General features: G+C 31.4%; 59 protein-coding genes, 2 tRNA genes and 1 riboswitch (2 of these 62 only partly in view). Of the genes, 16 read left to right on the top strand and 45 right to left on the bottom strand.

What is annotated here, in order from left to right; genetic code table 11:
- Window positions 1-508, bottom strand: partial view of an isochorismate synthase gene (locus tag KI230_RS05075; protein ID WP_223197981.1) — the 5' end (the start) only. Its footprint begins 815 nt before the window's first position; the window shows 508 of its 1,323 coding nt (coding positions 1-508); it begins with the start codon at window positions 506-508; the stop codon falls past the left edge of the window.
- Entirely contained in the window at window positions 474-578 is a 105-nt protein-coding gene (locus KI230_RS13755) for a hypothetical protein (RefSeq protein ID WP_072384789.1), read from the bottom strand. The genes KI230_RS05075 and KI230_RS13755 overlap by 35 nt, the downstream gene beginning before the upstream one ends.
- A 150-nt stretch (window positions 579-728) precedes the next feature.
- Here KI230_RS13755 and KI230_RS05070 point away from each other — a divergent pair, with 150 nt between their 5' ends.
- A complete protein-coding gene (locus KI230_RS05070; protein ID WP_000070966.1) occupies window positions 729-1,667 on the top strand; it encodes a 1,4-dihydroxy-2-naphthoate polyprenyltransferase in 939 nt (312 codons plus the stop codon).
- Between the two features lie 51 nt (window positions 1,668-1,718).
- Here KI230_RS05070 and KI230_RS05065 read toward each other — a convergent pair whose 3' ends face one another.
- The gene (locus tag KI230_RS05065; protein WP_000620949.1) at window positions 1,719-2,270 is read right to left on the bottom strand and encodes a GNAT family N-acetyltransferase; all 552 of its coding nucleotides are present in this window, start codon (window positions 2,268-2,270) and stop codon (window positions 1,719-1,721) included.
- Window positions 2,271-2,434: 164 nt separating this feature from the next.
- Between KI230_RS05065 and KI230_RS05060 the strand changes: the two genes are divergently transcribed.
- Together KI230_RS05060 and KI230_RS05055 are read left to right on the top strand one after the other, a co-directional pair.
- A complete protein-coding gene (locus KI230_RS05060) occupies window positions 2,435-2,650 on the top strand; it encodes a TM2 domain-containing protein (RefSeq protein ID WP_000867357.1) in 216 nt (71 codons plus the stop codon).
- 63 nt (window positions 2,651-2,713) lie between these two features.
- Window positions 2,714-2,845: an SAR1012 family small protein gene (locus tag KI230_RS05055; protein ID WP_072353879.1), complete on the top strand. Its 132-nt coding sequence runs from the start codon at window positions 2,714-2,716 to the stop codon at window positions 2,843-2,845.
- 45 nt (window positions 2,846-2,890) lie between these two features.
- On the opposite strand, the gene KI230_RS05050 is transcribed toward KI230_RS05055, so the two are convergent.
- Complete coding sequence (locus tag KI230_RS05050; RefSeq protein ID WP_001081345.1) at window positions 2,891-3,850, bottom strand: ABC transporter substrate-binding protein; 960 nt, start codon at window positions 3,848-3,850, stop codon at window positions 2,891-2,893.
- A 486-nt stretch (window positions 3,851-4,336) separates the two neighbouring features.
- Between KI230_RS05050 and KI230_RS05045 the strand changes: the two genes are divergently transcribed.
- Window positions 4,337-4,693 carry a DoxX family protein gene (locus KI230_RS05045; protein WP_000766009.1) on the top strand — a complete coding sequence of 119 codons (357 nt, stop codon included), beginning with the start codon at window positions 4,337-4,339 and terminating at the stop codon, window positions 4,691-4,693.
- Between the two features lie 88 nt (window positions 4,694-4,781).
- On the opposite strand, the gene KI230_RS13860 is transcribed toward KI230_RS05045, so the two are convergent.
- The gene (locus KI230_RS13860) at window positions 4,782-4,970 is read right to left on the bottom strand and encodes a poly(glycerol-phosphate) alpha-glucosyltransferase (protein ID WP_323745407.1); all 189 of its coding nucleotides are present in this window, start codon (window positions 4,968-4,970) and stop codon (window positions 4,782-4,784) included.
- A gap of 89 nt (window positions 4,971-5,059) precedes the next feature.
- Between KI230_RS13860 and KI230_RS05035 the strand changes: the two genes are divergently transcribed.
- Complete coding sequence (locus KI230_RS05035) at window positions 5,060-5,350, top strand: hypothetical protein (RefSeq protein ID WP_072361064.1); 291 nt, start codon at window positions 5,060-5,062, stop codon at window positions 5,348-5,350.
- 87 nt (window positions 5,351-5,437) lie between these two features.
- On the opposite strand, the gene KI230_RS05030 is transcribed toward KI230_RS05035, so the two are convergent.
- The 8 genes from KI230_RS05030 to KI230_RS04995 all read right to left on the bottom strand — a co-directional run bounded on the left by KI230_RS05030 (window position 5,438) and on the right by KI230_RS04995 (window position 10,500).
- Window positions 5,438-6,079, bottom strand: coding sequence for an ABC transporter ATP-binding protein (locus KI230_RS05030; protein WP_000571167.1), 642 nt, complete (start codon window positions 6,077-6,079; stop codon window positions 5,438-5,440).
- Window positions 6,076-6,396 carry a YxeA family protein gene (locus KI230_RS05025; protein ID WP_000668627.1) on the bottom strand — a complete coding sequence of 107 codons (321 nt, stop codon included), beginning with the start codon at window positions 6,394-6,396 and terminating at the stop codon, window positions 6,076-6,078. The genes KI230_RS05030 and KI230_RS05025 overlap by 4 nt, the downstream gene beginning before the upstream one ends.
- A gap of 2 nt (window positions 6,397-6,398) precedes the next feature.
- On the bottom strand, window positions 6,399-8,363 hold the full coding sequence (locus KI230_RS05020; RefSeq protein ID WP_000870801.1) for a bacteriocin-associated integral membrane family protein: 1,965 nt from the start codon (window positions 8,361-8,363) through the stop codon (window positions 6,399-6,401).
- Window positions 8,364-8,406: 43 nt separating this feature from the next.
- Window positions 8,407-8,679, bottom strand: coding sequence for a lactococcin 972 family bacteriocin (locus tag KI230_RS05015; protein WP_001790097.1), 273 nt, complete (start codon window positions 8,677-8,679; stop codon window positions 8,407-8,409).
- Between the two features lie 9 nt (window positions 8,680-8,688).
- Window positions 8,689-8,790 (bottom strand): hypothetical protein, encoded by a 102-nt coding sequence (locus KI230_RS05010; protein ID WP_001790623.1) that lies wholly within the window; start codon window positions 8,788-8,790, stop codon window positions 8,689-8,691.
- A gap of 538 nt (window positions 8,791-9,328) precedes the next feature.
- Window positions 9,329-9,391 (bottom strand): hypothetical protein, encoded by a 63-nt coding sequence (locus KI230_RS13750; protein ID WP_228764722.1) that lies wholly within the window; start codon window positions 9,389-9,391, stop codon window positions 9,329-9,331.
- A gap of 315 nt (window positions 9,392-9,706) precedes the next feature.
- Window positions 9,707-10,309, bottom strand: coding sequence for a CPBP family glutamic-type intramembrane protease (locus KI230_RS05000; RefSeq protein WP_001033867.1), 603 nt, complete (start codon window positions 10,307-10,309; stop codon window positions 9,707-9,709).
- Window positions 10,310-10,323: 14 nt separating this feature from the next.
- Window positions 10,324-10,500 carry a YkvS family protein gene (locus KI230_RS04995; protein WP_000214898.1) on the bottom strand — a complete coding sequence of 59 codons (177 nt, stop codon included), beginning with the start codon at window positions 10,498-10,500 and terminating at the stop codon, window positions 10,324-10,326.
- Window positions 10,501-10,698: 198 nt separating this feature from the next.
- On the opposite strand from KI230_RS04995, the gene lplA reads away from it, so the two are divergent.
- Window positions 10,699-11,685 carry a lipoate--protein ligase gene (gene lplA / locus KI230_RS04990; protein WP_000668820.1) on the top strand — a complete coding sequence of 329 codons (987 nt, stop codon included), beginning with the start codon at window positions 10,699-10,701 and terminating at the stop codon, window positions 11,683-11,685.
- A gap of 80 nt (window positions 11,686-11,765) precedes the next feature.
- Here lplA and KI230_RS04985 read toward each other — a convergent pair whose 3' ends face one another.
- Complete coding sequence (locus tag KI230_RS04985) at window positions 11,766-11,984, bottom strand: IDEAL domain-containing protein (RefSeq protein ID WP_000876826.1); 219 nt, start codon at window positions 11,982-11,984, stop codon at window positions 11,766-11,768.
- A gap of 209 nt (window positions 11,985-12,193) precedes the next feature.
- Here KI230_RS04985 and KI230_RS04980 point away from each other — a divergent pair, with 209 nt between their 5' ends.
- The 3 genes from KI230_RS04980 (at window position 12,194) to KI230_RS04970 (ending at window position 13,070) form a co-directional block, all read left to right on the top strand.
- Window positions 12,194-12,763 (top strand): competence protein ComK, encoded by a 570-nt coding sequence (locus KI230_RS04980; RefSeq protein ID WP_072419948.1) that lies wholly within the window; start codon window positions 12,194-12,196, stop codon window positions 12,761-12,763.
- Window positions 12,764-12,904: 141 nt separating this feature from the next.
- Window positions 12,905-12,979 (top strand) — tRNA-Asn (locus KI230_RS04975).
- Between the two features lie 2 nt (window positions 12,980-12,981).
- Window positions 12,982-13,070, top strand: a tRNA-Ser gene (locus KI230_RS04970).
- A 179-nt stretch (window positions 13,071-13,249) separates the two neighbouring features.
- Here the strand turns inward: KI230_RS04970 and KI230_RS04965 are convergent.
- From KI230_RS04965 to KI230_RS04935, 7 genes are all read right to left on the bottom strand, one after another.
- Window positions 13,250-14,761, bottom strand: a complete 1,512-nt coding sequence (locus KI230_RS04965) for a bifunctional metallophosphatase/5'-nucleotidase (RefSeq protein ID WP_000414184.1) — start codon at window positions 14,759-14,761, stop codon at window positions 13,250-13,252.
- A gap of 138 nt (window positions 14,762-14,899) precedes the next feature.
- Window positions 14,900-16,258 carry a TrkH family potassium uptake protein gene (locus KI230_RS04960; protein WP_000021870.1) on the bottom strand — a complete coding sequence of 453 codons (1,359 nt, stop codon included), beginning with the start codon at window positions 16,256-16,258 and terminating at the stop codon, window positions 14,900-14,902.
- 16 nt (window positions 16,259-16,274) lie between these two features.
- Window positions 16,275-18,599, bottom strand: a complete 2,325-nt coding sequence (locus KI230_RS04955) for a S1C family serine protease (protein ID WP_072384790.1) — start codon at window positions 18,597-18,599, stop codon at window positions 16,275-16,277.
- A gap of 218 nt (window positions 18,600-18,817) precedes the next feature.
- On the bottom strand, window positions 18,818-19,621 hold the full coding sequence (locus KI230_RS04950) for a TerC family protein (protein WP_214958337.1): 804 nt from the start codon (window positions 19,619-19,621) through the stop codon (window positions 18,818-18,820).
- Window positions 19,622-19,695: 74 nt separating this feature from the next.
- Window positions 19,696-19,803, bottom strand: a riboswitch (yybP-ykoY riboswitch).
- Window positions 19,804-19,922: 119 nt separating this feature from the next.
- On the bottom strand, window positions 19,923-21,485 hold the full coding sequence (locus KI230_RS04945) for a peptide chain release factor 3 (RefSeq protein ID WP_001049951.1): 1,563 nt from the start codon (window positions 21,483-21,485) through the stop codon (window positions 19,923-19,925).
- Window positions 21,485-21,736 (bottom strand): YueH family protein, encoded by a 252-nt coding sequence (locus tag KI230_RS04940; RefSeq protein WP_283216809.1) that lies wholly within the window; start codon window positions 21,734-21,736, stop codon window positions 21,485-21,487. Before KI230_RS04940 ends, KI230_RS04945 begins: the two co-directional genes overlap by 1 nt.
- A complete protein-coding gene (locus tag KI230_RS04935; protein WP_000340119.1) occupies window positions 21,726-23,210 on the bottom strand; it encodes a UDP-N-acetylmuramoyl-L-alanyl-D-glutamate--L-lysine ligase in 1,485 nt (494 codons plus the stop codon). Before KI230_RS04935 ends, KI230_RS04940 begins: the two co-directional genes overlap by 11 nt.
- A gap of 432 nt (window positions 23,211-23,642) precedes the next feature.
- Between KI230_RS04935 and KI230_RS04930 the strand changes: the two genes are divergently transcribed.
- Window positions 23,643-24,818 (top strand): diglucosyl diacylglycerol synthase, encoded by a 1,176-nt coding sequence (locus KI230_RS04930; protein ID WP_000258645.1) that lies wholly within the window; start codon window positions 23,643-23,645, stop codon window positions 24,816-24,818.
- A complete protein-coding gene (gene ltaA / locus KI230_RS04925; protein ID WP_001154232.1) occupies window positions 24,796-25,986 on the top strand; it encodes a lipoteichoic acid biosynthesis MFS flippase LtaA in 1,191 nt (396 codons plus the stop codon). Before KI230_RS04930 ends, ltaA begins: the two co-directional genes overlap by 23 nt.
- A gap of 112 nt (window positions 25,987-26,098) precedes the next feature.
- On the opposite strand, the gene KI230_RS04920 is transcribed toward ltaA, so the two are convergent.
- The 3 genes from KI230_RS04920 to KI230_RS04910 all read right to left on the bottom strand — a co-directional run bounded on the left by KI230_RS04920 (window position 26,099) and on the right by KI230_RS04910 (window position 29,273).
- Window positions 26,099-26,608, bottom strand: coding sequence for a YjcG family protein (locus KI230_RS04920; RefSeq protein ID WP_168768184.1), 510 nt, complete (start codon window positions 26,606-26,608; stop codon window positions 26,099-26,101).
- Between the two features lie 193 nt (window positions 26,609-26,801).
- Window positions 26,802-27,560, bottom strand: a complete 759-nt coding sequence (locus tag KI230_RS04915) for an esterase family protein (protein ID WP_001288675.1) — start codon at window positions 27,558-27,560, stop codon at window positions 26,802-26,804.
- A 144-nt stretch (window positions 27,561-27,704) separates the two neighbouring features.
- Window positions 27,705-29,273, bottom strand: coding sequence for an alanine/glycine:cation symporter family protein (locus KI230_RS04910; protein WP_000570687.1), 1,569 nt, complete (start codon window positions 29,271-29,273; stop codon window positions 27,705-27,707).
- Between the two features lie 341 nt (window positions 29,274-29,614).
- Here KI230_RS04910 and cozEa point away from each other — a divergent pair, with 341 nt between their 5' ends.
- Window positions 29,615-30,700 carry a lipoteichoic acid biosynthesis protein CozEa gene (gene cozEa, locus KI230_RS04905; protein WP_000933104.1) on the top strand — a complete coding sequence of 362 codons (1,086 nt, stop codon included), beginning with the start codon at window positions 29,615-29,617 and terminating at the stop codon, window positions 30,698-30,700.
- Between the two features lie 194 nt (window positions 30,701-30,894).
- Here cozEa and fabI read toward each other — a convergent pair whose 3' ends face one another.
- The 7 genes from fabI to KI230_RS04870 form a co-directional block, all read right to left on the bottom strand.
- Window positions 30,895-31,665 carry an enoyl-ACP reductase FabI gene (gene fabI, locus KI230_RS04900; RefSeq protein WP_000933195.1) on the bottom strand — a complete coding sequence of 257 codons (771 nt, stop codon included), beginning with the start codon at window positions 31,663-31,665 and terminating at the stop codon, window positions 30,895-30,897.
- 277 nt (window positions 31,666-31,942) lie between these two features.
- A complete protein-coding gene (locus KI230_RS04895; protein ID WP_000395153.1) occupies window positions 31,943-33,787 on the bottom strand; it encodes a monovalent cation:proton antiporter family protein in 1,845 nt (614 codons plus the stop codon).
- Window positions 33,788-33,796: 9 nt separating this feature from the next.
- Entirely contained in the window at window positions 33,797-35,182 is a 1,386-nt protein-coding gene (mgtE, locus tag KI230_RS04890) for a magnesium transporter (protein ID WP_045176971.1), read from the bottom strand.
- 20 nt (window positions 35,183-35,202) lie between these two features.
- Window positions 35,203-36,057: an RluA family pseudouridine synthase gene (locus KI230_RS04885; RefSeq protein WP_000669923.1), complete on the bottom strand. Its 855-nt coding sequence runs from the start codon at window positions 36,055-36,057 to the stop codon at window positions 35,203-35,205.
- Window positions 36,054-36,863 carry an NAD kinase gene (locus tag KI230_RS04880; protein WP_001270834.1) on the bottom strand — a complete coding sequence of 270 codons (810 nt, stop codon included), beginning with the start codon at window positions 36,861-36,863 and terminating at the stop codon, window positions 36,054-36,056. Before KI230_RS04880 ends, KI230_RS04885 begins: the two co-directional genes overlap by 4 nt.
- Before the next feature lie 16 nt (window positions 36,864-36,879).
- On the bottom strand, window positions 36,880-37,515 hold the full coding sequence (gene yjbM / locus KI230_RS04875) for a GTP diphosphokinase (RefSeq protein ID WP_001077683.1): 636 nt from the start codon (window positions 37,513-37,515) through the stop codon (window positions 36,880-36,882).
- Window positions 37,516-37,531: 16 nt separating this feature from the next.
- On the bottom strand, window positions 37,532-37,879 hold the full coding sequence (locus tag KI230_RS04870; protein WP_001242102.1) for a UPF0738 family protein: 348 nt from the start codon (window positions 37,877-37,879) through the stop codon (window positions 37,532-37,534).
- 185 nt (window positions 37,880-38,064) lie between these two features.
- On the opposite strand from KI230_RS04870, the gene KI230_RS04865 reads away from it, so the two are divergent.
- The 3 genes from KI230_RS04865 to yjbH all read left to right on the top strand — a co-directional run bounded on the left by KI230_RS04865 (window position 38,065) and on the right by yjbH (window position 39,956).
- Entirely contained in the window at window positions 38,065-38,658 is a 594-nt protein-coding gene (locus KI230_RS04865; RefSeq protein WP_000224622.1) for a CYTH domain-containing protein, read from the top strand.
- A 103-nt stretch (window positions 38,659-38,761) separates the two neighbouring features.
- On the top strand, window positions 38,762-39,127 hold the full coding sequence (locus KI230_RS04860) for a truncated hemoglobin YjbI (RefSeq protein WP_000214065.1): 366 nt from the start codon (window positions 38,762-38,764) through the stop codon (window positions 39,125-39,127).
- A gap of 22 nt (window positions 39,128-39,149) precedes the next feature.
- Window positions 39,150-39,956, top strand: coding sequence for a protease adaptor protein YjbH (yjbH, locus tag KI230_RS04855; RefSeq protein WP_000896697.1), 807 nt, complete (start codon window positions 39,150-39,152; stop codon window positions 39,954-39,956).
- 460 nt (window positions 39,957-40,416) lie between these two features.
- On the opposite strand, the gene pepF is transcribed toward yjbH, so the two are convergent.
- From pepF to spxA, 4 genes are all read right to left on the bottom strand, one after another.
- Window positions 40,417-42,225 carry an oligoendopeptidase F gene (gene pepF / locus KI230_RS04850; RefSeq protein WP_000082725.1) on the bottom strand — a complete coding sequence of 603 codons (1,809 nt, stop codon included), beginning with the start codon at window positions 42,223-42,225 and terminating at the stop codon, window positions 40,417-40,419.
- Between the two features lie 47 nt (window positions 42,226-42,272).
- Window positions 42,273-43,259: a competence protein CoiA gene (locus tag KI230_RS04845; protein ID WP_000959284.1), complete on the bottom strand. Its 987-nt coding sequence runs from the start codon at window positions 43,257-43,259 to the stop codon at window positions 42,273-42,275.
- A 120-nt stretch (window positions 43,260-43,379) separates the two neighbouring features.
- Window positions 43,380-44,099: an adaptor protein MecA gene (gene mecA / locus KI230_RS04840; protein ID WP_001217728.1), complete on the bottom strand. Its 720-nt coding sequence runs from the start codon at window positions 44,097-44,099 to the stop codon at window positions 43,380-43,382.
- A gap of 370 nt (window positions 44,100-44,469) precedes the next feature.
- A complete protein-coding gene (spxA, locus tag KI230_RS04835; protein ID WP_031877494.1) occupies window positions 44,470-44,865 on the bottom strand; it encodes a transcriptional regulator SpxA in 396 nt (131 codons plus the stop codon).
- A gap of 294 nt (window positions 44,866-45,159) precedes the next feature.
- Here spxA and trpS point away from each other — a divergent pair, with 294 nt between their 5' ends.
- Window positions 45,160-46,149: a tryptophan--tRNA ligase gene (gene trpS, locus KI230_RS04830; protein WP_000448941.1), complete on the top strand. Its 990-nt coding sequence runs from the start codon at window positions 45,160-45,162 to the stop codon at window positions 46,147-46,149.
- A 41-nt stretch (window positions 46,150-46,190) separates the two neighbouring features.
- On the opposite strand, the gene opp4C is transcribed toward trpS, so the two are convergent.
- The 10 genes from opp4C to opp3b all read right to left on the bottom strand — a co-directional run.
- Entirely contained in the window at window positions 46,191-47,072 is an 882-nt protein-coding gene (gene opp4C, locus KI230_RS04825) for an oligopeptide ABC transporter permease (protein ID WP_001180280.1), read from the bottom strand.
- A gap of 12 nt (window positions 47,073-47,084) precedes the next feature.
- Window positions 47,085-48,047 carry an oligopeptide ABC transporter permease gene (gene opp4B, locus KI230_RS04820; protein ID WP_000593417.1) on the bottom strand — a complete coding sequence of 321 codons (963 nt, stop codon included), beginning with the start codon at window positions 48,045-48,047 and terminating at the stop codon, window positions 47,085-47,087.
- Window positions 48,040-49,020: an ABC transporter ATP-binding protein gene (locus KI230_RS04815; RefSeq protein ID WP_000427770.1), complete on the bottom strand. Its 981-nt coding sequence runs from the start codon at window positions 49,018-49,020 to the stop codon at window positions 48,040-48,042. The genes opp4B and KI230_RS04815 overlap by 8 nt, the downstream gene beginning before the upstream one ends.
- Window positions 49,021-49,022: 2 nt before the next feature.
- Window positions 49,023-50,009, bottom strand: a complete 987-nt coding sequence (locus KI230_RS04810; protein WP_001067038.1) for an ABC transporter ATP-binding protein — start codon at window positions 50,007-50,009, stop codon at window positions 49,023-49,025.
- Window positions 50,010-50,059: 50 nt separating this feature from the next.
- A complete protein-coding gene (gene opp4A / locus KI230_RS04805) occupies window positions 50,060-51,775 on the bottom strand; it encodes an oligopeptide ABC transporter substrate-binding protein (protein WP_000517187.1) in 1,716 nt (571 codons plus the stop codon).
- A gap of 199 nt (window positions 51,776-51,974) precedes the next feature.
- Window positions 51,975-53,642 (bottom strand): peptide ABC transporter substrate-binding protein, encoded by a 1,668-nt coding sequence (locus KI230_RS04800; protein WP_045176953.1) that lies wholly within the window; start codon window positions 53,640-53,642, stop codon window positions 51,975-51,977.
- A gap of 18 nt (window positions 53,643-53,660) precedes the next feature.
- On the bottom strand, window positions 53,661-54,602 hold the full coding sequence (locus KI230_RS04795; protein ID WP_000786734.1) for an ABC transporter ATP-binding protein: 942 nt from the start codon (window positions 54,600-54,602) through the stop codon (window positions 53,661-53,663).
- Entirely contained in the window at window positions 54,592-55,674 is a 1,083-nt protein-coding gene (locus KI230_RS04790) for an ABC transporter ATP-binding protein (protein ID WP_000140050.1), read from the bottom strand. Before KI230_RS04790 ends, KI230_RS04795 begins: the two co-directional genes overlap by 11 nt.
- Window positions 55,675-55,690: 16 nt before the next feature.
- On the bottom strand, window positions 55,691-56,761 hold the full coding sequence (gene opp3C / locus KI230_RS04785) for an oligopeptide ABC transporter permease (RefSeq protein ID WP_000829632.1): 1,071 nt from the start codon (window positions 56,759-56,761) through the stop codon (window positions 55,691-55,693).
- Window positions 56,761-57,671 carry the 3' portion of an oligopeptide ABC transporter permease gene (opp3b, locus tag KI230_RS04780; RefSeq protein WP_000521533.1) on the bottom strand. 16 nt of this gene lie beyond the right edge of the window, so only the last 911 of its 927 coding nucleotides appear in the window; the start codon falls outside the window, past its right edge — the gene reads right to left on this strand; it ends in the stop codon at window positions 56,761-56,763. The genes opp3C and opp3b overlap by 1 nt, the downstream gene beginning before the upstream one ends.

Here is a 57,671-nt window from a genome sequence, read left to right as displayed (position 1 = left end):
CATTTCTAGTAATTTCCCCAATTTGCTCGTCCACATCTATATCCGATATATTGTTGAACAAATCCATTAAATCGTTCAATGCCTCAACAGTAAAACTTTCCCTTTTAACTGTATAAGTTAAAAATGTCCCATTATTATCAGTTGAAATTAAAACTTCAGGTAATACAAAATGATTTAGTCCAAACTCTCGCCATTCATCATCTGATTTATGACTTGAAAATTGAAACCCTCCAACAACTCGAAGATGATGTTTCTCAGATTGCGGATGTATAAATGTGATGTTATGTTTTAATTTTTCCCAGTCTTTAAAAATAGATTGTTTATTTTTAGAATTATTTTTGAATAATTGAATTGCTTTGTAGCCAAAATATGACGTTCGATTATCATTCAAACGCATATAAAAGCGATCTCCTGCCTCATTGTCAGTGAGATGAAATAATGTGCTCGGGTCTAGTGACTGTGATAATTTCACTTCAACTGAAACCCATTCCTTTGAGCTGCCATATATCTCTTTGACAATATCGTCCTCTAATACGCCCGTAGCCATTCATTTCACTTCTTTCTTCGTCTTTTTTCACTCATTATTATATTGTATCATTTTTGGATAATTGTGTTACAAGAATTGCTTAAACTTATCTTGCAATTTTTCACGTCAATTGACCTTTATGCTACTTTCTATTAAAATATCTTTGTTATAAAAAATATGATTTAAAGAGGTTTTGTATTCAATGAGTAATCAATATCAGCAATATTCTACAGTTAAGAAATATTGGCATTTAATGCGTCCTCATACATTAACTGCTTCCGTAGTACCCGTTTTAGTTGGTACAGCAGCATCTAAAATATATTTTCTTGGTAGCGAAGATCATATTAAAATCAGCCTATTCATTGCCATGTTACTAGCATGCTTACTTATTCAAGCAGCAACTAATATGTTTAATGAATACTATGATTATAAAAAAGGCCTTGATGATCATGAATCTGTAGGCATTGGTGGTGCCATTGTTCGCAACGGTATGAGCCCAGAGCTTGTGCTACGATTAGCCATTGCATTTTACATCTTAGCAGCAATATTAGGTTTGTTTTTAGCTGCTAACTCTTCATTTTGGTTATTACCAGTTGGATTAGTATGTATGGCTGTTGGTTACCTATATACAGGTGGCCCTTTCCCTATTTCATGGACGCCTTTCGGTGAATTATTCTCAGGCGTATTTATGGGTATGTTTATTATCGTTATTGCATTCTTTATTCAAACTGGCAATATTCAAAGTTATGTAATTTGGTTAAGTGTACCTATAGTAATCACTATCGGTTTAATTAATATGGCTAACAATATTCGCGACCGTGTCAAAGATAAAGCAAGTGGTCGCAAAACTTTACCCATTCTATTAGGTAAAAATGCTTCTTTAACATTTATGGCAATCATGTACTTTATCGCTTATGCCTTTATTGTACTTACGATCATTATTAAACCTGGTGGCTCATTATTTTACTTACTTGCGTTGTTATCATTCCCAATGCCTGTTAAAGTTATCAGACGTTTCAAGAAGAATGATACACCGCCTACAATGATGCCAGCAATGGCTGCTGCTGGTAAAACAAATACATTTTTCGGTTTATTATATGCATTAGGTATTTATATTAGTGCATTATTTGCAGGCATTTAATAGAAAATGATACTACTCGGCAATCGACTTACATCGAACTGTCGAGTTTTTTTATTTAACAATTAAATGATGATACATGTGCTTGTATAATTCAATCTGTCCATCAGATATAAAGCCTACTTTTTTATATAACTTTAATGCTGCTTCATTATTAATATCGCAATTCAAACTCCATTTAACATGTGTATTTGATTCAAGTAATGACGTTAATAACTTTGTCGCGATGCCTCTACCTCTATATGCTGCAAATGTCGCAATTGTTTCTATATAATACTCATCGTCTTTAGCTTCTTTTACAGGTAATGGCGTGCCATATTGTTTTATTTCTTCTGGCAAGTCAAGTAGTTCCCATGCTTTTTCGTATTTCAATTCATTTTCACCACTATAGCTAATAATACAACCTGCTACTTTATTTTCTACTTCATAAACTAAAATATGCTGATAAAAAGTTCGATATGTTGCATCAACACAGCTTTTTTCAATTGCATCTAATACCATGTCTTTAGGTAGATGCTTTACCAATTCTAATTCCATATCATCCCAAACCATATAAACTAACTTCGCAATATCAAATCGGTCCTCTGGACGTGCTTGACGTATCACTATGTCATCATTCCCTTTTACGTTATTAACATTTATTATATAGAAATTCTAGCTTATTTTAAAAAGATATACTTATAATTTTAGAAAGTTTGAAAATTCTAAAGTTAGAAATATTGGTTTTCACAACGAATTTAAGTAGAATTATAGTTAAGGAGGATTTACAAATGAAAGTCAATAAAGCCATTTATGTTATTGTTGCATTATTTCTTGGAGGTTTAGGTATTCATAAATTTTATGCTGATAAATTTGGACAAGGTCTTTTTCACTTATTATTTTTCTGGACAGGTATCCCTACCATCATCTCAATAATACATGCCATTTTTGTCATTTTTACTAAAAAAGCAGATAAAGATGGTTATATTATATTCCCTAAAAATTAAATTGTGACAATGACGTTTAAAAAGCATATATGAATGGGTATATAGTTCGTAAGATATAGAGAAATGAGGTATGTAACGATGCGCCAATTCATTAAAAGAATTATTAAAACAATCCTTGTCGGTTATGTAATTAAATTTATTCGAAATAAACTTTCAGGTAAATCATCACATCCGACAGATAATAAACATAATTAAAAATACAGCGCCACTCTTATATGATTTACGAGTGGCGCTGTATTTTTATTTTGCTTTTTCTACAATTTTTTCTAAATCTTCTGCCATACTTTCACTTGCGATAATCCCCCTTGATTTCAACCACTTATTTCGGTCAACGTCATAAACTTTGTTATCTTTCACAGCTTTTAATGATTTCCAAACTGCAGGATCAATGAATTTCGTTCTATTTTTGTCCGTTTTTCCGTCAGTGGCTAAAATCATAACTTTTGGATTGATATTGGCAAGTTCTTCATTATTTAAATAAATATAAGGACCACCCTTGCGTTCACCAACATGAGTAGTTTTGTCTTTTGTGACTTCAGGTTGAATACCCATTTTAATTAAGAATTGTCCCATAAATGTATCTTCATTATTAATAAACATACCTGCTCTTGAGATACCGAATGCAAATGCAGATTTTAACGTACTCTGTTCAATTTTCTTTCTAATCTCCGCTAATATTTTATCATGCTTTTCCAGACGTTTCTCGCCTTCTTTCTCTTTGCCTACTGCTTTAGCGACTGTTTTAAATGCTTCAATATTTGCATTATAATCGCCCGTACCACTGACTAACATAATTGTCGGCGCAATTTTGCTCAATTCTGATTTGATTTTCTTATGTCTGCTAACATCTGCAATGATCAAATCCGGTTTTAATTTACTTATCACTTCCATATTCGGTTGCAGTCTAGACCCAACCGATTCATATGCCCCAATCTTATCTCTTACTGACTTTGTTATATTTTTAGTGCTGCCATCATCTGCAATACCAACAGGTTTCATATCTAATGCTGCTAAATAATCAGCAAAACTATATTCTAATACAACAACACGTTTAGGATTTTTCTTAATTTTTTCAGTTCCTAATTCATCTTTTATTGTCGTCATTTCAGTTTTCTCTTCAGTATCTTTTTGACCACAACCCGCTACTGCTACAACTAAAATTAGCATAAACACAACTAGTTTAACGATATTCCTATTCACACATTTACCTCCAAACAACTTTAGTAGAAATCTATATTATTATTTTATCATTTAATTTGTTTATAATGTATTTAGGGGATTATTATTTTTCTTATCATAGTTAATTATCAAATCTTCTTATTATAAACAGCAAATGGCATCTAATTTTGAAAATGACGCACTGGTTAATAACACTCATTTATCTCAAACCATCATTCTAATTGTCCATACTACTCTCGCAATTTCATAATAGTGTTTACGATTCATAAATAGCGATGCAATAATTAATTCATTTCCCTATAATCTTTGCACTATGATGTACTAATCTTTATTTATAAATACAAAAAGTAACTGATAACTTAAACATCTTTCTACAACAATTGTTCAATACAATAGAATATTTAATAAATATTTAATAATTAATCTTATAAAAAATCTTTACTTTCCACATGTTTACAAATATAATTTGGACTATGTTTTAAAAATACGAATGTTGGAGGTGACATGATGAAATTAGGTATGCTTTTAATTAGATGGATGCTAGCAACATCATTCTTAGTGCATGGTACTTTGAAATTTGTTGATTTAGATGGAACAATTCACTTCTTAGGCTCTTTAGGTTTACCACCTACCATCGCAGTATTGATGTCAATTGGTGAAGTTGTTGGAGGTTTAGCACTTATTATCGGCTTTTTAACGCCTTATGTTAATGTTTTTTATATTTGTGTTATGTTAGGCTCAATCTTCACACTTAAACTTACAAGAGGATATGTAAGTGGTTATGAATTTGAAATCATACATATCGTAATGAACTTAGCTTGTATTAGTAGTTACAGCTGGAAGAAATGGCTACAATTTTATTAACTATTATTTGAGAGGACTATCCTCTCTTTTTTTGTATATATCATGCGTAAAAATCCTAGGTACTCATGAATACCTAGGGTTTTTTCATTTAGCTATTGAAAAGATTTAACCATTTTTCTAATATTGATTCCGTTGAATATTTTTCTATAATGTTTTCTCTCGCTTTCGAACCAAACTCCTCTGCTAAAACATCATTATTAACAAGCTGAAGTATTTTATCAGCCATGTCGTTAATATTATGGTTTTCTATTAAATAACCATTTTTATTATCTTCTATAAAATCACCTTTTAATCAAGCCAATTCAATTTAATTTCAAATTCTTCTACCGCACAATTTAATTTTATTGTATGATGTATTTAAAATGATTGTTTTACGCATATCATTTTAAAATGAAAATTGGAGGTGTAATTTTGACTAGAACTTATAATATTATTGGTATCCTTTCTTGTCTTATATCTTTTATTATTATGGCGTTACCAATGATTTGGTACACAGCTTCAGCATTATGGTTCTTCCCAGGTGCAATCATGATATTGTTGTTATCTTTAGTCATTGTTTTTTGCTATATTAAAACGAAAAATCAATTACATTTATTACTAATCGTATTAAATATTATTATATTGCTTTTTTTCAGTTTACCGTTGTTACTTTCATAACTTAGTAACACATTATAAAAGCCAATCAAACGGAGTGTTGAAGTCAACATTTCCCATTGATTGGCTTTTAATTTTATCTTTTGGATATCACATAGATGCTACTTTACTATACTGTTCTAAATCTATTATTTCGTCACATTGATTTGCAATAGCCATATCATGTGTTGCTAAAATCAGCACTTTATTTTCATCGACCAAATCAAATAATGATTGAATAATCATCTGTCCTGTTTTAGGATCTAACGCACCCGTTGGTTCATCAGCTAACATAACAATCGGATCTTTTAACATCATTCTAATTAAAGCGACACGTTGTTGTTCACCTCCACTTAGCGTATGAACTTTTCTTTTTAAACTGTTTGACAGACCAAACTGTTCTATATAACGTATCTTTAATTGTTCTTTTTCTTTCTTACTTATTTTTTTATATGCTAATCCAATATCTAAATTTTCATTTACTGTCAAATTATCGATTAATCCATAATTTTGAAATAAATATCCTAATTTATCTCTGTAAAAATTAGATTTAAATTGTTCTAATTGACCATTAAAATAGACATATTGTTTCCCCGTTTTTTCAAGTCCAGCAATAGTATTTAATAATGTAGATTTACCGCATCCACTTTTACCAATAAGTGCATATGATTTTCCACATTGAAATTTCAAATTAAGTTTCTTCAAAATATGTATATTACCTTTTTGTATGGTTAAATCTTTTAATTCTATCATTCTTGTCTTACCTCTTTTGGTATATCCTCTTTTTCAACATATGTGATCGATATGACATATTGCCCTTTATGCTTTATTTCGACATACGTTCTACTAGGTGAAAATCCATTAAATGTTAATTTATAATCAAGCTTTTCCCCTCTTTCACTATAAGCCGTAATATTAACATATTGTTGCGTACCTTTTGGCACTTTGGCATAACTATACTCCGTTTTTAAGAAAGGATTAAAACGATCAAGTATAGGATGATGTATGATTGTAAAAGCAATAGTAATGGATACGATTAATCCTAATAATATTGCAATGATAAATTTCATAGTTAAAACTCCTTGATAACTTCATTAAAACGTCGGCCATGATAGTATAGGCTGCAAATCTGCAATAATATTTGAACGACAAGAATCGTTGCAAATATCATCATTATATAGTGAGAATGTAAAATTACATTCGTCAATATTCCAATAAAAACAACAACTATATTATTTATTAATAAGTATTGGTAATTGGCTCTTAATGTTGAATAACCATATAGCTTTTTGATTACGAGTAATTTTCGATGCTGTTCAAAATAATATTTCACATCAAATAAAATAATAATTATTAAAATGATTGCGATAATGATTTGTGAAAAGTTGAGTACTGTTAATTTCAAATTGTTTTCATGATACATTTCCATCACGCTATCTTTATAATTGGTTATTCCACTGATTTCCCCATCAAGATGATACTTTTCAATATTTTTTACTAGCGCGTCATAATTTTTGAATAAATACCCGCCTTGACTGATCATGGCATAATAAAAATCATTCGATAAATCTGATGCCTGAACATTCACAATGATTGGCGCCTCTATAAATGACAAATGGCGACTATCTCGTGCATCAAATGAAAAAATTCGATAATCATTTTTGTTGATAAACTGTATAGATAACTTATTCTCTTTATTATTTTTATTTTGTACAAATTCAAACCATGAATGATATGCTTGATTGATTTCATTACGCATTGCATGAAACTTTTGTGGAATAATTACTTCGACATTATTTTTTTGATTTTTTATCGGAATATCAGGTTGAAACTGCTTGTAATAAATCGACCAGAACTGATTATTTACTAATATTACATTCCCCTCATCAGGCGAAAAGTTGTCATTGTCAACGGAGTCACCCTTTGGTTTGAATAAAATCGCATTATTTTCTGCTTCACTAGCCTTTACTAATTGTTCTGATCGCAGCATATTATCAATCAAACTTTGTTTCGTTTCGTGATAAGGTGCAAATTCAATCGTGTAATAATCATCTAATACATTCCAATATTTCTCAGTTTCCTTTATTTTATTCAAATCTTTAATAACACTAGTATTTTCTATCATTACACTAGCTATTAGTACTAAGAGAATACTTTTACAAACTGTATTAATAAAACGAATTGTTTTAAAGTGCTGCTTACCTTTAATCATATTGGCAATATTTAAATTTAGTAACATTAAGAAAGTCCATAAATTAATAACACTAATCGTTAAAATGAAAAGACATGAAAGCAAAACTAATCTTAATATGAATAAATCTAAATTACCCGTGTAATTTAATATCCAAAGTACACTTGTAGTTAAAAGAATTTGAGTTATGATTAACGTTACCCAATACGTGCATTTCTTTGAAAAATTTTCAAAAATTATTTTTCTTAATGTAAAACCATTTAAATACTTAATCGCATACGCTTTGAAATTAATGTTCTTTTCGAAAATATAATAAATAAAATAAACGATTAAAAGTGAGGATAACGGAACTACTATATTCATTTGTTTAACGACACCAACGGCAATCATCATATGATCTATTTTGTATGATTCAGCAGTAACACCATATTCTTTTAAAAAATTTATGAATTTAGATACGTCAAAATTTTTGTCTTTTACAAAATAACTCCCTTTGATATCTTTTTTTAATAATTCGTCATCACTTAAATAATGAATGTTATATTTAGCATTAAAAGGAGTGATAGTTGCTGCTTTTGATTTATTAAATACATATATATCTTTATCTACGTTTTTGTTTGTATAATTTGAAGTTGATTTATAGATTGCTACGTTCTCATTTTTAGCGAATTGATCTATACGTTTATAAATCTCATTTTTACTATATTTTTTATTCCAGTCAGTTACCGCTATAGGGTATTTAGTATCAGGCAATATTTCTTCGTTTTCTTTATATGTATAAACAAATAACAATATAGCAATCAGAATGAAGATTGTAACATCAAGTATTAATTTGAACCATTTCATGTTGTACCTCTTGCGTTGTTTATTTTCTATGATTTTTTAGTATTTAATAAATGTTATAATACGCTCTATTGACCCACCAATTATGTTTAGTAGCTGATGCTTTTGCTTTTACACCAGCTCTTGTATAACCACTAAATGATCTATATTTTCCAATAGCTGTTGCACCATGTCCTTTATGACCATGATAATAATACGACCAAACATACTTACTGCCGACACCATGACTCCAAGTGCCTCCTTCTGCGTATTCTGTAGATGCATAAGCTGCTGTTGATAATCCAAGTGCTAAAGTTAAATATAATATAGTGCCAAAAATTTTATTCTTCTATAAAAACACCTCTTCATATTTAATCCATATCTCTTTTTCGTTATTTATACAGAATTTTCTGAAAATAGTCAAGGTTAATTTATTTGCTGCAAATTTCAACCACTTTATGTTAAATGGACATCAAAGTATAATTGTATTATTATTAAATTGTGCAGTGTATAAATAGACGATATGCAGGAACATGTCGCCTATTGAGCCCGTTAAAAAGACGGTGACTAAATGAGATTTTCTTTAACCATCATTCGTTGTCAAAGTTTGGAAATGATGGTTGTTTTTTATTGTTTAAATTAATCATTGCGACTTCTATATCAATGAAAGTTATATTAATATATGAACTTCATTACATATTCAATAGAAATCACTTATTTATAAGTACTACCATATAATCATAATTGATTTCTACCACAGTATGATTTTCCTTTCAAATCTGACATGTTTAGCAGGCAATATACGGAAAATACTTCAAAATTTTGTTACACATCTAATAAAAATAGACAATTAAATAAAAGATATGTTACTATAAAAATGTAAAAAGACGACATGCAGGAACATGTCGCCTAATGAGCCCGTTAAAAAGACGGTGACTAAATGAGATTTTCTTTAACCATCATTCTATGTCAAAGTTTTGAAATGATGGTTATTTTTTATTGCTTAAATTTATTATTGCTACTACTATACCAATGAAAGTGACGATAAACATACCGAAACTTAACATTAAATGTAATGCGTTTGCAATAGATATCACAATAGGCTTTTCCTTTCAAAAGTGTTAAGTAATGCCATAGGCACCACCCCCCTTTACTCAGATAGCCACCATCAATTCAACTTGCTCAAAAATATTATACCATTTTTATAAAATATTTAGTAATAAAAACTGACTAAAACCTAATCTCAATAATAACCGCTTGCTGTTAAAAAATATTACCACTATAATGAAGCATGCCTCGAATCTTCGTATTGCTATTCTTAAGCAAAAAAGCTTTTCTTAGAACACATACGTCTAAGAAAAGCTTATTTAAGCATTAAAAATTAATAACAATATAATAGCTACAATTTGTGCAACGGATGTTGTTGCTATACGTCGAGTATACTCATAACTTAATGATAATATCACTTGTGCAACAAATATAAATGTTACTATCCACCAATTATCTAAATAAATAAATAATGAACTAGAACAAATTGCAGTTATTAATATAGCTACCCATTTCGGTATTGAAAAATGTGTTAATTCTTTTTGTAAAACAGTTCTCATATATAACTCGTGACATGGAATGACAAAAAGTAAAGTTACTAACATTTGCCACTTCCAATTGACACCTGTTCTTGCTAATTCTTTAATTAATGAACTATAACTTAAATTAGAAGTTATAAGTGAGAATAAAAGTTGAAGCATAATTAAAATAATTGCTGTAATAATACCAACACCAATTGATGTAAGCAACCGCTTAGATTCAATATCTCTTTGATAAAATACATAACTGATACCAGCAATTAGCATTATACCTGTATATAAATACCAGTATTCTTGGTGTTCGCCCCACATAATAAATAATATGAGATGAAATATAATGAAACTTATAATAAACCAAGTTAAAGCCTTCGAGATTTTATTCATTATAACTTACCTTCTTATTCAACAATCTTATATCGTTTATGATTGATAACAGTTTTTTCCGGTAAATCAAGGTCATTAAAATTTTCCATAATTGTTAAGTCAACAATAACAGAGTTATCGTTGATTTTTTCAACACGACCTCTTAATCCATCCATAAACTCAACAATGTTACCCACTTCTGCAACAGTCATTTTAAGTCCTCCTTAAATCATAACTAAATTATATTGTACTAAAATTCACTTAACAAATAAACTATTAACAATCAAAAATAATAAAATGTAACTTTAAGCCGATATTTAGAATGATTTGTGAGTATATAATTGGCATTTTGAGCAAAGTTAAGGCATAAATAAGTAAAGAATATATATAGATATAAGGGAGAGATTGTAATGAAATTCATTAGTAATAATAATATTACAGATCCAACTTTAAACTTAGCAATGGAAGAATATGTTTTAAAAAATTTACCAGCAGAAGAAAGTTACTTTTTATTTTACATAAATAGACCATCTATCATTGTTGGAAAGAATCAAAATACGATAGAGGAAGTAAATCAGACATATATAGATGCTCATAACATCGATGTAGTTAGAAGAATTTCTGGTGGTGGCGCTGTTTATCATGATACTGGCAATTTAAACTTTAGTTTTATAACAGATGATGATGGTAACAGTTTCCACAATTTCCAAAAATTCACTGAACCAATTGTTCAAGCATTACAATCTTTAGGCGTAAATGCTGAATTAACTGGTCGTAACGATATTCAAGTTGGACAAGCGAAAATCTCAGGGAATGCTATGGTTAAAGTTAAAAATAGAATGTTTAGTCATGGTACGTTGATGTTAAATAGTGATTTAGACGAAGTTCAGAATGCACTAAAAGTTAATCCAGCTAAGATTAAATCAAAAGGTATTAAATCTGTTCGTAAACGAGTAGCAAACATTCAAGAATTTTTAAATGACCCTTTAGAAATTGAAGAATTTAAAAAAATCATCTTGAAAACTATCTTTGGAGAAACTGAAGTAGAAGAATATAAATTAACGGATGAAGATTGGGAAAATATTGAAAAGTTAAGTAACGACAAATATAGAACTTGGGAATGGAATTATGGTAGAAACCCTAAATATAACTTTGAACGCGAGGAAAAATTTGAAAAAGGATTTGTACAAATTAAGTTTGATGTTAAACGAGGTAAAATCGAACATGCAAAAATTTTCGGTGATTTCTTTGGTGTCGGAGATGTCACTGATCTTGAAAATGCATTAGTTGGCTGTCTACACGACTTTGAGCACATAGAAGAAGCACTATCAGAATATGATTTATATCATTATTTCGGTGACATAGATAGACATGAATTAATTAGATTAATGTCATAAACGATTAAAGGACTATTCTTACATGTATGAGATGTTAAGAATAGTCCTTTTATGATTGCGTTATGGAATTCGAATCAATGTTATTCACCGAGAAATGCCTCCAAATTTTTGTATTCTGCCGTATATTGATTAAATGCTGCTTCATCTTTATTGACGAGTGCGTCATCTATAAGTTCTATGAGCTGTCGTTTTCTTACCTCTCGAAGTGCTTCATTGATAATTAATTCAATACCCAAATCATTGACAGTTGTGACAAACGCTTCTAAAGTTGTATGTTTAACATTAGTATTGTATTTCATAGAAACCACTACCTTTCTTTAATTTATAATAAGTATACATTTTTCTAATTTTGAAATCAATGAATATTCTGACTATTAGTTAAAAATTATTGTACATTTTCACCAAAATAATAACTTGACAACTCAGAATTTTATTATAAAATATCTTTATATCATTAATTGTATTTTTATATTAATGGTTTAAAACTTAATAAAGCGAGGTTTTGCTTATGTATTCTCAAAATATTTATGTGATACGCAAAGGAGACATGGTTATTCGACCAGCATTTGATGATGACGATCAAAGAAACGGTAGTGAAATAATTCGGTTTGACAAAACGCGTATTCAAAATCCTTTTAAAGTCCAGAAAATCATTGAACACTCTTGCAAATTTTATGGTAATACTTATCTTGGCAAGAAAGCAGAGACAAACCGCATTACTGGCATTTCTAGTAAACCACCTATTTTACTAACACCATTATTTCCAACTTATTTTTTCCCAACACATTCTGACAGACAAAATGAAAATATTTGGTTAAATATGCATTATATCGAAAGTATTAAAGAATTAAAAAATCGTAAATGTAAAGTGACATTTATTAATAATGAATCAATCATTCTTCATGTTTCATACCACAGTTTATGGCATCAATATAACAATTCCATTTTTTACTATTACATGGTAGATAAACAATCTCGCATGATATCAAAAAATCCCGACCAACCAATAGATTATAATAAAGCCACATTGAATGTGTTTGAAGCATTGACACGCTATTCTTTATTTGAAGATAAATAAATTGTTTATTTTTAAAATATGCGGAATGTTTTATAAATATAGTGTAAATGTTCTGCATATTTTTTTAAGGTATCTATTGCAAATTAACTTAATCTTGTTATAATAATATTTGTGCTTGATATTCAAACACATACAAATTAATCCACAGTAGCTCAGTGGTAGAGCTATCGGCTGTTAACCGATCGGTCGTAGGTTCGAGTCCTACCTGTGGAGCCATTGGAAACGTACTCAAGTTGGCTGAAGAGGCGCCCCTGCTAAGGGTGTAGGTCGCGAAAGCGGCGCGAGGGTTCGAATCCCTCCGTTTCCGTTACTTGCTAAAATGGTATATACCATTTTAGCTTTTTTGTTTACTTATATATAATGAATGAGAATTTCACTGTTCTTTTATATCAATTTTAAAATTCTAAAAACCTTTCCTAGATAATCTTCTCTAAGAAAGGTTTTTATACTTGTTGAACTTATAATTAATTTATTACATAGCAATATTTACCTGTTTTTAACTACAAAATTATCACTACATGAAATACGATAATTCGGATCTCTTAACTTCTCTGCAATTAATGTACTCATTGTTTCATCGTATGATTCATGTATAATAGCATTTTTCAAATAATTCTTGTAGTTACGATAACAATAGTCAGTCATTGTAACTCTATAACTCTTAGTCAAATCAATTTGATCTAACATTACTCGTTGACCAGGTTCTTGATTCATATCAATCTCATAATTGAATCCTTGCCACATTGTACATAATGTTTCATCAATAATTGTTAAGCTTAATTGCTCGTTAACAAAATCTAAATGTGAATAACTATACTCCAATATATCTTTGATATTTTGACCACTAATTGTCATATCCATTGGCTTATCTGGATATGGGTATGCATGATACAAATCTTCATTTCGAATCTGTCCACTCAGCCCCTTCTCTCCGTTCATAGGCACGTGGACACATGTTATACCATTATCAAATGCAAGGTGAATTGCATCGTGTAATAATTGCGAAAATGGATGTGTTTGACAGACTAAATCTTGTAACCCATTTACTGATAACATCAAACCTTTATCACTTATGATTTCCTGTGACCAATAAGCCACTGCTTTTCTATCATAGAATGTTAAATCTAATAATTCTTGATCCTCTTCATACTCATTTAAATCAATCACTTTAGAATCAATGCTTTCAACATCATAAGTTGTTGTTCTCTTTTTAAAATTAATCGAAAGATGTACAAGCTCTTTGGCATCTTGACCAGCCTGAACATAATACGTTTCATGATCTTGACCTACTATTGTTTGATGCTGATGAGCTGTAATCATTAAATCTATAACACCGAGTTCTTCCATTAATTTTTCAGCTTCATTCGAACTTGCCTTTTTATTTTTCGTACTATTACTAATTTTATTCAATCCACCATGATAAATTACAATCAAAAAATCTGGCTCTTCAACTTCATGGATATATCTAATCCATCGTTTTGATGCCACTAATGTCTTTTCAATAGATACATCTTGCTCCATTTCAGAATACTCATTTTCCATTAAACCATCTGCTGTGACGCCTACGATAGCAATTTTTAAGTCACCAAAATGTTTAATACAATATGGAGTTGAAAAATAAGGCTCCTTAGTAACATTGTATTCAATATTTGCTGATAACCATGGAAAACGTGCCAAAGCAATTGAACGAGTTAAAAATGATAAACCAAACTTGAATTCACTTGGACTCACACCGCTAGCATCATAATGCATTCTGTTCATTAACTTTATCATTGGATGTCGTTTATAAGGTGCAACAATAGCATAATAATAGGCCGCTAACGAGCCAGCTAAACTTCCGCCACTATCTAATAAAATGACGCGATGATTTTGTGCTCTTACTTGGTTAACATAAGTACCAGCTCTATAAATATTTGAACCATAATCACCATTTAAGAAATGACTATGCATATCTGACGTAGTTAAAATCTCTACATTAATGTTTTCATTTTTTTCCATCATGTTACACCTCTCATTGTTACTAGTTTACCATTTTCAAAACCAATCGTCTTATAAAATAAGTTAAAAATACAAACTAAAAAAGCAATCTAAGTTCCAGTTAAAATCTACATTAACTTAACTTAGATTGCTATTATATTATCCTATTTGAATACGTTCTTTTGGATAATGGAATTTATCTGGTTCTCGACGTCCTGCTATCATAATGATAAATGATATTAAGCCAACACGTCCTATAAACATGAGTACCATTAGTACGACCTTGGAAATATCACTAATATCACTTGTGACACCAAGCGATAGTCCACAAGTTCCAAATGCAGACATGACTTCAAAAAATACTTGTAAAAATGTAAGCTTACCATTTTCAGTAGCTGATATAATTAGCATTCCTAAAAATGTTAAAATTGTCGCCATTGTAAATACTGCAAATGAACGTTGAATATCCATAATGTGTACTTCTCTATTGTAAACTTTAATGGATGTTTTATCGGCATTATTACTAAAGTTAATTAAAAACAAAATTAAAATAGCGAAAGTTGTTGTACGAATACCGCCACCAACCGAACTTGGCGAAGATCCTATAAACATTAAAATACCCATGATAATATTCGTAGGGTCACTTAGAGTTGTCACATCAATTGTTTGAAGACCTGCACTTCTTGTAGTCGCTGATTGAAACAGCGAATAGAATAACGATTGATGCCAACTTAATCCTTTGAACGCATGGTTATGTTCAAATAATAGAATGGCTAATACCCCAACAACAAATAGGAATAAATATGTTGATGTCGTAATTTTAGTAAATAATGAAAATCTAAAATTAGTAACCCTATTTTGAATATAAGCTTTAACTTCTAATAATACTGGGAAGCCGATTGATCCTAAAATTATTAAAAATATAACTATCGCTTGTACAAAATAATCATGTGCATAAGGAATTAATGACTTACCTGTAATATCTAATCCACCATTGGTAGTAGCAGAAATAGAAACAAAAACACCTTGCATGATTGCATATTTTAAATCTGGATTATCTCGATAAAAGTAAAATGCTAATAACATGGCTCCTACGAGTTCGATTACAAATATTGATTTTACAATATCAATAATCAATTTGACGGTACCACTCATTGTGTTTTTGTTATTATCTAACATAATTAACTGACGTTCTCTAATTCCAATATGTTTACCTAGTACCACCCATAACATCGTACCAATTGCCATGACGCCAATTCCACCAATATTTAATATCACGAGGATAATTAATTGTCCAAATGTAGAATAGGTATCGACAATACTTATCGGAGACAATCCAGTAACACTAATTCCGGATACGGCAACAAATAATGTGTCAATTGGATTTACTTCTACACCTGGTTTATGAACATACGGTAAGTTTAATAATAAAAATGCAATGACAATTGCGACGATATAGTACAATACAATACCTTGTTGAGGGCTTGATCTTTTTAAAAACTGGCTAAAAATTGACACGTTGTTCACCTCAACATTATTTTAGTTTAATATTAATTTCTTTCTCTTTACCATCTCTATAAATCTTCGCTGTAATTGATTTCAAGTCATCTTTATGACTAAATATAATCTGCCTAAAGCGTAAATCATCTTCTAAAAGTTTGCCATCTAATTCAGTAATTACATCACCTTTTTTCAGACCAGATTGATCTGCTAAACCATTGTTGTCAACTTGATCTACAACAACACCGTTCTTAACTTTTCCTGGCAATTTAACTGCTTGTCTTTCAAAACTATTTAGACTGGCAATATTCTTCATTTTAACACCTACATCGGGATAGTCAATTTTACCTTTTGTTTCTAAATCTTTTACAATCTTTTGTACTTCATTAACAGGTATTGCAAATGACATATTTTCAACGTTTGGCATACTAATTTTAGCTGCAACTACACCAATTAATTTTCCTTCTCTATTGACGACAGCACCACCCGAGTTACCTGGATTTACTGATGCATCAATTTGGAAAGCTTTCATCAACATATCATATTTATTATCTTTATCGAAATCAATAGGAACATTTCTGTTCAGACCTGAAATAATACCTTCTGTCACAGTGCCTTTAAAGTCTACACCAAGTGGATTACCTACGACTAATATTGGCTCTCCTAACACTAAATTATTTGAATCTCCAATAGCTATCTCTTTCACTGAACTGTCTGAAGAAGTCGCTTTAACAACAGCTAAATCTGACCATTTATCTTTACCAAGCACTTTCCCAACAACACTCTTATTATTCGAGAAAGTTATTTTTTGATTTTCTTTATCACCGACAACGTGTGCATTCGTAACAATATATAACGTATCTCCAGATTTTTTATATACAACACCTGATCCTACTTCGTCTTGAGATGCTTTATCTTTAGGTAATGATGAATCTTTTGATGTTTCATTTTCAACTGTAACGACCGATTTAACTGTGTTATTGGCATTTTTCATCGTTGTCGTATATTTTTGAGCATTTGCATCATTATTATCATTCATGCGATCATTTTTGTTCACATTATTAAAAATGGCATTCAAAATAACAATTAGAATAATAATACCCATTAGAATAACTAATTTAGGCCAATACATCATCCAAAACTTTTTCAAAATGTCACTATAATTATTATTCGTAGCGCGCCCTTTGTTCAATTTTGATGTAGCCTTTTTTTGATTATTATTTGCCGATGTCTTTGTATTTGTTTTTTGACCGTTTAATTTATCATGGTCATTAATAGAAATATTTCTTTTTTCAGTGCTACGATGAGATGCAGTTGACTGACTTTGATATCCCACCGTTTCAGACGAGTCTGCATTTTGTTTATGTTTATCTTCAACATGAATTTTTTCATCAAGTTTTCGATCGTCATCTGTTTTTGATAATGATGGTGTATTGATATCATTATCAGGATTATCGTCAACAATATGATTTTCTCTCATGACGTTATCTTTATCATCACTTATCGATGGTATATGATGACTTAAATCATTTTCATGATTAGACTTGTCATTTTGTTCGCTATCACCATATGTATAGGTTTTTGTTTGCTCATTTTGACTTTGCTGTCTTTTCAATTTCTGTTCTTCCGGCAAAGTTAATGGCTTCTGATTATTTACTTCATCATCAGATTCCGACAATTTTGGTACTGTATTTGATTTGTCTGATATTACTTCAGATTTCAGATTACTACTTTTATTTCCATCTGAACTGTCTTTTTTTATTTTCTCTGTCTGCATCGAGCTGTCTGAATCAGTTCTTGAAGACTCAGAATCAATTCTAGTCTCTTTATCATGTTCTGAAGGTTTAGAAAGTACATGTTGCTCTTCATGACCAACTTTGTTTTTATCTGAACTTAGCTTTCTCATGTCAGTTGATTCTACTTTATCGGTTGATTTAGTTGATAAAGTCGCTTCAGAATTTTGCTCATAATATTTTGATTTCTCTGTATCTTGGTCCACTGAATCTAATGAATTTTGTTTTTTAGATACATCGTCTGTTATATAATGATCTCTGTTATATGCTGACTTACTATCCTGATTACTTTTACTTTCTTCAGCTTTATTCTCATTAACATCACGGTTTCTCTGTTCTAAATGCGATGATAAACTATTTTTAAAACGTTCGTGCTTATCAATTGAATCTTTATGTATTTGCTTATCTGCTTTTTTTGATGTTGTATTATCTATATTTTGTTTATCTTGATGTTGATTTAAATTTTCTTCTCTGTCTTCGTTGTGGAAGAATTCACGACGCTTACGTCGGTACTGACTTTTAGGAATTACATGTTTTTTACCAATATCCACTAATGTCCACTCCATTCAATAAAATCACTTATCATTATGACACATTAACACCTAATTTGCTTTAAAATCTATATAATTTCTATTGAAAAAATGCTAAATATAAAAGGCACATTTTCTTAATACTATATCGCATCTTTTGATTCACATTCTTCAAAATCCATTTTTCATAAATCACTCAATTAAATGAAAAAGGACAACCTTAAACTAAATTAAGATTGTCCGCTTCACATCAATTATTTATGCGATTTTTTATTTTTAACAACTGAACCTAACCAACCGATAATTACTAATCCAATTAGTACTGTCCAGAAAATAGATTGCCATAATACGCCATGTGGGAAGTGCTCAGGCAATACAGCGATGTCTGGGTGCGCTAATACCATGACAACTAATTTAACACCTACCCAACCAACGATCGAGAAGGCTGCACCTTCAAGTCCTGGATATTTGTTTAATAGCTCTACAAACCATGTTGCTGCATAACGCATTAGAATAACACCAATCATTCCACCTAGGAACATGACTACGAACTGACCTAAGTCCATACCACCAAAGTGAATACCAACTTTAGGAAGTGTTACAGCAATAGCTAAAGCAGCAAGCATAGAATCAATGGCAAATGCGATATCTGCAAATTCTATTTTCAACACAGTTCCCCAGAATGATTTGTTACTTGCTTTAATCTCTTCACCAGATTCATCATAATGATGATCATCTCCAGCTTCAGGACTTTCAATTTCTGGGTGTTTAAAGAACTGCCACAGATTTTTGATTGACATATAAATTAAGTAAACCGCTCCTGCAGCTTGAATAAACCAAAAGTTCGCGATAATACTAATTAAGAATAATGCTAAAAATCTAAATACAAATGCACCTAACAAACCGTAAAACAAAGCTTTTTTACGCTGTTCGGGTGGTAAGTGCTTAACCATTACAGCCATAACAATCGCGTTATCTGCTGCTAATAAGCCTTCTAAAAATACTAAAACGACAAGTACCCATAAATAAGGTAAGATCAAACTTGGATCCATTAACATGTACAACTCCTTTAAATAAATAAGTTAAGTACAAACAAAAAGACCTATGCTAAATAAATAGCAAAGGTCTCACTAAGCAATTTAAATTGCCCACTTTACCGGAAGATATCTTCGTAATGACGATAAAGTGTCGAATCATTTATACGGTCATGATTCTTAAGTTACTCCCCTCTGACAAAATGCCATAGGTTATTCATTTGATACATCATAGTATACCTTTTTCTTTTAAAATATACAATTTATTTTTCTTCAACGAAACAATTATTTTTAATGTAACAAATTCGATTATACAATTGAGCCGTTAAAGTAAACTATACAATTTAATTTCAGGGAATTTCTCTTCGAACCATCTTGTTGCAAATTCATTTTCAAATAAGAATACTAAATCGTCATATCTATCTTTCACTAAAATCGATCTTGATGTGTTCATCTTATCTGTAATTTGGTCTTCATTTTCAATCCAACGTGCAATTTTACGGCCTACTGGCTCCATAACAACATCAACATTATATTCATTTTTCATTCTATGTTCGAAAACTTCAAATTGTAACTGACCAACAGCACCTAAAATAATTTGGTTTGTGTGTAATGTTTTATAGTATTGAATCGCACCTTCTTGTACTAATTGTTCAATACCTTTATGGAAATGCTTCTGTTTCATGACGTTTTTAGCAGAAACTTTCATAAAAATTTCTGGCGTAAATTGTGGTAAATCTTGGAAACTGTAGGTTTGTTTCCCACCAACTAAAGTATCTCCAATTTGATAATTACCAGTATCATATAGTCCAATGATATCGCCTGCTACAGCATGATTCACAGTTTCTTTATCGTCTGCCATAAATGACGTTGAACGTGTGATCTTTTGCTTTTTATTAGTACGTTGCAAAGTAACATCCATACCACGTTCAAATGCACCACTAACGACACGCATAAAGGCAATTCTATCACGGTGTTTAGGGTCCATGTTGGCTTGAATTTTAAAGATAAATCCTGAAAATGAATCATCAAACGGGCTTACTTCAACGTCTTCTTTTGTTTGTCTCGCATTTGGCATTGGCGCAAAATCAACATATGCATTTAAGAAATTTTGTACACCAAAGTTAGCTAAAGCTGAACCGAAAAATACAGGTGTTAAGTCTCCACTCAACAGCGCGTCATTATCAAAGGCTTCACCCGCTTCTTCAACCAACATTAATTCTTCAATCGCTTGTTCAAAAGCACTATCATTTGTAATTGCATGATCTTCTTCCAACTCAAAATCATCATTCAAATGTAATATATTTTCTTCATCTCTAAATGGTTCAATTGTTTTAGACTTTCTATCAATGATGCCAAAGAAACTTTGTCCCATACCAATTGGCCAATTCATAGGGTATGTTTCAATATTTAATGTCTCTTCGATTTCATCTAATAATTCAAATGGTTCTTTACCTACTCGGTCTAATTTATTAATGAATGTAAAGATTGGAATACCACGCATTTTACAAACTTTAAATAACTTCAATGTTTGTGGTTCAATACCTTTTGCACAGTCTATGACCATGACAGCACTGTCAACTGCCATTAATGTTCTATACGTATCTTCTGAAAAGTCTTCATGTCCTGGTGTATCTAAGATATTGATTTTATAATCATCGTAATCAAATTGCATTACTGAACTAGTTACAGAAATACCACGCTCTTGTTCAACTTTCATCCAGTCACTTGTCGCAAATTTACCAGTCTTCTTCCCTTTAACTGTACCCGCTTCACGAATAGCACCACTGAAGTACAATAGTTTTTCAGTTAACGTTGTTTTCCCTGCATCGGGATGTGAAATAATCGCAAAAGTCTTTCTAGACTCAACTTCTTGCTTTAAGTTCATTAGTCTTTCTCCTTTTTATATGTTTCTATCCAATCTGTTAGTTGTGATGCAATCGATTCTGCCTCTTCCTCTTCTTTAAAAACAAACAATTGCATGAGTATTGCTTCAAAACAAGTTTCTTCATCTAATGTCATTGCCATCTGATATGACCAAAACCAATCTAGTATAGCAATGATTATCTGGTTATTTAATGCTTCGAATAAATAAACATCAATAGTTTTACCTTCATCAATAAATCTTTTATTGATCAACAGGGCCACCACCGAACTTTTTGTAAGCTGCTTCAAGGCCAATTAAATCATCTCGATGTGGCACCTTAATATGCCCTGGCATGATTTGATATGGTTCTCTTCCTTTTGATGCTAAAACGACAGTATCCCCAGGCTCAGCTATGTCAATTGCATGTTTTATCCCTTCTGCACGATCATCAAATTCAATATAGTTTTGATGTGTTGCACCTTTGGCTAATTCTGCCGTTAACATTTTCGGGTCATCATTTGCCGGATTATCCGGTGTGAAAATGACATAATCTGCACGACAGGCAACTCGCCCCATTTCAGGCGTTTTAGTTAAATCACGTTCGCCTGCCATACCAACTAAAAATATCAACTTTTGCTTTACAAAAGGCTGTACTGCATCGATTAATTTGTTCATACCATCAGCTGTATGTGCATAATCGATAATTAAATCAATAGGTAACGAAGGATCTAAAACTTCTAATCGCCCTTCAACAGGTTCTAAATTTTCAACAGCTTTAATAATCGTTTCTAAAGATGTACCTTTACTCCACACCGCAATCATTGCCGCCATAATATTAGAAATATTAAACTTACCAACATAAGGCGATTTTACTGGGTAAGTTCCAAAAGGCGTTACAAAATCAAAGCTGACACCTTGTAAAGATTCTTGAATATTTTTAGCCATAAATTGGGCTTCCTCATCAATTCCATAACTAAATACTTCATAAGGCGTCACTGTTCTTAAATACTCAGAAAATGAATCGTCATTGTTTAACACGACATACTTTTCTTTCGACAAATCTTCACCTAATTGACTAAACAATAAAGACTTCGCGTGTCCGTATGCTTCCATTGTGCCATGAAAATCTAAATGGTCTTGTGTTAAATTTGAAAATATTGCAACGTCAAATTCAACGCCTCGCAGTCGTCCTAATACTAAGCCATGGCTTGATACTTCTAATGTCATAGATTCAGCGCCTGCATCAACTGCTTCTTTAATTTTCTTAGTTAAAGAAACTGTTTCTGGTGTCGTATTTGCACCTTTTGTCTTTGTTTCATTAATTTGGAAACCATTAGTTCCTAAATATGCACTATTTTTTTGTAACTTTCTTTGAATTAAATGAATCATCGTCGCAATAGAAGTTTTACCATTTGTACCCGTTACACCAAATGTCACTAACTGATGACTCGGATAATCATATAATGTGTGTGCTAGAATACTAGCTACTCTTAATGTGTCCGGCACAACCACTTGTGTTACGTTAGCTGGTAATGATTGTTCTTTATTGACCACTACCAACTTACACCCTTGATCAGCTACATTTTGACAGAACTTATGACTGTCTACAGTATATCCAACTGAAGCGACAAAAATGCTACCTTCTCTCGCTGTACGTGAATCAGTAGTGATATCATCTATTTGTTGTTCTAAAGAACCCAATACACGCTTTACTTTTACTTTCTTAAACAACGTACTTGCATCCAAACTGAACCGCTCCTTTTTCTACAATATGTTTATTATACACGTTTTGTTGATGTTAATAAATTTATAATTTCACTGTTATATCCTACTAATCAGCATTTTCTAATTTCTACTATTAAAAATAAAACATACGGTATTATGAATTAGTTTTACAATTATGGCTCATCTTAAATTATTAAAACCATCTTGTAACTTGGTATAATATCATAATTGTTTCCAAAAATATGCTATAATTGTATACTGGATAATTTTAAATATACAAATAAAACATAGAACAATAAATTGCTTTATAAAATAACGTTTTATTTTGTATCAATTCATCTATTGATTAAAATTGCTATAAATGTAACGACTTTGCGTCTTTATTTCTTTTATAATGCCGTAAAATAAGTTACACTTAAATAAAATTTTCAAACTAACGGAGGGTGGCTATTAATGGTTACTCAAAATAAAAAGATATTGATTATTACTGGCTCATTCGGTAACGGTCATATGCAAGTTACACAGAGTATCGTTAATCAACTTAATGATATGAATCTAGACCATTTAAGCGTCATTGAGCACGATTTATTTATGGAAGCTCATCCAATTTTGACTTCTATTTGTAAAAAATGGTATATCAATAGCTTTAAATATTTTAGAAATATGTACAAAGGGTTTTATTACAGCCGCCCAGATAAACTAGACAAATGTTTTTACAAATACTATGGACTTAATAAGTTAATTAATTTATTGATAAAAGAAAAGCCAGATTTAATATTATTAACGTTTCCTACACCAGTTATGTCGGTACTAACTGAGCAATTTAACATTAATATTCCAGTTGCTACAGTGATGACAGACTATCGCTTACATAAAAACTGGATTACGCCGTATTCAACAAGATATTATGTGGCAACAAAAGAAACGAAACAAGACTTCATAGACGTAGGTATTGATCCTTCAACAGTTAAAGTGACAGGTATTCCTATTGATAACAAATTTGAAACGCCTATTAATCAAAAGCAGTGGTTAATAGACAACAACTTAGATCCAGATAAGCAAACTATTTTAATGTCAGCTGGTGCATTTGGTGTATCTAAAGGTTTTGACACGATGATTACTGATATATTAGCGAAAAGTGCAAATGCACAAGTAGTTATGATTTGTGGTAAGAGCAAAGAGCTAAAGCGTTCTTTAATAGCTAAGTTTAAATCTAACGAGAATGTATTGATTCTAGGTTATACCAAACACATGAATGAATGGATGGCATCAAGTCAACTTATGATTACGAAACCTGGTGGTATCACAATAACTGAAGGTTTCGCCCGTTGTATTCCAATGATTTTCCTAAATCCTGCACCTGGTCAAGAGCTTGAAAATGCCCTTTACTTTGAAGAAAAAGGTTTTGGTAAAATCGCTGATACTCCAGAAGAAGCAATAAAAATTGTAGCTAGTTTAACGAATGGTAATGAGCAATTAACTAACATGATTAGTACAATGGAACAAGATAAAATTAAGTATGCTACACAGACAATATGTCGAGACTTACTTGATTTAATCGGTCATTCATCACAACCACAAGAGATTTATGGAAAGGTTCCTTTATATGCAAGATTCTTCGTTAAATAATTACGCTAATCATAAAAATTTCATTTTAATGCTTATTATCTTATTTTTAATGGAATTTGCGAGAGGCATGTATATCCTAAGCTATATTAATTTCTTGCCAACAGTTACATCCATTGCTGTAGCAATAACGTCTCTAGCATTTTCAATACATTTTATTGCTGATGCATCTACAAACTTTGTTATAGGATTTTCACTGAAAAAATTCGGCACAAAAATCGTTTTAACGACTGGATTTATTTTAGCATTTACAAGTTTATTTTTAGTTATTTGGTTTCCAGCATCACCTTTTGTAATCATATTTAGTGCTATGATGCTCGGTATTGCAGTTAGTCCTATTTGGGTAATTATGTTATCCAGTGTTGAAGAAGATAAACGTGGTAAACAAATGGGCTATGTTTATTTTTCATGGTTGTTAGGCCTATTGGTAGGTATGGTTTTTATGAATCTACTTATCAAAGTGCACCCAACACACTTTGCCTTCATGATGTCTTTAGTCGTTTTAATTGCATGGATATTATATTATTTTGTCGATGTAAAGTTAACAAATTATAATACTCGTCCAGTTAAAGCTCAATTGAGACAAATTGTTGATGTGACAAAGCGCCATTTATTGTTGTTCCCTGGTATTCTTTTACAAGGTGCCGCAATTGCTGCCCTAGTTCCTATATTACCAACATATGCTACTAAGGTTATTAACGTAAGTACAATTGAATATACTGTTGCAATCATTATTGGTGGTATCGGCTGTGCAGTTTCGATGCTATTTTTATCGAAACTAATAGATAACCGCAGCAGAAACTTTATGTATGGTGTTATTCTAAGCGGATTTATTTTATACATGATATTAATTTTCACTCTATCTATGATTGTTAATATTCACATCGTGTGGATTATCGCTTTAGCTATCGGTCTAATGTATGGCATCTTATTACCAGCATGGAATACCTTTATGGCACGATTTATCAAATCAGATGAACAAGAAGAAACTTGGGGTGTTTTTAATAGTATCCAAGGATTCGGCTCAATGATCGGGCCATTATTTGGCGGATTAATTACACAATTTACCAACAATTTAAACAATACATTTTATTTCTCGGCATTAATCTTTTTAGTCTTAGCTGTATTTTATGGAAGCTACTTTATAGCAAATAGAGAAAAAGCTAAGTAAGGTTAAAACGTATTTTAAAATAAAGAAAATGGTCATTTTTATTACATTCAATAAAAATGACCATTTTCTTATTAATTCAAACATACTACGATTAACAATACTATTATGTTACTTAAGCTAATTTAAACGTTTCAATAACTTTCCATTTATCTTCGTCATCGTCAAAACGTAACAAAGTTAATTCATCGATAATTTCTTTATGGTCTACCCCAGCTAATGCTACTTGACCAAAAATATCTTCGAATTCTTGGCTAGATAGTCCTTGTGCTATTGTAAAGTGTGGCACAAAAACATGTTCAGCTTCTCCATAGAAATCTTCTCCATTAAAGCGATTAAACAATTCTTCTAAGTCGTCCGTCTTCGCAACTTTAAAGTAAATCACATTGTTCGTTGGTTTGAAGCTAGAAGCTTTTGTAGCATGAACTTCTACTGCTGGTATACCATTAATACGAGCTCTAACCTGTTCAATGACAGAATCTAAATCACCATCTCCAATTTCAAATGGCGCTTTAATTGTCACATGTGGTTTAATTCGTGAATACTGTTTATCATATCTTTTACGGTAAGAATCCACCGCTTCTTGAAATGACTTTGATGGAATTAATGCTAATCCTAAAATCATCTGAATTCCTCCTTTGTTTAACCTATTGCTATTATATCAAATTTCTTTGAAAACCGTTACATTAAAAATAATTCATTATACATCTTTTGCAATTTCGACAAATTTAAATTAAATCAAACAGTAAAATCTTTTATAAATTATATTATAGACCAAACTATATGAAGACAATTCATACTAAATCTACTAATGTAAATTACTCATAATGTTGATCATCTGTGTTTTTACGTAAAAAATACAATAATATATCTGACAGCAATGGTTTCCAATCTTTCCATTGGTGACCACCTTCAAATTCATCGTAATAATAAGTTATATTATATTTCTTAATTTGTTCAGCTAATTCTCTATTCGGTGTTAAGAAATCGGCACGCTTACCATTTGTTGGTAAAGTAAAATCTTTTTCATCTAGACCAATGACATGCCAAATTGTCAATTGTTCTTTATTAGCACATTGATTTAGCTTATCTAATACTTTGTCATCTGAATGTGGACTTAACATTGCTACACGACTAAAAATCGTTGGATAGGTCAACGCCGTTAATAAGGCAATACTACCCGCTAAACTATCCCCTACTAATAACCTTGCATTACCTACTTTCAGTGTAGAAAACGTCGAGTCAATAAATGGCAATATTTCTTTACCGACTGATTGAATAGTTAAATGAGAACGACTTCCTTGTGGATGAAATTCCTCTCTACGCTTATCAACGTCTTCATAATGGAATCCAACAATGATCGCATCATCAATACGCGCTTCTTTGATTAACGATTCATATGTACGTTGTATTCTCCCGAAACGTAAAAAATCTAATCCGTCAAAGCAAAGAATGACATTATATTTAACAAGTTGATTATAAGATTCTGGTAAATAAATACTTATCGTGACATCTCTATTTAAAATATTACTATATAAAACATGTTTATTAATCTTACCAGTTTTAAATTCTGACATAAAAAAGTGCCCCCTAGTAGTTGTATTGTTATTGTACCAAGAGACACTATATTTTTAAAATTCAAATTTCTGAGCACCTAAAATTATCAATGCTGTTTCTTTTTTTATCAAATGATCACTACATATACTATAAACAAAAGTAGATTACTTTTTGGCACGTGCTTGTTTTAAACGTTCTGGATATGTCTTCAACCAAAAGACAGCATTAGGTAATTTATTCGGATCAGGTTGATAAACTGCATTATAACCGTTTCCTAAACGTTTCTTTTGAATTTCATAATCTTTTAAAGCATTTACGGCAGGCTTATGTAAAATCCAAATCGCAATGATATTTAACCAAGCCATTAGACCTACACCTAAATCACCGAATGCCCATGCTACATCAGCTGTTTTAACTGCACCGTAAAATGTAGCGAACAAAATAATCACACGAGCAATATTAATAAATATCGATGAAACTTGATTATTTTGATTACGCGTTAAATAAGCAACATTTGTTTCTGTAATGTAGTAGTACGACAAAATTGTAGTAAATGCAAAGAAGAATAAAGCAAATGCAATAAAGTACGAACCTACGCCAGAGAAAGTAGGATCAAATTGATAACCACTGCCATGGAACGCTTTATCAATGCCGGCTTGTGCATACATCGCAGTACCTGAATAATCTTTACCTGTTGCATTTTCAACATAAATACCGCCATCTTTAATTAAATGCGGTGTGCCATTCGCATTAACCGTACCATCAGTCACATTATATGTACCAGAAATAAGTATAATCAGAGCAGTTGCAGTACATACAAATAATGTATCAATATAAACTGAAAATGCTTGTACTAGACCTTGTTTACTTGGATGTGATACTTCTGCTGCCGCTGCTGCGTGTGGACCTGTACCTTGACCAGCCTCATTTGAGTATAATCCACGTTTAACACCAATCTCTATCATTGCGCCAACGATACCACCAAAAGCAGATTGTAATCCAAATGCTGATTTGAAAATTAATGCAAATAACGCTGGCACTTCTTGTATATTGATACAAATGATAATGACAGCCATCAGTATGTAAATAATTGCCATAAATGGTACAACGGCTGTTGCAACATTGGCAATACTACGTACACCACCAAAAATAATTAATCCCAAAATAACTACAACAATAGCACCCATTAACCATTGTGGAACATGAATCGCATTATGCATAGAACTTGCTATAGCGTTAGATTGCACACCAGGAAGCAATAGACCTACTGAGATAATCGTAACAATAGCAAAGATAATTCCGTAAATTTTACCAAATTTACCACCAATACCATATTCAATATAATACGCTGGTCCACCACGGTATTCATTATTTTCAACTCTCTTGAATATTTGACCAAGTGTAGATTCAATAAAAGCACTACTTGCACCTAAAAACGCAGTAATCCACATCCAAAATACTGCACCAGGTCCTCCTATAAATATTGCAGTAGATACACCGACAATATTACCTGTACCAACCCTGCCTGCTAAAGACATGGCTATCGCTTGAAAACTTGAAATACCATTAGGAGACTTCTCTCCTTGAAACATTAATCGAATCATTTCTTTAAAATGTCTAACTTGAAAAAATCGCATACGCAATGTAAATAGCACACCAGTAATTAGCAAACCATAAACTAATGGCTTACTCCAAACAACCTCATTTAAAAAGGTTACTAATTTTTCAATCATAAGATTCCCCCTATTGTTTAAACATAAAAATATTATACGATTAAGCACGAGACACTTCAATATATTTTTCAGAATATTCTTATAAATATTAATATGATCATTTCATTATTTAAACACGTTTAATATTAAAATAAGTTATTCATATAAACTGGTGCTGTTTGATCCAATTGCAGACTTACGAGTCATTGAAAAGTCTCACAAACTATTGAAAGTAAATATCTTAAAATAGAAAGTGAATGGTTAATTTAAGTATATTTAAAAAATATTAACCTTTTTAAGCACTGCTATTTAGGATATACTAAATAATAACTAAGTTTAGAAAAATAGGAGGAACATCGTTTATGTTAAACAAGGTTTGGTTCCGAACTGGCATCGCTCTGATTATGCTGTTCATTCTCATCAAACTATTTATGGAAGTGCACGAAGTATTTACTCCAATAGCTACAATCATCGGTTCTGTATTTCTTCCATTTTTAATTAGTGGTTTTTTATTTTATATCTGTCTACCTTTTCAAAACTTACTTGAAAAAGTCGGTTTTCCAAGATGGGCTAGTATAACAACAATCATGTTAGCTTTGTTTGCTATTATCGGCTTAATTGTTGCGTTTGTTGCACCAATCATCATTTCAAATATCAACAATTTAATTAGTCAGACACCTGCCCTACAAAAAGAAGCAGAGCAAATTATTAAATTCGCACTAGCTCAAATGGATAAATTACCTGAAGATGTAACAAGTAGAATTACAAATATGGTTAAATCAATGGGTGATGGCGTTACTAATATTTTATCTAATTCATTACAGTACATTACATCATTAATTTCAACCATCTTCTTATTGATTATGGTTCCATTCTTCTTAATTTATATGTTAAAAGACCATGAAAAATTTATCCCAGCTGTTGCTAAATTTTTCAAAGGTGAACGTAAAGTATTTTTCGTAGATTTATTAACTGATTTAAACTTTACATTAAAATCTTACATTCAAGGTCAAGTAACTGTCAGTGTTATTTTAGGTATATTCTTATATATCGGTTATTCAATTATTGACTTACCATATATTCCTTTATTAGTACTATTTGCTGGTGTCGCAAACTTAATTCCTTTCTTAGGTTCATGGTTATCATTTGCACCTGCAGCAATACTCGGTATTATAGATAGTCCTACTACATTTATATGGGTTTGTATCATTACATTAATTGCACACCAACTTGAAGGTAATATCATTACACCAAATGTAATGGGTAAATCTTTAAGTATTCATCCTTTAACAATTATCGTTGTTATTTTAGCAGCAGGAGATTTAGGTGGCTTTACATTAGTTCTGATTGCAGTGCCATTATATGCTGTACTTAAAACGGTTGTTAGTAATATTTTCAAATACCGCCAACGCATTATTGATAAAGCAAACAGTAATATTAAGGATTAATTCTGTGGATGTCTTTTAAGAATATAAGATACTATCTCCTCAAAAGTTGAAACTACAGCTTTTGAGGAGATTTTTTTGTGCATAAAAAATCAGTCAGATGAAATATTAAATGATATTCCATCAGTCCGATTATTATAAAAGCCAAAAAGCTTTGCTCACATATATAATAACGTGAACAAAGCTGTTGAATGATATTATTTAATTGCGTGGAATCCGCTATCTACATGAATATTTTCACCTGTAACGCCACTTGATAAATCACTTAATAAGTAAGCCGCAGTTTTACCTACTTCTACTTGATCAACATTACGTTTTAAAGGTGCACGCTCTTCGATTTCTTTAAGAATTGTATTGAAACCACCCACACCTTTTGCACTTAATGTACGGATTGGACCAGCTGAAATTGCATTAACGCGAATATTATCTGGACCTAAGTCTAATGCTAAATATTTAACATTTGCTTCTAAGCTCGCTTTAGCAACACCCATCACATTATAGTTTTGAACTGCGAATTCGCCACCTAAATATGTTGTTGCAACAATGCTACCACCTTCTGGCATTAATTTTTTAGCTTCATGAGCAACGATAGTTAGTGAGTAAGAACTAATGTCTTGAGCTAACAAGAAACCTTCACGTGAAGTTTCAGAAAAGCGTCCGCGTAAGTCTTCCATATTAGCAAATGCGATTGAATGATATACACCATCGATATTGCCAACATCTTTACCAATTTGCTCAAAACCATTAATAACCTCTTCATCGCTTTGAACATCAATTTGATATAAGTGCGCTTCTGGTTGATTTAATTGTTCTAATAATTTTTCAAGCTCTTTACGGCTACGTTCTTTACGGTAAGTAAATACTAATTTAGCACCTAATTGATCTAAAACTTTAGCGACACCAAAAGCAATACTACGCTTATTAGCGATTCCCATGATGACATATGTTTTGTTTTCAAGATTTAACATGTAAGATAACTCCTTATAATAATTAATTTAACGGATAGAATATCTAATCCCAGTTTTAACTAACTTTTTATTCGTCATTACATTTTAACACTATTATGACTTTTTAATAAAGTTATTTAAACGTATTACAACGATAAATGTTTGATTTAGTCCTTTCTGTATCAAACTTGATTTACGTAAAAAGCATGTATTTATCAAAATCATATACATACTAGCATTTTAAAATCATTAATTTTACGTCGTACTAAAATACGTCTGCATTTTAATATCATTATTGTTAAAAATAAAATTCTAACTCTTGCTTCAATTCATCAACGTATTCTTTAGCACCGGTAACAATTAAGCGATCTCCATATCGCAATTGTGTATCTCCATGCGGAACAATCGACTCATTATTACGGATAATACGCACGAAGATGATGTCTCCTCCGAATGGGAAATTACGTAATTGAATATTTTCATATTTATAATTTAACATTTGAATTTCATATAGTGACGTTTCAACATTACTTAATAAATTCAACATGTTAGGTGTTTCAATTAAACCTTTTAATAAGATTTTATTACTTAAGTAGCTACTGAAAATTTCAATACCTGAATCAACTAACTCTGTATCGTCCGTTGTGCTTTCAAGTCTGCAAATGACACGCTCAACTTGATGTGCTTTGGCTAATTTAGCAACTTTTCGGTTAATATCATCGTCATTCGTAGCACAAACAACTATGTCTCGGTCAAACAGACCTAGTCGTTCTAAAACATCTTGTTCATAATCAGCAATTTCTATCATCGTGATATCATCCGACAATTGACGACGATCACTCAAGTCTTTGCGATAATATAATGTCACGTCATATAACTGAGATGTTAAATTTTGCGCTATAGGAATCGTTAATTGATTTTTACCAATTAAACTAACTTCAATTTTACGGTTAAACTCATCTGGAACTGGAAACAGTTTTTTGAAAATAATCGGAACGAATACACATGTAATGACTGCGCTTAAAATTAATATACCTGACGTTTCAGCTGAAATAGCATTTAATCTTTCTGAAATTTTGGCTGCAGCTATCACGAGCGATAATGTTGATGTTAATAAAAATGCTGATGCAATCGTTGTTTTCATATCAAACCAACGTCGAATAAACATGACTGGAATTAATTTTGAAATGATAAATGCAACGATTAAAATCGGTATGATAATTAGTAATTTCGGTTCTTTAATTAATGAAGGTATGTTTAAATCTACACCAACCATTATAAAGAAAATAGGAATAAAGAACCCATAACCAAATGAGTCTAACTTTTCAACCATTTCTTCATCTGGATTTAATAATGAAACAACGACACCTGCTAAGAATGCACCTAATATATTTTCTGCGCCAACTCCCTCTGCTAGGGCTACTAATAATATTATTAATGCAAATACCGCACGAATACCGATTTGCGTCGTACCATCCATCAATTTTTGTAAAAATGACATTCTTTTAAATTGAACACCTAAAATATATGAAATTGCTGTGAAAACAACTAATATACCTATTAACCATATTGTACTGCCGCCTTGACCATTGATTGCGCCATAGACCGTTAATAAAATCATAGTTACTAAGTCCGCAAGTACTGCTACTAATAGGATAAATTGCCCTATAGTTGTTCTCATAATATTCATTTCTTTTAAAGTTGGAACAACTACACCTAAGGAAATAGTTGAAATGATAATGACCATTAATAACACATCATCCACTAATCCAAGCCATTTAAATACATACGCTAAAAGAATCGAAATAATCATAATAAATGCAAATACAGTTAACGCTAGATTAAGATGCCCTGGAATTGAGGATTCATCATCATTTTGTCCTTGACGTGCGCGTTTATCTTTTTTAAAAGCTTTAAAATCAATTTCTAAACCACTTAAAAACATTAAAAAGATAAAGCCTAACGTTGATAAAATATTTAGAATTGAATCCCTTTCTACTATATTTAGAAATGAATTTCCAATCACTATCCCCATCAAAATTTCTGCAACAACAACTGGCAAGAAATTAATATTTAATCGATTGACAATTATTGGAGTTAAAAACGCTGCTAAAACAACAATAACTAAAGATAAAAACTCCATAACTCCTCCTTAAATTAAGTAAGCCATAAATGATGTAGCTAAACCAAAATAAATCAACATACTAATAATATCATTAATTGTTGTAATAAATGGTCCACTAGCCACTGCTGGATCGATATTTAATTTATTCATCAATAATGGAATCATCGAACCTACAAACGTCCCCACCGTCATCGCACAAGTTAAACTTCCTGCAACGATTAATGCTAAAAGTGGCTGATGATATATTGCAACAATAATTGTAAATAATATTGTTGCACATACAACACCCGATAATACACCACTTCCCGCTTCTCTTAATGCAATTCTAAATTTACTTTGCTCATTAATTTCCCCTGTCGTAATGTTACGAACTGAAACGGCTAAAGATTGTGTACCTGAATTTCCTGACATACCACTAATAATAGGAATAAACGCTGCGAGTAGCGCTACATTTTCTAATGTTTTTTCAAATCTCCCTAAAATTGTCGCAGTAATCATTCCTAAAAATGTTAAAATAATCAACCATGGTAAACGTTTTAATGCTGTTTTAATGATTGAATCATTAGTCGAATCGATATCTGAAACCCCGGCTAAACGAGAGTAGTCTTCACTAGCCTCTTCATCCATAACGTCTAAAATATCATCAATCGTGATGATACCAAGCAAATGTTCTTGGTAATCTATAACAGGTACAGCCATGAAATCATAGTCTCTCATAACTTGAGCAACATCTTCTTGGTCGTCTGCTACATTCACACTAATGACACGTTCATTCATAATATCTTCAATATAAGCATCATTTTCAGCTACAATTAAATCTCTTAGCGATAAAACACCTACTAATTTACCATCATCATCAACGACAAATATAACATATATTGTTTCTGCGTCTGGCGCTTGCGCTTTGACCAATAATAACGCTTCTTTAACAGGCGTATGCGCTTTAAGTGATAAATACTCCGTCGTCATAATACCGCCGGCCGTATCCTCATCATAGTGAAGTAATGCTTTGATTTCATTCGCGTCATCTTTATTCATCAATGTTAAAAGACTAGCAACTTTTGGTTTAGTCAACTCATTTAAAATATCTACTGCATTATCGTATGACATTTCTTCTAATATGTGACTTGCGTATGTCGCATTCATTTTATCAAATAGCAACTCATATTCATCGTCATCAATATCTAATTGATCAAAGAAATTTGCAACCTCTTCAGGTGATAAATATTGAAAAATCTTTTGTCTATTTTCATCGGTAGTATCTTCAAAATACTCACTTTGTTCATATGTGTGTAATGCTAGAAATTCATCTCTAAATTGATCAATATCATCATTTTCTAAGTATTGATCTAATAATGTCTCATCGTATAATTCCTCTTGAACACGCTCTTTTTCATCTGTGTTCATTGACATACTTACACCCCCTGTGTGAATTAGAGTTGATTGAATAATTTAAGTAATTGCTTATAATCAATTGTAATATAAATATTGTTCTTATTGATTGGATGAACAAAATATATTTGCGTACATTGCAGTACTTGACCATGAATTTTGTCATGAAAACCATCATACAAAGAATCTCCCACAATTGGATGCCCAATATGTTGAAAATGTACACGAATTTGATGTGTACGTCCCGTATGCAAATGAACTTTGCATAAACTGTATTTATCATTTTGATTTATTACTTCATAAGATGTTTTAGCGTATTTACCATCCGAGGCAACTTCTCTAGTTATAATACTATCCTTTGACCGTCTAATATTAGCTTCAATAATACCAGATGTATGGGTTTTGCCATATACAAGGCAAGTATATATTTTTTTCAAGTTTACTTTAGAAAATAAATGATGGATATGTCCATATTTAGCGAATATCACAATACCAGTTGTATTACGATCTAGACGCGTAACAATATGTGGGTTAATATTTTCACCATGTTCCTGACAATGATATAGTACTTGTTCGATTAAACTTTCATGAGGATGTTCTCTCGAAGGCGTACAATTTTGATTGTTTGGTTTAGTAACTATGATGATAAAAGCATCTTCATACAATACTTCTAGCTTACGAGCATAAGGTATTAAATTAACACTCGGTATTTCTCGCGGTAAATGAATTTCTAATATATCATTTGGCATTAATTGCTTACGTACTGTGACTGGTTCATCATTAACAATTAAAGCGCCATTATTTTTAATGGCGCTCACTGTCTTCTTAGAAAAATCATGTCGTGCTAAAAAAGCTTTAACAGTTTCTTGTTGTGATATATGATACTTAAATTTCATCGTTCTTCATCACTTGATATGAAAGAATCGTGTACACGTTTCCAGAACGGGAATGGTCTAAAACGTGCAAACCTCACTTTTTCATTTGCTACACGGTATTGTATTGAATTAACATTTTTATGTTTGATACTAACATGATCTATCGTCATTCTAATGGTATCATGATTAACTGGTGATATTAAACATGTATGATGCTTTGGTAATACAAGTGGTGATCCTACCGTTCTAAACACACGATTATTTATTGAGGCAATTTCTGTAATTTGCATTGCTTCAAGTGAAGGATGTATCAGTGCGCCACCTAGCGCTTTGTTATAAGCCGTTGAACCCGAAGGTGTTGATACACATAATCCATCGCCTCTAAATCGCTCAAAGTGTTTCCCTCTTAAGTTAACATCCACAACAAGTGTTGAGCCATTTTCAGTTTTCATCGTTGCTTCATTTAATGCTAAATACCTTGTTTCATAGCCGTTGTCGTTGTATCTCATAATAATTTCAAGCAATGGATATTCAATGACCTGAAACTCTGAATTATTAATTTCGATGATTAATTTTTCAACTTCATGAGGTAACCAATCCGCATAAAATCCTAAATGACCTGTATGAACTCCAACAAATGCCACTTTTGATAACATGTGGCTATACTGATGGAATGCTTGTAGTAATGTACCATCACCACCAACTGAAATAACAATTTCAGGATTTTCACTATCCTCAATCATGCGAAAATCTTTCATATAGTTCATCATTTTATGCTTTAAGGCATTAGACTTGGAGTCACCTTTAGTTAAAATTGTATAACGCATGATTTATAACACCTCGTTAATCATTTTCATGTTTTTTAGAACGTTTTTGCGTGTAATATTTTTGAGCTTCCTGAATTTCATCTTTAATTTCAGACATCTCTTCATCAAGTAAATACGCTGCTTCTGCCGCTCTTTCCAAACGATGTTGAATTTCATCCGGATAAGCACCATCATATTTATATCGTAAAGTATGTTCAATCGTTGCCCAGAAATTCATTGCTAATGTACGAATCTGAATCTCAGCCAATATAAATTTTTGGCCTTGTAATGTTTCAATTGGATATTCAATAATGACATGATACGAGCGGTAACCACTTTCTTTAGTGTTACGAATATAATCTCGTTCTTCAATTACTTTAAAATCTTTTCTTTGTCTTAAAATATTGACGACAACATCAATATCTTCTACAAATTGGCACATCATTCTTAAACCAGCGATATCGTACATTTCTTCTCTTAACCTATCAAATGGTATTTGTCGTTTGTTTGCCTTATCTATAATACTAGCGATCGGTTTAACACGACCAGTAACAAATTCTATTGGCGACGCTTGTTCACCAACTTCATATTGTTTGCGCATGCCTTTAAGTTTCACTTTCAACTCATCAACCGCTTGCTTATAAGGTGTTAAGAACTGATCCCATTGATTCATAGTGCTTCACCCCGCTTTATTCAATGTCGAATGTTTCTTCAACGGTTGCAACAAATTCCTTACCATAATTATTATTCCCTTTTATATTGTCTAAAATATAAGTAAGTTCTTGGTGGAATTCAGTCAATTCTAGTTCATCATTGATAATAATTTTTTTAGTCATGTTTTCATGCAACATCGTCCATGTTTCTTGTACGAAAATGAGATAAGCATACGCTTTACCATCATCTAATGTATACGCAAAGGCATAATTATCACTATCAACGAGCATTTGTCCTACTTCAGATAATCCTTTAATAGAATCTTCTGTATAACAATAAAGTATGTCATCTTTAATTTTAATTTCATTAATATATAAACGCATGCTTAATCCTCCTCTTATTCCATAACATTTTAACACAATTCAATAATACAAAACACTTACGAACACTATTTTTAATGGTCAAATTAACATTGATAATAGATAAAGGAAATTACTTTTAAAATTCAACTTTGTCATTCATAATATAGTTAAGATAAATTGAATTTGATACGAGGTGTATACATATCATGGCAACAAATCATGAAATAGAATTTAAACAAATGATAACTGCATCAATCTATAATAAATTGCAAGAGAAATATTTTAAAGACAGTGTGCTTTTTAAGCAAGTCAATTACTATATTGATACACCCGATTTCAAATTAAAGGAACATCGCTCTGCACTACGCATAAGAGTTAAAGACAATCAATATGAAATGACTTTAAAGACACCAGCAAAGGTTGGTCTATTAGAATACAACTATATCGTCGACATTAAACCAGAGATGAACTTGATTATTTCAAACGACAATCTTCCAGATGACATTCGTCAAATTATAGTTGAACAGTTTGGTGTAAAGGATACAACTTTATCAATACTTGGTGCATTAACGACATATCGCCAAGAAACTAAATATAAAGGTGATTTACTCGTTTTAGATAAAAGTGAGTATTTCGATACTACGGATTATGAGTTAGAGTTCGAAGTTAAAGACTATAATCAAGGTTTACAAAAGTTCCAATCTTTATTAAACGAACTAAACCTCGAACATCATCAACCTTTAAATAAAGTTCAACGTTTTTTCAAGAAAAAAGAAACACTTTCAAACAATATAAATTAAATTGGCAAATATGCATATTTCTTTCAAATGTTTAAAATCATGTTATATTAGTTATATATTAACTTAAGTTCGTAACAGTAAATTTTTGAAAATGGGTGATTAAATGACAACAACACCATATGACATCATTGGTAAAGAAGCGTTATACGATATGATTGATTATTTTTACACCCTTGTAGAAAAAGATGAACGACTTAATCACCTGTTTCCAGGAGATTTTGCAGAAACAAGTCGTAAACAAAAACAATTTTTAACACAGTTTTTGGGCGGTCCAAACATTTATACCGAAGAACACGGACATCCTATGCTAAGAAAAAGACATATAGATTTTACAATCACTGAATTTGAAAGAGATGCATGGTTAGAAAATATGCAGACAGCAATTAATCGCGCTGCGTTTCCACAAGGTGTTGGAGATTATTTATTTGAGCGCTTAAGATTAACTGCTAATCATATGGTGAATTCCTAAAATTAATTGTAGGTGAATAAACATGGCTGGAGAATTACGAATAATGGAAAATAAGAGTCGTGAAGATATTAATCTATCACCTGTAAGTAAAATCGAAATTTATTCATTTTTCGATCCATTTAGCTCCGATTGCTTCAAATTATCAGCAATCTTATCCAAATTAAGAATTGAATATAATCAATATATACGTATCAGACATATATTAAATCCTTCGTTAAAAGTATTAACGAAATGCCAAGCTCAAAGTACATCCAACTTTGATAACATCGCCCTAGCTTATAAAGCAGCTGAGTTACAAGGTCGTGTACGTGCCGAACGATTTATACATTTAATGCAAAATGAAATCATACCTAAAAGAGATATTATTACAGAATCAATGATTTGTGACTGTATTCAAAATGCAGGTATTGATTTAGAAGTATTTAAAGACGACTTACAAAAAAGTAAATTAACCGAAAGCTTGAAAATTGATTTGCATATTGCAAGAGAAATGGAAATCGAACAAGCCCCTTCTCTCGTTTTCTTTAGTGAAGATGTTCATGAAGAAGGTTTAAAAGTCGAGGGATTATACCCATATCACATCTATACTTATATAATTAATGAATTGATGGGTAAACCTATCGAAAAGAATCTTCCTCCTAAATTAGAAACTTATATACAGCAACAACAACTTGTAACGATGGAAGAATTACTTACTATTTATGAATGGCCAGAAAAACTTTTAAACAAAGAGTTAAAGAAGTTAGCCATTCAACAAAAAATTGAAAAACTTAAATATCCAGATGGCGATTTCTGGAAATCTAAAATGCCTAAAATCAAATCAAAATAAATAAATTAAAGACCTCGTACACCATAAATGTAACGAGGTCTTTTTACTGACTCTTAATTTTGCAACATTAAATTATTAGAACGTAATGTTACACATCGATCTAAATATATTAGTGATATTTTTCGAATTTAACCAGTTCGAAAATTATACAAATTATAAATTTGGTACATAATAGACATATATGAATCGTTAATGTATAAAAAGTGCATATTTAATACATTTTTATACAACTTCACTTCCCTCTTATTAAAAAAGAACATAAAAAAAACGTCGTGTCTGAATACACGACGCTAAACAAAGGGGATGGGAGAAATTTTTCACTTCAAACAAAGGGGTATGTTTGTTATGTGATTAATTTCATGTTCATAATATAACATGCTATCTCTACCATTTCAACCTTTTAATAGTACTTAATTTAAATTGTCACAATCTGTTCATAATGTAAGCGAATACAATAGTACTAAGCTTTCATTAATTTTTCAAAAGCGTTCAATTTTTGTTCAAAAACTTCACAAGCTTGTTCAATTGGTTCAGGTGTTGTCATATCTACACCAGCATTTTTTAATATCTCAATTGGATAATTTGAGCTACCTTTTTTCAAGAATTCATTAATATATCTATCTACTGCTGGCTTACCTTCTGTTAAAATTTGATGACTTAAGCTTTGAGCTGCACTGTAACCAGTTGCGTATTGATATACATAATAATTCATATAGAAGTGTGGAATACGTGACCATTCCTTACTAATATCTTCATCAGTTTCTACAGAATCACCAAAGTATAATTTATTTAATTTGGCATATTCTTCATTCATTCTAGTTGGTGTTAAAGGTTCACCTGCTTCTTCAATTGCATGAATTTTATGCTCAAATTCTGCGAACATTGTTTGTCGGAATAATGTAGCTCTGAAACGTTCTAATTCTTGGTTTAATAATAATAAGCGTTTTTCATCATCAAGATGTTTATCCATATAATCACTTAAAAGTGCTTCGTTACAAGTTGATGCAACTTCAGCGACAAAAATAGTGTAGTCACTAGAATTTGACGGTTGGAATTTTCTACTGAAGTAACTATGTGCTGAATGCCCAAATTCATGAACTAATGTGTATAAGTCTGAAATAGTATTAGACCAGTTAAGTAGAATAAATGGATTAGTTAAATGTGCACCTGATGAATAGCCACCTGAACGTTTACCTTTATTCTCATAGACATCGACCCAACGATTGTTTAAGCCTTCTTTAACTACATTTAAATATTCTTCACCCATTGGTTCTAACGCTTTTAACATCCACTCTTTAGCTTCTTCATAAGGCATTTCAAACTTAATATCTTTAATTAATGGTGTATATAAATCATACATTTTCAAGTCATCTAAACCTAGCAATTCTTTGCGCAATTCAGTATATCTATGTAGCAATGGTAAATATTTATGTACAGTTTTCACTAGATTGTCATATACATTTTCTGGAATATGATTATTACTCAATGCTTTTTCTCTTGCAGTTTTGTAATTGTGTGTACGAGCATTAAATACATTTTTCTTCACTTCACCTGCTAGCGTAGCGCCAAGCGTATTATTATGAGCACCATATGCTTTATATACATTTCTAAAAGCACTTTCTCTTAGTTTGCGATCATCTGATTCTAAATACTTAATAAATGTACCTTGTGTTAACGGGTGTGCATTTCCATCTTTATCAATCGCATCTTCAAATACTAAATCAGCGTTGCTAAACATACCGTATACATTTGATGGCGTTGATAACGCGTCCTGCGCTTCTGTTAATAACTTTTCAGTTTCAGCATCTAAAATATGAGGACGTTTTTCATTAATCAACTTCAAATCAAATGCGAATTTTTGTAATTTATCATATGAATTTACAAATGATTGAATTTTATCTTCATCAATTTGTAAAATCTCTGGCACTAAGAAACTCCATGCCGAGCTAAATTTAATAATTAATTGATGTGCTCTTGACTCCATACCAGTATACTTGTCGTTCGTTGTATCTTGGTCTTGTTTTAGGTGCGCGTATACATATACTTTTTCTAATTTAGTACCTAATGTATCTTCTAATTCTAATGCATTGTATAATGTCTCAGCACTATCACCAATGTGTCCTTTAAATTGTTCTTCTTTGCCTAACTCATTTTCAACTTCTTTAAATGCAGCCTCAAAAGCTTCATCATCTTTGAAAATTGTTGTTAAGTCCCATGTATATTCAGGATATTTACGTTCCTGTTCTTCTCTAGATAATTGTTGACTCATATGTAGTAAACCTCCTAATAAAATATAATTGATATAATTTTCTCATTTTAGAACAAAATTTGCACGTCATTACCTCTATCTGAACAAATATTTAAATAATTGTTAATAAGTTTTTCTATAATTGCTGTTTTACTTTCTAGACCAACAATAAACTTTTTCAGTTTAAAATAATTAAGATTGTCACTTACTAATTTGCTTTTTCCATTCTTTAACCATAAATCAACTTGTAATTGCCACTCAATTGGATGATTTTCAATATAAATTTGCTCTGGAAAAATATAACCATAATTGTGCACTACTTCTTGATCAGTTAACTGTAATTGATACATTGCACTTAAAGTGGGTTCTAAAACAGAATTTTGCCAGCGACAATATTTGATATATTGATTAATTGCGAACTTTGATAATTTATAAACAGCATGATAATCACAAGGCGCCTCATTAAACAACTCACTAATTTTGGCATTCCTTTTTTCAGCGACATATTTGTGCCCGCCTAAATATTGTATTTGTTGAAACATCATTATTTGTTTTTTCTCTAAATTGAACGTATGAAGTTTTCGAGTGAATGGATTAATAAATAAACTTTGAAAATGATTGAACTTCACTTTATTATGACAATAATCAACATCATTTAATAACCAACTTACTTTATATCCCATTTTCTTTAAACCTTCCGTTCGTTGAAGAATCTGTTTATAAGGAATTGGCGAATACTGTAGCTCAATAACATATTTATTATTAATCAAAATATCCGGAATTTGTTTTATTTCTTTTAAAAATGGCTCTATCTCTACTTTACATCCTTGTTGCTGTATCATCTGTGCTAAAATCAATTTACTTTTATAATGTTTAATCGTTTCATTATTAAAACATTTTTGTTCCGCTAAATGTTTATGTGCAAAATGACTAATTACTTTGAGCCCACGCTTTAAAATAACTTGCTTGCCACACACCGGACAAAAATATTGTGTCTTTCTCAATGCAGTAGTTGCTAACACACGTTCCTTTTCTTCATTTAAAGCTACTAACATATCTTCACCTCAAAATATTACACGTAAGTTTAACTACTATTACTTTTTCAGCTTTTGAAATCAATAAAAAAAGAGACTCCAAAGAGTCCCCTTTCATAGTGCGTTGCTTAATTAATATCGTTATTCAGTTGTCTCTGGAAAATAACGTCGAACTTGAGCTGTTACGTTATGACTCATAATTATTTTAGCATAGTCATTTAAATAAACTTCTGTTCTGTCTGTTGGATAAGCAAATTCAAGCAATTGACTGTAACTATCATTAATGACTTCTTGATCAACATGACTATCAAAATGTACAGCATAATAATAAGTACCGTCAACCATATATAACAGATCTTCAAACTCTGTAGTTATTGGATTGCTATGATATGCATAATTAATAACATCTTCTAAATCGTTAAATTTCACAATGATTGTTCTTGTATTTTTACGTGCTGAAGACTTTTGACGTTTAGAACCTTGAGCTTCTTTTTCTTTTGTTCGTTGCTCGAATAATTCTTCTAATTGATCTTCACCTTCTAATGTTTGAGCTAACAATTCTTGAACTTGTTCATCAAATTGATCAGTTGCATCATCATCAGACATATTCATCATATCTTCATTTTTAGATTTAGAAATTGTGACTTCGACACCTTTTTCAAAGGCATGTACTTGAATCCATAATGGACCTTCTACAACAAAATCTTCTTCTTCGTTAATTTCATCCATCATTGACCAAAAGAATTCTTCGCCACGTTTGCGATTTGTCCATAAATCTTCACGACTAAATCCACGGGCCTCGATATCGCTATATGTTATAAACAATTTTACAGTTGTATCATCTACTCGTTCTATTCTCATATCATCTCACTCCTTACAGTCGATGAATAGTATCCACATTGTATTAAAGCATCAAACAAAATACAATTTATTTGTTTGATTTCTTTCTCTAAAATATTTTGGTAACTTATAATAACATATTCGTTGTAGCAAAACTATTTAAATGATTTATACAGTTAAAGCATTAAAGCACTTTCTTAATTTAATTTTACCTTATCATAGCAAATGTTTCATCCAAAACACTCTAATATAGAGCTATATTAACAATTGCACATTTGATTTAAAAGATACTAAGCAATTATTGTAAAATTAAAACCAAAAAAGCAACACTATAGAAATAGTGTTGCTTGACATATCTTTTAGTAAAGTATGACACATAGTTAAATGGTTATTAGTCAACCATACGTTGTGCTTCTTGTAATTGGAACGTACGAACTTTTCTAGGTAAGAAACGTCGAATCTCGTCCTCATTATAACCAACTTGTAGTCGTTTATTATCTAAAATAATTGGACGACGTAATAAGCCAGGATTATCTTGAATGATTGAATATAAGTCTTGTAATGGTAGTGAATCAATATCAACATTTAATTTTTGGTATGTTTTAGAACGTGTAGAAATGATTTCATCAGTACCGTCTTCAGTCATTTTTAATATTTGCTTAATTTCATCAATTGTTAAATGTTCAGAAAAAATATTACGCTCCGTATACGAAATGTCATGTTCTTGTAACCATGCTTTCGCTTTACGGCAAGATGTGCAACTTGGTGAAGTAAATAATGTTACCATACATCTCACTCTCCTATTTGAATGAATAAAATTCATTGCTTAAAATTTAGTTATAGATCAAGAAAAAACATTTTTTTCTAAAATTCTTAATCGTTACTATTTATTATAACTATCTAACATTAAAATTAAATGAGAAAAACCTAATTTTTCAGATAAGTTTCTACACTTATAAAAAAGATTATTAATCCCTTTGTTAGTAGTAAGTTATACGTATATTCTAACACATCTTACATTTTTAAGAAATACTGTTATAATGATAATTATTAAAATATTACTAAGAAAGTAGGCATTTAAATGGAGACATTATTTTCAGGCATCCAACCTAGTGGAATTCCTACTATTGGAAATTATATTGGCGCACTAAAACAATTTGTTGATGTGCAAAATGACTATGATTGTTATTTCTGTATCGTAGATCAACATGCAATTACAATGCCACAAGATCGTTTAAAATTACGTAAACAGACTAGACAATTAGCAGCGATTTATTTAGCTTCTGGTATAGATCCAGACAAAGCAACATTGTTCATACAATCTGAAGTCCCTGCACACGTACAAGCAGGATGGATGTTAACTACGATTGCTTCTGTTGGAGAATTAGAGCGTATGACGCAATACAAAGATAAAGCTCAGAAAGCAGTTGAAGGTATACCAGCTGGTCTATTAACATATCCACCTTTAATGGCAGCTGATATTGTTCTTTACAATACTAATATCGTTCCAGTTGGAGATGACCAAAAGCAGCATATTGAATTGACTCGTAACCTTGTAGATAGATTTAATAGTCGCTATAATGATGTGCTTGTGAAACCTGAAATTCGTATGCCTAAAGTTGGTGGACGTGTCATGAGTTTACAAGACCCAACAAGAAAAATGAGTAAGAGTGATGATAATACTAAAAACTTCATTTCATTATTAGACGAGCCGAATGTTGCAGCTAAAAAAATTAAAAGCGCTGTAACTGATTCAGATGGTATTATTAAATTCGACCGCGACAATAAACCAGGCATTACTAATTTAATTTCAATATATGCTGGATTAACCGACATGCCTATCAAAGACATTGAGGCAAAATATGAAGGGGAAGGTTATGGTAAATTTAAAGGTGACCTTGCTGAAATAGTTAAAGCATTTTTAGTAGAATTCCAAGAAAAATACGAAAGTTTCTATAACTCAGATAAACTTGATGATATTTTAGATCAAGGTAGAGATAAAGCACACAAAGTTTCATTTAAAACAGTGAAGAAAATGGAAAAAGCGATGGGATTAGGACGTAAGAGATAAAATAAAGAGGTACTAGAATTAACTAGTGCCTCTTTTATTATTTAACGTCTACCTCTAGGATTAAAAGCATCTTTAAGCCCTTCCCCTACAAAGTTTATACTTAATATAGTTAATGTAATCATTATAGCAGGTGGCATCCATATCCACGGTTTACCACTTATAACATCCCCTTCTTGAGCATCACTCAACATATTACCCCAAGATGGTATTGCTTTACTAATTCCGAATCCTAAAAAGCTCAATCCTGATTCCACTACAATCATACCGGCAAATAACAATGTTGCTTGTACGATAACTACACTTAATATATTCGGCAAAAGATGTTTCAAAATAATTTTATATGTGGGTGTACCAATTGATTTTGCTGCCAAAAAGTATTCATTTTCTTTTTCTTGAAGTACTTTACCACGAACAAGTCTTGCAATACCTCCCCAACTTAATACGATAATAACTAGAACAAGAATTATGGCAGATCCATAAGGATTTTTAATTTTATCTCCAAGTGCAGCATTTAATACAATTGCAAATATTAAAAATGGAAATAACATAACAAATTCGGTTATTCTCATTAATAATGTATCAACAATACCTCCGAAATAACCAGAAATCACTCCAACTGTAATTCCAATCAAAAGCATTCCTATTGTAGATGTAATTCCAATGGATAATGAAATACGACCTGCATATAACAAACGACTAAAGTTATCCCTACCACCAGAGTCTGTACCAAGAATGTTTTGTGCTGTCATTTCACCTTTTATATTTAATAAATCTTGTTGGTTCACTGGAAAAGGAGCTATTAATGGCGCTATAATTGATACAATAGTTATGATTAATAAAAAAATAATCGATAACATTGCAATTTTATTATGAATAAATCTAGACAATGCAATTTTAAAAGGCGATTTTGACTTATTTTGCATTCCAATCCCCCCCTAGTTACTTCTAATTCTTGGATCTATAAATCCATAAGTAATATCAGAAATCAAATTACCCAGTAAACCTAAAAATGAGAAAAACAACGTTAATGCCATCATTAATGGATAGTCTTGACCTATTACCGATTCTAAAAATAATTTACCGATACCGTTATATGAAAAGATAGTCTCCGTAATCACGGCTCCACCTAAAATACTTACAATATCAGCACCTAAAAATGTAATAATAGGTATTAGAGAATTTCTCAATATATGTTTATTATAAATTTTATTCATAGATAATCCTTTTGACCTTGCCGTCAATACATAATCTTTTTTAGAATTTTCAATAATATCATTACGTAAATATTGAATATAACCAGCAGTAGATAATAAACCTAAAGTGAATGCAGGTAAAAATGTGTGATATATTTTACTCATATAATATTCAAAAGTACCTTCTTTAAGGTTAATATCAACAGAACCTTGAAACGGGAACCATTGTAATTCAAAAGAAAAAATAAAAATTGCAAATACTCCCGCAATAAAAGATGGAATGGCTAACATCAAATAATTAAATATTTGCACAGTATAATCCGTCAAACTGTAAGAATATCTACCTGACGTTATTCCTAAAGCAAATGAGATAATATAAGTAATAATTAATGACATAGCACCGAGTAATATTGTATTTGGAATTCTTTCCTCAATAACATCAATTACCGGCCTTTTATATTTGATTGACTCCCCTAAATCACCGTGTATAACATGATTGACCCATCTAATGTATTGATGTGGTATTGAGTCGTTGAGACCTAATTTTTCCCTTTGTGCATTTATTGCTTCTTGTTTTATTTTACCGTTTTGTAGATCTGAAAATGGATCTCCTGGTTGTATGATTGCTAATGAAAATACAACTATTGAGATTAAAATTAGTAACGGGATCATTAACCCTAATCTTTTAAGTATTAATTTAATCATTTAAATCACCTACTTTATCTACGTAGAAACAAGCAACTTGATGTTCATTACCAATGTCCTTTAATTCTGGCATACTTTTTTTGCACATATCTTGAGCAATTGGACATCTTGTATGAAAAGGACAACCTTGCGGCGGATTACTTGGCGAAGGTAATTCTCCTTTTAATATAATTCTATTGTTATTATGTTTATCAATTTGTGGTATTGATGAAATCAACGCTTTTGTATATGGATGTTTGGGATTTTCATAAATTTCTTTATCAGATGCGATTTCAACTATATGACCTAAATACATAACTCCAATGACATCACTTATATGTTTTACTACACTTAAATCATGTGCGATAAATAAATAGCTTAAGTTAAATTGTTCTTGTAAATCTTTTAATAAATTCAGTACTTGAGATTGAACAGATACATCTAATGCACTTACAGGCTCATCAGCAACAATTAAACTCGGACGCAAAGCCAATGCTCTTGCAATTCCCACTCTTTGTCTCTGTCCACCTGAAAATTCATGTGCATATTTATAATATGCATCTTCACTTAGGCCAACACATTTTAATAAATATAGTACTTCTTTTTTTATTTCTTCTTTTGGCAATTTTTTATAATTTAAAATAGGTTCTGAAATGATATCTCCAACCATTTGCATCGGATTCAATGATGCATACGGATCTTGAAATATCATCTGATATTGTTGTCGTGATTTTCTGAGTTTTTTACCTTGTAATCTTGTTATATCTTCACCATTAACAATTATTGAGCCTGAAGTTGCATCTTCAAGCCTGATAATCACTTTACCTAACGTTGACTTACCACAACCCGATTCTCCTACTAATCCAAAAGTTTGTCCTTTTTTTATTGAAAACGATACGTCATCAACAGCTTTAACGTACTGAGTTTTTTGTAATAATCCAGTTTTAATTTTGTAGTATTTTTTTATTTGGTTGACTTCTAAAATATTTTCCATTCTTATATCTCCTTATATTCATTTTTGTACAAATGACAACGTACAATGACGTCTTCACAAACATGCATTTTAGGAGATTGATTATTACAAATATCCAGTTTTTTGTTACATCTATTTGCAAATCTGCACTTATTAACGTGAAATGCTTGGATTGATGGCACAATTCCTTCTATCGTTTCAAGTCGTTTCTGCTCTTCTTTAAGTTTTGGAATTGTTGATAATAATTTTTGGGTATAAGGATGTTTCGGATTATGTAGTATTTCTTTTATGCCTCCAAATTCTACAATTTGACCTGCATACATAACTAAGACTTTATCGCAAAACTCAGCAACTACACTCAAATCATGTGTAATCATCATAATTGCCATTTGCGTTTCCTTTTGCAATTCTTTTAATAAGTCTAATATTTGCGCTTGAATCGTGACATCCAATGCTGTTGTAGGTTCATCAGCAATTAATAATTTAGGAGAACATGAAATGGCCATTGCAATCATTACTCTTTGTCTCATACCACCAGATAATTGATGAGGATAGCTATTTAATATTTCATCTTGTCTAGCAATTCCAACTTTTTTTAGTAAATCTTTTGCTAATTTATTTGCTTCTTTTTTAGAAATTTTTTTATGTGATTTTATAGATTCCACAAGTTGATTTTTTATGGTAAATACAGGATTTAAAGCAGTCATAGGTTCTTGAAAAATCATAGCAATATCATTTCCTCGAATATCTAGCAATTGCTTCTCATTGAGCGTATCGATTCGTTTACCATCAAATATAACTTCTCCATTACTTAGTTTAGATATCTTTTCTGGTAATAATTTAATAATTGACTTACTTAATATGGACTTACCGCAACCAGATTCCCCTACTATACCCAAAACTTCTCCTTTAGATAATTCAAAAGAAATATTTTCAACAGTTGCTAACCATTCATTATTTATTTTTAATGATGTTTCTAAATCTTTAACCTCTAACAATACATTATTCATAACATCCCCCCATATAAGTAAACCTCGACAAAATCGTCGAGGTTACATTACTAAGCTTCTTTAGTTAAATTATATAAACTTTGATCAGTTCCAATTTCAATGTCTAAGTTTCGTACTTTATCGTTAACAATAGTTATCGATTTACCTTGGAACATTGGTAATCCAGGTAACTCATCATTCATATATTTTTGCCATTTAACATAAATATCTTTACGTTTCTTTTCATCAATGCCTACTTTTTCGAAGTCTAATGCATCATCTAAATATTGATCTGATTTTGGTAAAACTGTTCTCATTTCATTTTGAGGTCTATCAGTGTGGTATAAATCTGATGGATCTGGATCTGTACCTCCTGCCCATGATCTGAAGTACACTTCCATATCTTTAGATGCATTTGCTAAGTCTTCATTATATTTACCGAATTCTACTAACTTCACATTTGTTTTCAAGCCAACTTTTTCCCAGAAATCTTTTATCGCAGCAGTTCTTGGTTCAAAAGTAGGATTAGAACCTGAATAATGTTTAAAGTTAATCTCAAATTTATTACCTTTAGGATCTTCTCTAAATCCGTCACCATCTCTATCTTTATAACCTAACTTATCTAAGATTTTTTTAGCTTTTTCAGGATCATATTTGTAATCATTTAGGTCCTTAGGATTGGCTGCTATCCAATGCATAGATGGTACAAAACTATTGATTTCACTAGCGTAACCATTGAAAAACGCTTTGATCCATTTTTCTCTATCAATTGCATAAAGCATTGCTTTACGTAATTCTTTGTCTTCATATTTTGGTCTCACTTTACCAGTTTTATTAGCTTTTTTATCGTAATCATGAGATACGAATCCTATTAAACCGTAGTCTAAGCTTGGCGCAGATAATACCTTGAGACCAGCATTAGATGACTTAGCATCTTTTGCCATTGCACCGGTAGCATCATTCGCAACATCAATATCGCCTTTTTCCATTGCCTTAATAATTTGCGCTTGATCAATAACTTTTAAATTGATTTTGTCTAGTGCAGGCTTACCTTGCCAATAATCATCAAATTTAACGAGTTGAACAGCCTCACCTGGAACGATTTTCTTAACTTTATACGGTCCAATACCAATAGGATATTTTCGGATTTTATCTGATTTCGCTAAATCTTTAATTGGTACATCTGATAAATATTTTTTACTTAATAAAGGTCCAGTAATAAATCCTGTTAAGTAATTTTCTTGTTTTTTATCAAATGTAACCTGCATAGTGTAGTCATCTATTTTCTTCAATCCGCTAATATGATCAGTTTTTCCTTCATGATAATCTTTCGCACCTTGGATATTTTCTACACTTGGATAATAAGCACCTTCGTAGTCCTTGTTAGCTAAGACTTCAATTGAATAAATCCAATCATCAATTTTCAATTCATTACCATCATGCCATTTAATACCTTTTTTAATTTTAAATTCTATTTTCTTAGCCGGTTCGATGTCCTTCCATGAAGCAATATATGCCTTAGGACGTATTTTTTTATCAGTTGCTAATAAGCTTTCGTTAAAATATCCCTCAACTACAGAATCTGCATGTGTACTATTTAATAACGAAGAATAAACACCACTTGGCGGTGCTGTTAATGCTACATTTAAGGTACCACCTTTATGTTTTGAGGTTTCCGTTTTAGTAGCATCTTTTACTCCTTCATCTTTATTACTGCTTTTTCCGCAAGCACTCAACACTAAAACGACAATAAGAAGTATTGAAATATATTTAATTAGCTTCCCCATACATATGCCTCCTACTTTCAATCTAATTTTTTCTTTTTAGTTTACTCATAGAAAAAATTATTACAAGTTTATTTTTAGAATATTCAGTTATTTATGCATTTAATCAATTTCAGTAATTTAAAAAACGACTTATTTTAAATTTTTATTCCCAAAGTTTTTATCCAACACAAAAAGACTGGAGATATGTCTCCAGCCTAATTTACAAAGCATATTGTTTTTTCTTCTTACCTGTTTCTTTATCTATCGATTTATCAATATATACATGTTTAAGTGAGTTATTTGGACCAAATTTATGGTAAATTAATCCTTTTACTTGAGGATTTGTTAAATGTGCAACACCTTTTTGATAAATTGGTGCTACCGGTGCATCTCCTAGGAACATTTCTTCTGCTTTTTTCAAGTTTTCATATCGTTCGTTCGGTTGAAGTGCCAATTTGGTTCTTGCTACTTTAAGTAATTGATCATATTCTTTATTACCCCAGTCTGTATTATTTTGTGCGCTACCTGTGGTCATTGTTTCTAAATAAGCCATAGGATCAGGGTAATCTGCAGACCAACCACTAAGTGATGCTTCAAAATTGTTACTCAGTTCTAGTGATACTCTTTGTTTAAACGGTAATTGCTTAATTTTCAAAGTAACTCCTGGTAAATTTTTCTCAACTTGCGATTTGATATATTCAGCAGATATTTTTGCATCTGGTGTATCTTCTGTGTTCATTGAAAATGTCACTTCATTTTTACCTAACTCTTTTTTAGCTTTGTCCCAGTGTGCTCTTGCTTCTTTAGGATTATATTTTAAAGGCGAATTCATGGTACTCGCATAATCTTTGCCATTAGGCGCTTTCGCAATTCCTTTGGCTGTTAGTGTATCGGAAGGAATTGAGCCATTGTTTTTCACTGAATCAACGTATCCTTTTTTATCTATTGCTTGTGCGATAGCCAATCTTAAATTTTTGTTTTTAAAATCAGGATATTGTTTTTCATTCATTTTTACAAAAAATGTCCCAGTCGTTAACACAAAGTTTAATCCTTTGTTGTCTTTATATTTATTTACTTGATCTGCAGTAATAACTGCGTCATCTACTGATTCAGTATCATACAATGATGCACCGGCTTGTAAGTCTTTAATAACTTTATAATTCACTTTATCTAATTTTACATTCTTTTTATCCCAATAATACTGATTTTTAGATAGTAAGGTTTTATCTTCTTGTTTCCAATCATCAACTTTAAATGGACCATTGTATACCGCTCTATCAGCTGCCGTACCGTAATTTTTACCATATTTTTTGGCAACTTTTTCATTTTGAGGTGCAAAGGTATTAAGTGCTAATAATTGATTAATATATGGAACCGGCTTTTCTAATTCAATTTGTAATGTTTCATCATTTAATGCTTTGATACCTAATTGCTCTACAGGTTTCTTACCAGTACTAATATCACTCGCATTTTTAATGTCCCCCATAATGTATGCAAATTCAGAACCTGTTTTAGGGTCAACTGTTTTTCTCCAAGCATAAACAAAGTCTTGTGCAGTCACTTTGTCACCATTGCTCCATTTAGCATCGCTTCTTAATTTAACCTTTAAAGTTTTACCATCTTTACTCTTTTCAGGAAAAGCTTTCGCAACACCTAACACCGGTTTGTCACCTTTTCCTAATGTGTATAAACCTTCGAATGTTTGCGCAGTCACTTCAGAAGATATTTCATCCGTTATTAATGATGTATCAAGGGATGTTAAGTCTGATGACAAAATTTTTCTGAATACTTGACCTTTATCTGAATAAATACCATCGTCATTAGCACAACCACTTAATGCAATTGTAGCAATCAAAATTAAAATAAGTGTTCTAAATTTTCTCGTCATTGCATTTCCCCCTTCCCCTTAATTTTGTGTCACCAATTTATTTTCTCGTAGTTGTGCCGCTTCTTCTTCAGTACTAAAGACAAAGTGATTCGGTCTAATTTCATGTAATTGTCTTAAATGATTATTTGCTTCATCATCAATATAACTAAATCGTTTGCGACTGCGTTCTGATTCAGGATCAGGTTGTGGAATGGCTGATAATAAAGACTTAGTATAATCGTGTAATGGATTTTGATAAATTTCTTCTGCCGGTCCAATTTCAACTATTTTCCCAAAATGCATGACTGCAATACGATCTGAAATATACTTCACCATTGATAGATCATGAGCTATAAATAGGAACGTAATCCCTCTTTCACGTTGTAATTTTAATAATAAATTAACTACTTGAGCTTGGATTGAAACATCCAATGCCGATATTGGTTCGTCCGCGATAATGAATTCTGGTTCAACGGCTAATGCACGGGCAATTCCAATACGTTGGCGTTGTCCACCTGAAAATTCATGAGGATAGCGATTGGCATGTTCTTTACTTAATCCAACAGTTTCAAGTAAATCATAGACACGTTTTTTTCGGTCACGCTTATCAGTTGCTAAATGATGGATATCAATACCTTCAGCTACTATATCCATTACTTTTAACCTAGGATTTAAAGACGCATATGGGTCTTGAAAAATCATCTGTATCTTTTTATTAAATTTAAGCAAATCTTTACGTTTACGAATCTTTTGTATATCAATACCCTCATACAAAATTTCTCCACTTGTAATATCATTAAGTTTAATAATTGATTTACCAGTTGTAGATTTACCACACCCCGATTCTCCTACTAAACCTAATGTTTCCCCTTTGTATATATCAAACGAAATATTTTCAATCGCTCTCACTTCGTTTTTCTTTCCTGCGTTAAAATATTGCTTTAAATTTTTAATAGATAATAGCACTTCATCATTTTTCATTGAACGACACCCTCTCTACCTTGAGTGGTTTTTCATAATTATTAGGCATCGGTTTCATACGTTGTTTTACCAGCTCGGGTAGTTCAACTTTTGGTGCACGTGCGTCTAATAACCAAGATTTCACAAAATGTGTCGGTGAAACTTTAAACCACGGTGGTTCTACTTTAAAATCAATATCTAATGCATATTGACTACGTCTCGCAAATGCATCACCTTTAGGTGGGTGTAATAAATCAGGTGGCGCTCCAGGAATCGCTAGTAATGGTGTGTCATTTGTTGTTGATAAATCAGGCATTGACGATAATAATCCCCATGTATATGGATGCTTTGGATCATAAAATATTTCGTTAACATCTCCTGTTTCAACCATTTGACCACCATACATAACTGCCACTCTATCAGCAATATTCGCAACAACCCCTAAATCATGCGTTATAAAAATAATTGCTGTATCGATTTTTTGTTGTAGTTCTTTCATTAAATCTAAAATTTGTGCCTGCATCGTTACGTCTAATGCAGTCGTTGGTTCATCAGCAATGAGCACTTTAGGTTCACAAGCTAATGCGGTTGCAATAACAATTCTTTGCCTTTGTCCACCTGAAAATTGATGAGGATATGCTTTAAATCTTTTTTCTGCATTTGGTAAACCTACAAGATTTAGTATTTCCAATGCGCGCTTTTTAGCTTGTGCTTTACTATAATTTTTGTGCTTAATTAATGGTTCCATGACTTGTTTACCAATTTGCATCGTTGGGTTTAAAGATGTCATTGGATCTTGAAAGATCATTGAAATATCTTTGCCACGTAATTTAATCAACTCATTTTCAGGTTTTTTTGCTAAATCTTCCCCTAAAAATAAAATTTCTCCCTTTTTAATTCTTCCTGTGTCCCCTTGGAATAATTTTGTAATTGCTTTTGTTGTTACAGATTTACCTGAACCTGATTCACCAACAATTGCCAATGTTTCCCCTTTGTTCAAATAAAAATCTACGCCTCTCACTGCCTGCACTTCCCCTGCTGTAATATCAAAGGAAACATGCAAATCATTTACTTCTAATATTCTTTCAGTCATATGCTATGCCCCCTTTTTATTTACGCATTTTCGGATCAAATGCATCACGTAATCCATCACTAAATAAGTAAAAGAATAGAATTAATAAACTTAAAATCATTGCTGGTATAAATAATTCATGTGGATAAATTAATAACATTGCGCGCCCATCATTTACTAATGACCCTAACGATGTTTGAGGTGCGGGTACACCTATACCAATGAAACTTAAAAATGCTTCGAAGAAAATAGCACTAGGTACTGTAAACATTGATGTAACCACGATAGCACCTAATGTATTAGGTAAAATATGCTTAAATATCAATTTGAATTTTGAAGCCCCCAATGTTTTCGAAGCCATGACAAACTCTTGATTTTTTAATTTTAAAAATTCTCCACGTACAACTCTGCTCATGCCTAACCAGCCTGTGATAGACATAGCCAATATAATTGTCCAAATGGATGGTTCAAAAATTAATACAAATAAAATTACGACAATTAAATTCGGAATAGATGCTATGACTTCAAGTATACGTTGCATAATCGTATCGACACGTCCACCGAAGAATCCAGAAATCGCACCATATACAACACCAATAAAAATATCTAACATCGCTGCAACAACACCGATAAACAATGAAATTTGAGCACCTTTCCATGTTCTTGTCCATAAATCTCGACCCAACTGATCAGTACCAAACCAATAATTTTCTTTAGCATTTGCTGCTTTATAAGCATCCTTGCCATCTGCATCTTTACCATCAAAAGGTAAAAATGGAACTTTGTCTAATACAGGTATTTTTGCCGGAAGATTTCTATGTTCTACATTTTGTTCAGCATAATCATGTTTATTTATAACTGGACCGATAAAAGCAAATATTACAATGATAATTAAACCTATCATACCGACAACAGCTAACTTATTTCGTTTTAACTGAGCCCAAGCATCTTGCCAAAAGTTTTTGCTTTCTCGTTGCATTTCAGGTTCCTGATTCAAATCTAATTCTCTAATAATAAAATCAGATGATGCGATAGCGTCAGAGGTATGCGTCATAGCTGCATTAGAATGATCGTCGTTAATCGACAAATTGTTTTTATTTTCAGCCATTATTTTTTACCTCCTTGAACACGAATTCGTGGATCTATCACACCGTACAAAATATCTACAATAAAAATAGAAACGATAAACAGTGTGCTAAATAATAGTGTGATTGCCATGATTACTGAGAAATCATTTGTTGTAATTGAACGTACGAATTGATCCCCTAATCCAGGAACTCCAAAAATATTTTCAATTGTTAAAGTGCCTGTTAAAATACTTGCTAACATGGGAACGATAATTGTAATAATTGGAATTAAAGCATTTCTAAGTGCATGTCCAAAAAGTACACGCATTGTCGAATTACCTTTAGCTCTCGCTAATAAAATATAGTCTGAACTTAATACCTCTATCATCTCTGCTCTTATGTATCTGGCGACAGTTGCTAAAACAGCTGCAGATAATGCAAGTGACGGTAATACCGCGGTCGAAAAACCTTCCCATCCAGCTACTGGGAACCATCTTAATTTAACTGCAAATACATATTGTAAAAGTACAGCAAGTACAAAAGATGGTACAGATACTGCAATAACTGAAATAACTGTAGTTGTATAGTCAACCCAAGAATTTTGTTTAGTAGCTGCTGCAACACCTAAAATAAGTCCCAGTATCACACCGATGAACATTGCTGTAAGACCCATTTCAAAAGAAGGTAGTAGTCTCGGTTTAATCAAATCCCACACAGGTTGATTATGATACTGGAATGAATTACCAAAATCGCCTGTAACAACATTTTTTAAATAATGTAAATACTGCGTAGCTACAGGATCATTTAATCCATATTTTTCATTTAAAATTTCTTTTTGTTCAGCATTTAATTTAGCATCGTTAAATGGCGAACCTGGCATTAATTTCATTAAGAAAAATGTAATTGTAATAATAATAAATAAAGAAATAAGCATATAAATAAATCGTTTGA

The organism is Staphylococcus sp. MZ3, assembly GCF_018622755.1.
Classification (GTDB): domain Bacteria; phylum Bacillota; class Bacilli; order Staphylococcales; family Staphylococcaceae; genus Staphylococcus; species Staphylococcus aureus.
Note: the sequence above shows the minus strand (reverse complement) of the source record. Positions and strands in the feature narration are given on the sequence as shown.

Coding starts and splice junctions, on each gene's coding strand:
- KI230_RS05000 (WP_001033867.1), bottom strand. CDS start 10,309: ATGAATAAAATCTCGAAGGCTTTAACTTGGTTTATTATAAGTTTCATT.
- pepF (WP_000082725.1), bottom strand. CDS start 42,225: ATGAGTCAACAATTATCTAGAGAAGAACAGGAACGTAAATATCCTGAA.
- opp4B (WP_000593417.1), bottom strand. CDS start 48,047: ATGATTAAATTAATACTTAAAAGATTAGGGTTAATGATCCCGTTACTA.
- ltaA (WP_001154232.1), top strand. CDS start 24,796: ATGCAAGATTCTTCGTTAAATAATTACGCTAATCATAAAAATTTCATT.
- cozEa (WP_000933104.1), top strand. CDS start 29,615: ATGTTAAACAAGGTTTGGTTCCGAACTGGCATCGCTCTGATTATGCTG.
- spxA (WP_031877494.1), bottom strand. CDS start 44,865: ATGGTAACATTATTTACTTCACCAAGTTGCACATCTTGCCGTAAAGCG.
- KI230_RS05020 (WP_000870801.1), bottom strand. CDS start 8,363: ATGAAATGGTTCAAATTAATACTTGATGTTACAATCTTCATTCTGATT.
- KI230_RS04930 (WP_000258645.1), top strand. CDS start 23,643: ATGGTTACTCAAAATAAAAAGATATTGATTATTACTGGCTCATTCGGT.
- mecA (WP_001217728.1), bottom strand. CDS start 44,099: ATGAGAATAGAACGAGTAGATGATACAACTGTAAAATTGTTTATAACA.
- opp4A (WP_000517187.1), bottom strand. CDS start 51,775: ATGGGGAAGCTAATTAAATATATTTCAATACTTCTTATTGTCGTTTTA.
- KI230_RS04915 (WP_001288675.1), bottom strand. CDS start 27,560: ATGTCAGAATTTAAAACTGGTAAGATTAATAAACATGTTTTATATAGT.
- KI230_RS04985 (WP_000876826.1), bottom strand. CDS start 11,984: ATGAAATACAATACTAATGTTAAACATACAACTTTAGAAGCGTTTGTC.
- KI230_RS04910 (WP_000570687.1), bottom strand. CDS start 29,273: ATGATTGAAAAATTAGTAACCTTTTTAAATGAGGTTGTTTGGAGTAAG.
- KI230_RS04880 (WP_001270834.1), bottom strand. CDS start 36,863: ATGCGTTATACAATTTTAACTAAAGGTGACTCCAAGTCTAATGCCTTA.
- KI230_RS04965 (WP_000414184.1), bottom strand. CDS start 14,761: ATGGAAAAAAATGAAAACATTAATGTAGAGATTTTAACTACGTCAGAT.
- KI230_RS05030 (WP_000571167.1), bottom strand. CDS start 6,079: ATGATAGAATTAAAAGATTTAACCATACAAAAAGGTAATATACATATT.
- KI230_RS04870 (WP_001242102.1), bottom strand. CDS start 37,879: ATGCGTTTATATATTAATGAAATTAAAATTAAAGATGACATACTTTAT.
- KI230_RS05070 (WP_000070966.1), top strand. CDS start 729: ATGAGTAATCAATATCAGCAATATTCTACAGTTAAGAAATATTGGCAT.
- yjbH (WP_000896697.1), top strand. CDS start 39,150: ATGGCTGGAGAATTACGAATAATGGAAAATAAGAGTCGTGAAGATATT.
- KI230_RS04865 (WP_000224622.1), top strand. CDS start 38,065: ATGGCAACAAATCATGAAATAGAATTTAAACAAATGATAACTGCATCA.
- KI230_RS05025 (WP_000668627.1), bottom strand. CDS start 6,396: ATGAAATTTATCATTGCAATATTATTAGGATTAATCGTATCCATTACT.
- KI230_RS04795 (WP_000786734.1), bottom strand. CDS start 54,602: ATGAAAAATGATGAAGTGCTATTATCTATTAAAAATTTAAAGCAATAT.
- KI230_RS05060 (WP_000867357.1), top strand. CDS start 2,435: ATGAAAGTCAATAAAGCCATTTATGTTATTGTTGCATTATTTCTTGGA.
- trpS (WP_000448941.1), top strand. CDS start 45,160: ATGGAGACATTATTTTCAGGCATCCAACCTAGTGGAATTCCTACTATT.
- KI230_RS04810 (WP_001067038.1), bottom strand. CDS start 50,009: ATGAATAATGTATTGTTAGAGGTTAAAGATTTAGAAACATCATTAAAA.
- KI230_RS04845 (WP_000959284.1), bottom strand. CDS start 43,259: ATGTTAGTAGCTTTAAATGAAGAAAAGGAACGTGTGTTAGCAACTACT.
- KI230_RS04980 (WP_072419948.1), top strand. CDS start 12,194: ATGTATTCTCAAAATATTTATGTGATACGCAAAGGAGACATGGTTATT.
- KI230_RS04920 (WP_168768184.1), bottom strand. CDS start 26,608: ATGATTTTAGGATTAGCATTAATTCCATCAAAGTCATTTCAAGAAGCG.
- KI230_RS04800 (WP_045176953.1), bottom strand. CDS start 53,642: ATGACGAGAAAATTTAGAACACTTATTTTAATTTTGATTGCTACAATT.
- mgtE (WP_045176971.1), bottom strand. CDS start 35,182: ATGTCAATGAACACAGATGAAAAAGAGCGTGTTCAAGAGGAATTATAC.
- KI230_RS05045 (WP_000766009.1), top strand. CDS start 4,337: ATGAAATTAGGTATGCTTTTAATTAGATGGATGCTAGCAACATCATTC.
- KI230_RS04950 (WP_214958337.1), bottom strand. CDS start 19,621: ATGTTAATGGATCCAAGTTTGATCTTACCTTATTTATGGGTACTTGTC.
- yjbM (WP_001077683.1), bottom strand. CDS start 37,515: ATGAATCAATGGGATCAGTTCTTAACACCTTATAAGCAAGCGGTTGAT.
- KI230_RS04995 (WP_000214898.1), bottom strand. CDS start 10,500: ATGACTGTTGCAGAAGTGGGTAACATTGTTGAGTTTATGGATGGATTA.
- fabI (WP_000933195.1), bottom strand. CDS start 31,665: ATGTTAAATCTTGAAAACAAAACATATGTCATCATGGGAATCGCTAAT.
- KI230_RS04885 (WP_000669923.1), bottom strand. CDS start 36,057: ATGAAATTTAAGTATCATATATCACAACAAGAAACTGTTAAAGCTTTT.
- opp4C (WP_001180280.1), bottom strand. CDS start 47,072: ATGCAAAATAAGTCAAAATCGCCTTTTAAAATTGCATTGTCTAGATTT.
- KI230_RS04895 (WP_000395153.1), bottom strand. CDS start 33,787: ATGGAGTTTTTATCTTTAGTTATTGTTGTTTTAGCAGCGTTTTTAACT.
- opp3C (WP_000829632.1), bottom strand. CDS start 56,761: ATGGCTGAAAATAAAAACAATTTGTCGATTAACGACGATCATTCTAAT.
- KI230_RS05055 (WP_072353879.1), top strand. CDS start 2,714: ATGAGGTATGTAACGATGCGCCAATTCATTAAAAGAATTATTAAAACA.
- KI230_RS04955 (WP_072384790.1), bottom strand. CDS start 18,599: ATGGAGTGGACATTAGTGGATATTGGTAAAAAACATGTAATTCCTAAA.
- KI230_RS04815 (WP_000427770.1), bottom strand. CDS start 49,020: ATGGAAAATATTTTAGAAGTCAACCAAATAAAAAAATACTACAAAATT.
- lplA (WP_000668820.1), top strand. CDS start 10,699: ATGAAATTCATTAGTAATAATAATATTACAGATCCAACTTTAAACTTA.
- KI230_RS04860 (WP_000214065.1), top strand. CDS start 38,762: ATGACAACAACACCATATGACATCATTGGTAAAGAAGCGTTATACGAT.
- KI230_RS04945 (WP_001049951.1), bottom strand. CDS start 21,485: ATGAACTTAAAGCAAGAAGTTGAGTCTAGAAAGACTTTTGCGATTATT.
- KI230_RS04790 (WP_000140050.1), bottom strand. CDS start 55,674: ATGACTGAAAGAATATTAGAAGTAAATGATTTGCATGTTTCCTTTGAT.